The sequence below is a fragment of the Stenotrophomonas sp. genome, assembly GCF_035634915.1.
GTDB lineage: Bacteria > Pseudomonadota > Gammaproteobacteria > Xanthomonadales > Xanthomonadaceae > Stenotrophomonas.
In genome coordinates this window covers 338,729-391,888 of the sequence record NZ_DASQCB010000002.1, presented here as the reverse complement: position 1 = coordinate 391,888, position 53,160 = coordinate 338,729, and the positions used below count along the sequence as shown (strand labels likewise).

Below are 53,160 nucleotides of genomic sequence, written 5' to 3'. Positions count from 1 at the left end.
TTCAACATCCTGGCCAGAAAGCTGGCCAGAATCGCGTGGGGCGTCTTCAAGAGCGGCCGGGACTTTGACCCGAGCATGCTGAAGGTGGGGCAAGCCTGCTTCCAGCAGGCTTGACCACGAACATAGGATCTCGACTCTACCGGTCGCGGGCCTTCAGCCAGTCGTTGATCGTCGCCGGCACTTCGCGCTGCGCACGCCCGGAGACGTAGATGCCGATGTGGCCACCACGGAAACTGGACTCGGTGTAGTCATCCGTGCCCAGTCGCCCACGCATCGCACGCGAGGCATCGGGCGGCACCAGGTGGTCCTGCTCGGCATAGATGTTCAGCACCGGCAGGGTCAATTGCGACAGATCTACCGCCTCTCCGCCGATCCGCACGGTGCCGTTCACCAGCCCGTTGCCCTGGTAGAACTGCTTGATGAACTCACGGAACGCCTCCCCCGCCAGGTCCGGCGAATCGAAGATCCACTTCTCCATGCGCAGGAAATCCTCCAGCGCGGCCTTGTCATCGAGGATGTCGAGCAGGCCCACGTACTTCTGCACATTCAACCGGAATGGCTTGAGCATCAGGTAGCTGGCATTCATCAGGTCGGCCGGAATGTTGCCCAGCGTGTCCACCAGCAGGTCCACGTCCACCTGCCGCGCCCAGTGCGAGAGCATGTTGTCGGCGGTGTGGAAATCGACCGGGGTGACCATGGTGATCAGGTTGCCCAGCTTGTGCTGGCGCAGCGCCGCATAGCACAGGGCGAACACACCGCCCTGGCAGATGCCCAGCATGTTCACCGGCCCACCGCTGTGCACGCGCAGCGCATCCACGGCGCCATCGATGTAGCGCAGCAGGTAGTCCTCCAGGGTCTGGAAGCGCTCGGAGCGGTCCGGATAGCCCCAGTCCAGCACGTACACGTCCTGGCCCAGCGCCAGCAGCTTCTGCACCAGCGAGCGATCGGCCTGCAGGTCGACCATGTACGGCCGGTTGACCAGCGCGTAGACGATCAGCAGCGGCGGCCTGCGGGTGGGGGCCTGCCCGCCCACGAAGCGGTACAGCACCACCTTGCCGTCGCGCCAGACTTCCTCGCGGGCGGTCGCGCCATAGTCCACGTCCTCCACCTGCGGCAGCAGCTTCAGCCCTTCCATCAGCTTGCGCTGCATGGCCAGGGTTTCCTGCATCAGGTCATCGGCGTTGAAGCCCAGCGGTCCTTTCATCGTTCGTTATTTCCGCGCGGTGGTGCGGCGTGCGGTGGGCTTCGCCGGTGCTTTCTTTGCTGCGGCCTTTCTGGCGGCGGCCGGCTTGGACCCGGCGGATTTCTTCGCCGGCGCGGCCTTCTTCGCGGGCTTGCGTGCGGCCGGTTTCACCTTGGCCGGAGTGGGCTGCGCGACCGGGTCGACCTCGGCAGTCCCGGCCAGCACGGCCACCTGCGCCTGCAGGCGGCGCAGGCTGCGCTCCAGCTCGGCGATGCGGCGGTGGGCAGCGTCCATCTCGCTGCGGGTCGGCAGGCCGATCCGCTCGCTCACCTGCTCGACCTCGCGCTGCAGGCCCGCACGCAGGCGCATCTGTGCATTGCCCAGCGAGGCGTAGACCTGCTGGAACGCTTCGGACAGGGCGACTTTGGCGTAGGCCTCTTCGGCCACCTCGATCCACAGATCGAACATCGCCCGCGCACTGGTCAGCTGGCTGCCCGGCTGTTCGTGCTCGGCCAGGCGCTTTTCAAACAGATCGAAGGCGGCTTCCAAGGCCTGTTTGATCTGCTCCACGTAAGCGCGCGAATGCTGCTGGTATTCCTCCTGGGCGCGCAGCAGGGTCTGCCAGCGCGCCTGGTGCTCGCGACCGGGACCGAAGGCCGGGCTCTGCAGCCACGGGCCGGCCTGCACCTGCCACTGCTGCAGCCAGGCGGCAAACTCCGGCAGCGCGGCACCGGCCTGGGTGCTGCCGCGTGCACCCTGCAGCATCCACTGCAGCATGCCATCGCCCTGCCCTTGCACGGCTTCGCGCCAGGCCTGGGCAACCTCGGCACTGCTGGCGTCGCGGCCGGCAAAGCGCGCGGCCACTTCCTGCATCGTCCCGTACCAGCTGCCGGCCTGCTCACGGAAGCGGCGCAGCGCATCTTCCCGCGCGCCCTGCCCCTGCTCGGGCAACAGCTGCCCCCACCAGTCAAAGAGGCGCTGCCAGCTGCCCGGATCACCGCCGGCCGGCGCTCCCGGCGTGGCGGCATGGCGCAGCGCATCGCCCCAGGCACCAAAGTACTGGCGGGACAGATTCTCGAAATCGCTGCTGCCGGCGTCGTGGGCCGAGCTGGTCATCGCGGGCCTCCGCTGGGATGGGTCATGGCTTGGGGATGTGCAGGGTCTTGCTGATCATCAGCGACCCGGACAGGGCGAACAGCAGCACCATCGGGTGCAGCTGCCACGGGCCCAGCTGCCACTGCCCGAACCAGATGTCGTGGCCGATGGCATCGGTGCCGGCGGCAATGGCCAGCACGATCACCAGGGCCAGGCTGGTGGGAATGGGGGTGCCCTCGAAGTACTTGACCTTGCCTTCGTCACCGGCCAGCGCTTCGGCGGTGACGTTGTAGCGGGCCAGGCGGCTGACGCCGCAGCAGACGAAGTAGCTCAGCACCAGCCAGTCCCAGCCCCCCTGCATGCCGCAGGCATAGGCCAACGCGGCCGGGGCGACACCGAAGGAGATCACGTCCGACAGCGAATCCAGCTCACGCCCCAGGGTCGAGCTGGACTTGCGCCAGCGCGCGATGCGGCCGTCGAGCGCATCGAAGATGAAGGCCAGCGGGATCAACGCCATGCCGAACATCAGGTAGCCGCGCTCGCCGTCCTGCAGGAAGCGCATGGCGGCAAACACAGCCCCGGTGCCGCAGAAGGCGTTGGCCAGGGTGAACCAGTCCGCCAGCTGGAACTCACGCAGCATCGAAAAATGACGTTTCATGGGGTCTCACGGGGCATCAAGGCAGACAGGGTACCGCGAGCGCCGCCGCTGGCGACAGCGCGGCTCGATGCCGATCTTCACCCGACCGTCACCCCTCCTCACCTGCGGTGAATTTTTCGCCACCCATCTTGACAGCCAAGGGGGGTGGAGCCTGTCGCGGCTTATCCACAAAGTTGCCCACGCGTAATCCACACCCCCTGTGGACAACCCGGTCTCAGCGACTGCGACGCTGGACATTTCGTGATCACCGCAACGCGGGGTTTTCCTACTTCCCAAGTCATCCAACCGGCGCTATGGTCACCGGCGGACCCGCCGACGCCACGTCCGATTCCTTCTTCATGGACGTTGTCGATGCTGGACGCACGCACCCTGGCCGCGCAGTTGCGGCACCCCCATGGCGAGGCCGCGCTGGCCGTGGGCGAATCAATGAACCGCAGCAACGACGGGCTCAATCGAGCGTCGATCCGCCTGCTGGCGGTGGCGGCTGGCGAACAGGTGCTGGAGATCGGCCCCGGCAATGCCGGCTTCGCGCCGCTGCTGCTGCAGGCCGAAGGCAGCCGTTATCTGGGCATTGAACTCTCCACGGCCATGGTCGACGCCGGCAACCAGCACCTGGCAGCTGCCAGGCTGGCCGAGCGCGCTGCGCTGCGCCACGGCGATGCCCATGCCCTGCCGGTGGCCGACGCCTCGGTGGACGCGGCGCTGGCGGTCAACACCCTGTACTTCTGGCCTGATCTGGCACCGGTGCTGGACGAAGTGGCGCGGGTGCTGTGCCGAGGTGGCCGCCTGTGCCTGGCGTTCGGCGATGCCTCCTTCATGCGCAGCCTGCCGTTTGCCGCTGATTTCCAGCTGCATGAGCTGGATGCCGTCGAGCTGGCGCTGCGGGTGGCCGGCTTCAACGTCTCGGCCTGGCGCAGCCATCTGGAAACGGCCACCGGCAACGACGGGCAGTCGCGCGACAAGCATTTCCACCTGCTGCTGGCGCACCGGCGCTGACGATTGCACGACACCCTGCAGCCGGCCAGCGGCCGGCTCTACCCATGGACTTCAGAGCCGGCTGAACGCCCAGCTCTGCATGCGCCCGTCCTGGTACGGCATCACCCCGTGGAACGGGCGCGGATCGGCGTCGAACACCAGCGGCAGGAAATTGCGGTCACCCTCCCACATCGGCAGCGTGTCCAGCTTGTCCACATCCACCCACTCCAGCGTGCCCTCGTGGTTGCCGCCATGCGGGCTGCCCTCGAATTGGTCGATGACGAACACGAAGCCGAACCAGTCCTCGCCGTGCTTGCCGAACCCCGGCCAGCTGATCGTGCCGCGCAGGCGCATGGCCGTGCAGTCGATGCCCGCCTCCTCGGCGATCTCGCGGCGCATGCCGGCGGCGACATCCTCGGTCGGTTCAATCTTGCCGCCCAGGCCGTTGTACTTGCCCAGGTGGTGGTCACCCGGACGCGTATTGCGGTGGATCATCAGCACCTGGCGGCGATCAGGCGAGAGCACATAGCCCAGGGTGGCGACGATCGGGGTGTACGGCATGGGGCAGCATCCGGCGGCAGGTCAGCCCCGGATTATGGCCGATCAACGCACCAGCGACAGGCGGCGCTCGGCCGGCAGAGCCGTGCTGCCCTCCGGATCGCGGCGCAGCGTGGCCACGCCATGGCCACGCTCGGCCAGGTACTCCAGCCATTTGCCGAGGAAGGTGTTCATCCGCATGCGGTGGCTGATCAGCTCGGCCGGTGGCGGGTACAGACCCATGGTGTCCTGCCAGCGGCGGCCGACGTAGCAGTGGGTGGTCTCGGCCTGGCGGGCGTCACGGTACAGGCGCACATAGGCCGAGGGGTCCGGCTCGCCGGTCACCGGGTCGGCCAGGTCATAGGTCAGGCGCAGTTCCACCGTGTAGCGGTGGCATTCGATGACGTCCAGGCGGACGTCCAGGCCGTCGCCGACCGAGGACACGTAGCTGCCGGCGGTCAGTTCGGCCGGGGCGAACAGGCGCACCAGGTGCCGGTAATTCTCGGCATACAGGCCCATCAGCCAGCTCAGCCGGCTCAGGCGGGGGATGCGTTCGGTGCGGGGCGAGGCGTGGGCCATGGGTCGATCCTACACGTTGGCCATACAACGTGGGGGCTGGATCGGCCCGGCCAAAGGGGGCGCCACCCACGTCTGCAGAGCCGAGCCCACGCTCGGCTGCGCTGCGGACAGACCCCGGTGGCCCAGCCGAGCGCAGGCCCGGCTCTACAGGGCGTCGTTCCGGTCAGTACATCTCGCGCTGCAGCCCCAACGTGCCCAGCACCTTGCTGGAGATCTCCTCGATCGAGGTATGGGTGGTGCTCAGCGTCGGGATCCGTTCCATCTGGAACATCACCTCGGCCGCGGCCACCTCGCGCTTGCAGGTGTCGAGGTTGGCGTAGCGCGAATTCGGCCGGCGCTCCTGGCGGATCTGCTGCAGGCGGTCCGGATCGATGGTCAGGCCAAATAGTTTCCGACGATAGTTTCTCAACCGCGGCGGCAGGCGGTCGCTCTCCAGATCCTCGTCGGTCAGCGGGTAGTTGGCCGCGCGCACCCCGTAATGCAGGGCCAGGTAGATGCAGGTGGGCGTCTTGCCGGCGCGCGACACCGCCACCAGGATCACGTCCGCATCGTCGTAGTTCACCGCAATCCCGTCATCGTGGGTCAGGGCGAAGTTCATCGCGTTGATGCGGCGGTGGTAGGTCTCGAAGTCGACCATGCCATGGGCCTGGCCGACCCGGGCCAGCCGCGGGCTGGACAGCTCGCGCTCCAGCGGCTCGATGAACGGGGCGAACACATCCAGCATCAGGGCCCCGCTTTCGGCCAGGATCAGGCTCAGGCTCTGGTCCACACAGGAGTTCACCACGATGGGCCGGACCTGGTACCGCTCCCCCGCTGCCTGGATCCGGGCACAGGCTTCCCGGGCTTTTTCGGGGTCGTCGATGAACGACATCCGATCAGTGATGAAGCTGAACCCGGTGAACTGCGTGAGCAGGCTATGCCCAATGGTTTCAGCGGTGATACCGGTTCCATCGGAAACGTAGAACACCGGACGGATGGTCGACATAGGCGGTTTTCACCCCTCTGAAGCTGAAAATGGTTGCAGCACAAGCTTGTGCCGACGGTACTGCGACCGGCATCATATCGGCTTCTTCCTACGGACGCGGCCATTCAGCCCGCCTCGGGCGATGGCCAAACGGAGCATCGCGCTTGAACGAGAACATCCTGTGGTTGCACGAACTGCGTCTGGGCGATCTGGCCCGCGTAGGCGGCAAGAATTCGTCGCTGGGCGAAATGATCGGCAACCTGGCCGGTCTGGGGGTCTCCGTCCCCGGCGGTTACGCCACGACCGCTGAAGCCTTCAAGGACTTCATTGCCCACAACGACCTGTCCAAGCGCATCTTCGACAAGCTGGCCACGCTGGACGTCGAAGACGTCAATGCGCTGACCGCTGCCGGCAAGGAAATCCGCACCTGGGTGATCGATGCGCCTCTGCAGCCGCAGCTGGACCAGGACATCCGCAGCGCCTACGCCAAGCTCAGTGCTGAAAATGGCGGCGGCGATGTCGCTGTTGCGGTGCGCTCCTCGGCCACCGCCGAAGATCTGCCCGATGCGTCCTTCGCCGGCCAGCAGGAAACCTTCCTCAACGTCACCGGTGCCGACGATGTCGTGCACAAGGTCAAGGAAGTGTTCGCCTCGCTGTACAACGACCGCGCCATCGCCTACCGCGTGCACCACGGCTTCAAGCACGAAGACGTGTTCCTGTCCGCCGGCGTGCAGCTGATGGTGCGTTCCGGCGTCGGTTCCTCCGGCGTGCTGTTCACCCTGGATACCGAGTCCGGCTTCCGTGACGTGGTCTTCGTCACCTCGTCCTTCGGCCTGGGCGAAATGGTCGTGCAGGGCGCGGTCAACCCGGACGAGTACTACGTGTACAAGCCCACCCTGCAGGCCGGCAAGCCGGCGATCCTGCGCCGCTCGCTCGGCAGCAAGGCGATCCGCATGGTGTATTCGGATGTCCCCGGCGAGCGCGTCAGGATCGAGGACACCCCGGTCGAACTGCGCAGCACCTTCTCCATCAGCGACGAGGACGTGCAGGAACTGTCCAAGCAGGCGCTGGTCATCGAAAAGCACTACGGCCGCCCGATGGACATCGAGTGGGCCAAGGACGGTGTCAGCGGCAAGCTGTTCATCGTGCAGGCGCGCCCGGAAACGGTGAAGTCGCGCAGCCACGCCACCCAGATCGAGCGCTTCGCGCTGACTGAAAAGGGCGGCAACGTGCTGGCCGAAGGCCGTGCCGTCGGCGCCAAGATCGGCTCCGGCACTGCCCGCGTGGTCAAGACGCTGGACGACATGAACCGCGTGCAGCCGGGCGACGTGCTGATCGCCGACATGACCGACCCGGATTGGGAACCGGTGATGAAGCGTGCCTCGGCCATCGTCACCAACCGTGGTGGCCGCACCTGCCACGCCGCGATCATCGCGCGCGAGCTGGGCGTGCCGGCCGTGGTCGGTTCGGGCAACGCCACCAAGGTCATCGAAGATGGCCAGCAGGTCACCGTCAGCTGCGCTGAAGGCGATACCGGCTTCATCTACGAAGGCAAGCTCGATTTCGAGCGCACCACCACCGATCTGGGCAACATGCCGCCGGCACCGCTGAAGATCATGATGAACGTGGCCAACCCGGAACGTGCCTTCGACTTCGGCCAGCTGCCGAACGCCGGCATCGGCCTGGCCCGCCTGGAAATGATCATCGCCAGCCACATCGGCATCCATCCGAACGCACTGCTGGAATACGACCGCCAGGACGCGGCGACGAAGAAGAAGATCGACGAGAAGATCGCCGGTTATGGCGATCCGGTCAGCTTCTACGTGGACCGCCTGGCCGAAGGCATCGCCACCCTCACCGCCTCGGTCGCACCGAACCCGGTGATCGTGCGCCTGTCGGACTTCAAGTCCAACGAGTACGCCAACCTGATCGGCGGCAGCAACTACGAGCCGCACGAAGAGAACCCGATGATCGGCTTCCGCGGCGCCAGCCGTTACGTCGACCCGAGCTTCTCGGCCGCCTTCGCGCTGGAGTGCAAGGCCGTGCTGCGCGTGCGCAACGAAATGGGCTTGGACAACCTGTGGGTGATGATTCCGTTCGTGCGCACGCTGGAGGAAGGCCGCAAGGTCGTCGAGGTGCTGGAACAGAACGGCCTGAAGCAGGGCGAGAACGGCCTGAAGATCATCATGATGTGCGAAGTGCCGTCCAACGCACTGCTCGCCGATGAGTTCCTGGAGATCTTCGACGGTTTCTCGATCGGCTCCAACGACCTGACCCAGCTCAGCCTCGGCCTGGACCGCGATTCGTCCATCGTCGCGCACCTTTTCGACGAGCGTAACCCGGCGGTGAAGAAGCTGCTGTCGATGGCCATCAAGGCCGCGCGCGCCAAGGGCAAGTACGTCGGCATCTGCGGCCAGGGCCCGTCCGATCACCCGGATCTGGCCGAGTGGCTGATGCAGGAAGGCATCGAGTCGCTGTCGCTGAACCCGGACACCGTGGTCGACACCTGGCTGCGCCTGGCCAAGCACAAGGCCAATGGCTGATGCATTGATGGGCTGACGTCGCTTTCATTGGCGGCCACCCATACTGCAGCTGCATGCACGCCCCGCCTCTGCGGGGCGTGCCTGTTTCTGGCGTCCGCACACGCCATGACCGCTGCTGCAAAGGAGTCCGCATGATCGCCACTGCCCCACCCGCCCCCATCACCACGTCCTGGTTCCATTCGCTCGACTGGGAACGCCTGCTGGAAACCTACGGCGTACCGTTGCTGGCCGCCATCGTCGTGCTGCTGGTCGGCATGTGGGTGGCACGACGCCTGTCCAATGCGCTGCCGCGCGCGACCTCTCGCATGGGCATGGACCCGATGCTGGGCAGCTTCCTGCGCAACGTGGTCTATGCCGCCTCGCTGGTGATCGTGGTGGTGCTGGCGATCGGCACGCTGGGCGTGCAGATCACCCCGCTGCTGGCCGTGCTGGGCACCGCGGGCCTGGCCGTCGGCCTGGCGTTGAAGGATTCGCTCTCCAACATTGCCTCGGGCGTCATGCTGGTGACCCTGCGACCGTTCCGTGTCGGTGACGTGGTCACCGTGGCCGGGCAGACCGGCACCGTGCGCGAAGTGCGTATTTTCCAGACCGTCATCACCGGCGCGGACAATCAGCACACCACCATTCCCAATACGCTGATCACCGCCGCACCGATCATCAACCTCACCGCCGAACCGACGCGTCGCATCGAACTGGTGATCGGCATCGGCTATGAGGACAATATCCAGCTGGCCCGCGACACCGCGCTGGCCTTGATGAAGGCCGAGCCACGCGTGCTCGAGACCCCGGCACCCGACGTGGTCGTGTACGAACTGGGTGCACACGCGATCAACCTGGGCATCCGCTGCTACGTGAAATCGGCTGATCACTTCAGCACCAAGGTGACCCTGCTGGAGCAGATCAAGCTCGGCTACGACCAGGCCGGCATCAACCTGCCCTACCCGCAGCAGGACATGCATCTGTACCTGCATGGCAAGGACGGCGGCGTGGTCGAGGCCGAGGCGCTGGTGCGCGACAAACCCTGATTTCCAGGTTCCCGGCCGGCATGGCCCGGCGCTACCGATGCCGGCAGGTGCCGACCGTTGGTCGGCACCTCTCCTGGCATCAGGCCTCGACGGCCTCTTCCAGCACCGGGTAGTCGGTGTAGCCCGCCGCTCCGCCACCGAAGTAGGTCGCGCGGTCCGGTGCGTTCAAGGCCGCGCCGGTACGCAGCCGCTCCGGCAGATCCGGGTTGGCGATGAACGGCCGACCGAAGCCGATCAGGTCTGCCCAGCCCTCGGCCAACGCCTGCCCGGCACGCTCGGCGGTGTACTTGCCGGCGTAGATCAGCGTGCCCGGGTAGATCATGCGCAGCGCCTGCTTGAACGCGAGCGGCATCAGCGGCGCATCCTCCCAGTCGGCCTCGGCGATGTGCAGGTAGCCCACACCCAGTTCGCCCAACAGGTGCGCAGCGGCCAGGTAGGTCGCCTGCGGCGTGTCATCCACCGCACCCTGCAGGGTCGTCAGCGGTGCCAAGCGCACGCCCACGCGGTCGCCCCCGGCCACGGCCACCACCGCCTGCACCACCTCGCGCAGGAAGCGCAGGCGGTTCTGCAGCGCGCCACCGTAGCCGTCGGTGCGCTGGTTGGCCTGCGAATCGATGAACTGGTTGATCAGGTAGCCATTGGCGCCGTGCAGCTCCACGCCATCGAAACCGGCGGCCAGGGCATTGCGGGTGGCCTGGGCGTAATCGGCGATGATGCCCGGAATCTCGTCCTCTGCCAGCGCCCGCGGCATCGAGTGCTGGATCATCCCGCCCACGCCCGCCTCGGGGCCGGCGCCGGTCGGGTCAACGAATACCTTCACCCCCTCGGCCAGCAGCGCCGAGGACGATACCGGCGCCGCGCCATCGGGCTGCAGGGCGACATGGGAGACGCGGCCGACGTGCCACAGCTGCGCGTAGATGCGACCTCCGGCGGCGTGCACCGCATCGGTCACCTGCCGCCAGCCCTGCACCTGTTCCTCGCTGTGAATGCCCGGCGTCCAGGCGTAGCCCTGGCCCTGCGCACTGATCTGGGTGCCTTCGCTGACGATCAGGCCGGCACCTGCGCGCTGGGCGTAGTACTGCGCCATCTGCGCGGTAGCGACGTTGCCGGCGGCCGCCCGCGAACGGGTCATCGGCGGCATCACGATGCGATTGGGCAGGGCCAACGGGCCAAGCGTGTGGGGGCTGAACAACATGGCGCATTCTCTTGCGGGGGACTGACCGCAAGGATGGGGATCGGCCGTGGCCCGCAACAGGCGCGGTTGGGCAAAACAGTTGTGCCGTGGAGGCAAGGGTAGCGTCGACCGTTGCTCGACTATCGCGCACGGCGCGGGATTCCATGAGGGGCCAGCCAGATGCAGTCGACCAACGATCGACTCTACTCCGGTTACAGCGTCGGCTCGATCTTCAACGCACCATGCGCCACCCGGTCATAGCAGGTGCGCACCACGTCCTCACCGTACTTCAGCTCCAGCCGCCGCACGATGAAATGGCCGCGCGCCATGTCCTGGTAGTAATCGGTGAACATCGTATTGAGCGTGGCACCCGCTGCAGCGCCGACGATCGGCACCGCCTGGGCGGCGAATTTCTCGGTCACCACCACGCCGAAACGAGCCGCCACCTTCTCCACCAGCTTGGCCAGCAGCTTGCCGGCTTCCTTCGGCGCCACGCCCAGGGTCAGGTCGCGACCGGTCACCACCCGCCCGGCCAGCTCGGCCGACAGGTGGCGCATCACATCGGTGGTGAAGCCGCGCGCCAGGTAGTAGCCGGTCTCGCTGGCATCATCGCGTGGTGAGTTGCCGCCCAGCGCGAACACTTCCAGGCAGGCCTGGCGGGTGCTGAAATGCGCCAGGTCGAAGCCCTCGCTGCGCGCGACGTCGGCCACCGCGCGCATCATGATCGTGGTCGACACCGGCAGCTCGATGAACAGCGCGGCGAAGCCGAACGCACCGCCCACCGCGCCAGATGTCGCCGCCGCCAGCTTGTGCCAGCGGGTCGAGGCCGACTTTCCGGGCGTGTTGCCCATGCTCCACAGCGCCGCCTGCGCGGACTTCGACAGCGCCGCCTCCACCGCGCCATGGATGCGCCCGGAAATGGCCTTGGGCAGCGCCTTCACCGCGAATTCCAGCGGCGTACCCACCAGGTTGGCCATGCGCGCGGTGATCGTCGGTGCCTCCAGCAGGGCCACCGCCCGCTGCAGGTCGGCCCAGTCCTGGGCATCGTGGGCGATATCGCGCGGCAGCAGGATCGGCTCGTTCATGAGGCCGATAGTAGCGCCCTGGAGTTGAACGGAGGGTCGCGGGGCCACAGCCCTGTCCGCTGGAAAAGGATCCGACCCCACCAGACGGCATCTTCAGGGGGTCGGCAGGCCCGACAGCGCGCCCATGAACTGGCGGTAGTGGCGCAGCTCGGCAATCGAGTCGTGCACATCGCTCAGTGCGGTGTGGTTGCTGGTCTTGGCCAGGCCGGCGGCCACCGTCGGTGCCCAGCGCTTGGCCAGTTCCTTCACCGTGGAGACGTCCAGATTGCGGTAGTGGAAGTACTTTTCCAGGCGCGGCATCTGCCGGTGCAGGAAGCGGCGGTCCTGGCAGATCGAGTTGCCGCTCATCGGCGAAACGCCGGCCGGAATCCACTGCGCGAGGAAGTTCACGGTCTGCGCCTCGGCCTGGGCCAGAGTGGTGGTGCTGTCCAGCACGCGCTGCCACAGACCGGAACGACGATGCTGGTTGCGGTTCCACTCGTCCATCGCTTCCAGCGTTTCCAGCGGGTGGTGGATGGCGAACTCCGGGCCTTCGGCCAGCACGTTCAGCTGGGCATCGGTGACCACGGTGGCGATCTCGATGATCGAATCGTTGTCGGTATCCAACCCGGTCATTTCCAGGTCGATCCAGATCAGTCGTTCGTTGGCCGCGCCGTTCTCCACCATCGTGTCGCCTCGTTGCTGGGCAGGCATGGCGCCTGCCGGAAAAGGAAAGAGGCGGCCATCATACCCTTTCGCTGCTCAGGCCTCGCCGCTGTGGTCTTCCAGCCGCAGCGGCGGCTTGCCACGCTTGGCCCGGAAGTAATTGGTCAGGCGCAGGCTGGCCTCCTTGGCCAGCACCCCGCCGTGGATCTCCACCCGGTGGTTGTGGCGGGCGTCCCCCAGCAGATTGAACACGCTTCCGCAGGCGCCGGTCTTGGGATCGCTGGCCCCGTAGACCAGCCGCGACACGCGCGCGTGCACGATCGCCATCGCACACATCGCACACGGCTCCAGGGTCACGTACAGCGTGCTGCCGATCAGCCGGTGGTTGGCCAGTGCCCGACCGCCCTCACGCATCGCTACGATTTCAGCATGCGCGCTGGGGTCGTGCGCGGCGATGTTGAGGTTCCAGCCCTCGCCCAGCAGCTGGCCATCGGCGCCTACCAGCACCGCACCCACCGGAATCTCGTCGAACTCGTGCTGCGCGCGCTCGGCCAGCGCCAACGCGTGGCGCATCCAGTGTTCGTCGGCATCGTGCACAGGCACGCCCAAGGTGTCGGTCATGAGGGTTCTCGGCGTCAGGCAGATCACGCGGAGGCAGTGTAGCGCGCTTCGGCTGGAGCCTGGCGGGACGGACCATCGTCGCTAGAATGACGATTTCCGAAGCACCTTGAGCACATCCATGAACACGCTCCGCCCCTCGCTGCCCTCCGATGCCGAGGCCGTCGTCGATCTCTGGCGCCGCGCCGTCGACGCCACCCACCATTTCCTCAGCGTCGATGACCGACGCGCCATCGACGCCGAAGTGGCCGGCTTCCTGCCGCAGGCGCCGCTGCTGCTGGCCGTGGATGCCGACGATCGCCCGCAGGGCTTCATGCTGCTTGATGGCAGCCATATGGAAGCACTGTTCATCGACCCGGACGTGCACGGCAGGGGCATCGGCCGGCAACTGGTCGAGCACGCGTTGGCGCGGCACCACCCGCTGACCACCGACGTCAATGCGCAGAATCCGCAGGCACTGGGTTTTTACCTGCGCATGGGCTTTATCGAGACCGGGCGCTCGGACCTCGACTCACAGGGCCGCCCGTACCCGCTCATCCATCTGCGCCTGGGCGACTGATGTCGGCGTGGCCTCAGTGACGTGGTAGTGTCGTTACCCCTTCACTGCAGGAAGCACTACGACATGGGCGGAAGCACACTGGCCACGCTGTTCACACTGGTCGTCGCGATCATCTGGATCCTGGTGCCGTTTGCCATCTTCGGCGTGCGTCGCGTGCTCGGCGAGCTGCTGGCCGAACAGCGCCGCACCAATGCGCTGCTGGAACAGATCGGCGGCGACCGCATTCCCCCGCCGCAGCCGGAACCCCAGCCCTGGCGCGCGCCCTGACAGCACCAAGGCCTGCCCCGCCCTTGCATCAGCCCGGCGGGCCGGCCTCGAATGCGGGCGAGTAGGTCACCGTGCCGCGCGCCATCGCCCCCTGCAGCGGCAACGCCTGGAAGTACTCAGGCGGAACGCCCGGCAGGACCAGACCAGGCTCACAACGGAAGCCGAACCGACCGTAGTAGTCTGGCTCGCCCAACAATACGCAGCCACGCGCGCCCATGCCGCGCAGTGCATCCAGCGCCGCCCGCATCAGCGCGCTGCCAATGCCCTGCCCTTGCCGCTGCGGCGCCACCGAAATCGGACCCAGGCCGAACCAGCCCTCGCTGCCATCGCTGATGGCCACCGGCGACACCGCTACATGGCCAATCACCTGCCCGTCCTGCACGGCCAGCAGGGAAATCGACAGTTCCCCCCGCCCTCGCAGCGCATCGACGATGTAGTGCTCGGTATGGCTGCTGTGCGCCGCATTTCTGAAAGCAGCCGCAGTCATGGCGTGGATATCGGCGATGTCGGCGGGCGTTTCCGCACGGATGAGGTAATTCACAGGGCATCACATTCAGTGCGGCGGCTTTTGATTGTCCAGCACCCGGCACCCCGAGGTCAGACCAGCACCATCATCCCGCAGGCACAGCGGCCCAGCGACGGCAATCCCCTGCACCACCTGGATTGGGCAATACTTCATCCTCCCACATGCAGGAGGCGATGATGGACTGGGTTGAACGCGCACGTGCACTGGCAAGCGAAGCCCATGCCGGGCAGCAGGACAAAGCGGGACGCCCCTACATCGAACATGTCGCGCGCGTCGCGGCCGCCATCAAGGACGACGAGACCGCCCAGGCCGTGGCATGGCTGCACGACGTGGTGGAAGACTGCGCCGGGCACGCGGCCCGCGTGGCGGACTTCCCTGCTCCGATCCAGCATGCGGTGCAGCTGATGAGCCGCAACAGCGCACCCGACAGCGATACCTATTACGCGCGCATCGCGGCCGACCCTGTCGCGCTGAAGGTCAAACTGGCAGACATCGCAGACAACGCCGACGAGACCCGCCTGGCCGCACTGGATGCGGCCACTGCAGAGCGGTTGCGCGGCAAGTACCGGCACGCGCTGGCGGTCCTGGGGGCCCGCCGTACCCCGCTGCACCCGCCGCGCTACAGCCGCAGCACCGAGCGCGATGAAGCAGCCCCAAGCCACCTTGCGCTGCTGATGGAAGCCGGGGAGCGACTGGATACCCTGGTGACCGGCCTGGACCGCATCAATTCCGGCTTCAGGGACGAACCTGAACAAGCCGCTGCATTGTTGCTGTTTCTACACAGCCAGCAGGTGCTTCAATCGCTGGCACGGATCCGCAGCATCGTTTCCGGGGAACTGGAAGCGCAGATGGAAACTGAAGCCTACGACACCTGGGTAGACAAGGGCACGCCGGACTGGACTCCGCCTTACGGCGAGACCGCCGAGCGCATCCTGCAGCGCTTTGTGGACACCTGCGGCCCGCTGCCGCGCTGGCAGCCGGTATCGCCAGACGCGACCGTCGAGTGAAATCTGATCGCCTTCCATCCATCGAACACAGATTTACCCCGGCGTGGCTGCCACTGCTGCAGTGCAGCAGTACAATGAGCGGCTTACCCGCCCCAGCCCCGCCCCCTGCATGAGCCCCAATTCCTCCCTGGCCGCGCGGCTGACGCCGCGTCAGCGCACCTGGATCATCCTTGCCCTCTCGCTGGGTGGCTTTGCCATCGGCACCAGCGAATTCGCCAGCATGGGCCTGATGCTGGAGATCAGCCGCGGCCTGTCGATCAGCGAGACCCAGGTCGGCCACCTGATCAGCGCCTATGCCATCGGCGTGGTCGTTGGCGCGCCGATCCTGGCGTTCATCGGTGCCTCCTTCCCACGGCGCAAGCTGCTGCTGGCCCTGATGGGCTTCTATGCGGTGGGCAACCTGGCCAGCGCCCTGGCCCCCAACTACGGCACGATGCTGGTCGCGCGCTTCGTCGCCGGCCTGCCGCATGGCGCCTACTTCGGTGTGGCGATGCTGGTGGCCGCCGCCATCAGTCCGGCCGGCCAGCGTGGCCAGGCGATGTCGCGGGTGCTGCTGGGCCTGTCCATCGCCATCCTGATCGGCAACCCGCTGACCACCTGGCTGGGCCAGCAGCTGAGCTGGCGCACCGCCTTTGCCCTGGTCAGCGTGCTGGCCATCGCCACGGTGGTGATGATCGCCCGCTTCCTGCTGCCCGATCCGGAGGAGGTGCGCACCTCGCCGATGCGTGAGCTGCGCGCGTTCAACACCACCCAGGTGTGGCTGGCGCTGGCGATCGGCGCGGTCGGCTTTGCCGGCATGTTCTGCGTGTTCACCTACCTCGCCCCGACCCTGGTGCAGGTGACCGGCGTGGCCGAGTCGTGGATGCCGCTGGCCGTGGGCGTGTTCGGCATCGGTGCGATCATCGGCAACATCGCTGGCGGCTGGCTGGTGGACAGGTTCCACTTCAAGGCCGCCGCGGTGGTGCTGGTGTGGTCCATCGTGATGCTGCTGCTGTACCCGCTGGCGGCGCAGTCGGTGTGGACCATCGGCCCGATGATCATCACTGTGGGCACGATGGGCGCGCTGGCCGCCGTGCTGCAGACCCGCCTGATGGACGTGGCCGGCGAGGCGCAGACGCTGGCCGCTGCCTCCAACCATGCCGCCTTCAATACCGCCAACGCGCTGGGCCCGTGGCTGGGCGGCATGGCGATCAGCGCCGGCTTCAGCCCGGCCACCACCGGCTATGTCGGTGCGGCTACCGCCGTCGGCGGCCTGCTGCTGTGGGGGGGGTCAGTACTGGTGGACCGCCGGCGCAAGGCGGCCTGAGCCCTTGGGCGATTTGACTCCGCCGCCGCATCGGGCTGACGGTGTCATCACAGGTGAAAGTGTGACGATGAATGCACCTTCTCCCTGGTACCCCCTTCCCTCATGTCGGACACCGGTCATTTCGCCATTCGCGCCTTCGAGGCCGTCTTCAACATGGCCGGCGGGGTCGAACGCATCACCGCGCTGACGGTGACCTGCAACCACTGCCAGGCCACGACCTCGTCCACCGAAGGCAACCTGCTGCACCTGCCCGGCGGCACCCTGTTCCGCTGCGATGACTGCGGTTGCCACCAGGCGGTGAGCAATGCGCGGGTGGCCGACTGGCAGCTGCCGCGCGTGCTGGGCGCATGAACATGGACGCGCCGCTGACCGATGCACAGCGCCGCATTCTGCAGGCCATTGCCGATGCGGAACGCGTGGACAGTGACGCCGCAACCTGGGCGGTCGCGGCAGGCCTTGCCGTGCAGGCCGAAGACGGCGACATCGACCTGGCCCCGCGCGGACGCGACGTGCTGCAGGCACATCCGCCGCGCTGACGCGGCGACGGAGCGGGCATGCGGCGTTTCGTGCAGGCCTTCGTGGATGTGGACAGCTTTGCGGCTGCCCTGCCCGGCGACGTGTCGGCAGCACTGGCAACGGCGGATGCGCACTACAACATCGGCAAGGACGGCCGCGCCTGGGTCTGCGCGGCAGACGCCGCCGATGCGAAGACCACGACGGTCGTTGCGGAGATGCAGTGGGGCCTGGTGCCCCGCTGGTCGAAGCAACCTTCCACGCCCTACACCACGGTGACTGCCCGGCTGGAGCGCGCTCCGCGCAGCCGCATCTTTGCCGATGCCTGGAGCAAGCGGCGCTGCATCGTACCGATGACGGGCTACTTCAAATGGGACCGGCAGCGACGACCACCGTGGCCGATGTACGTCCAGCGCCAGGATGGCTTGGCCCTGCTGGCAGCAGGCGTGTGGGAGCACTGGCAGGACGAGGCCGGCGACATGCGCGACACGTTCTCGATCCTGACTGACGGCAACCCGGCGATCCCGGCCCCGCTGTCTGCCGATGGGCCGGTCTTTGTGGAGCCTGCGGCTGCGGCGGCCTGGCTGAGGGGCGAGCTGACCGCGCCGGCACAGCTGCGACGGCACGCGCATACCGCGGCGCTGGAGGCTGCCTATGTGGGCCTGGGCATCCGCGATGCGCGACGCGATGACTACACCCTGCTGGAGCCGGTGGACCCCGACGCTCTGGGTGCTGACGACGCTCTGCCCGACTGGGATGGCGATGCGCTGGATGACGATGCGTGAGCGAGGGCCCGGGGTCGGATCCCTTGCCAAAGGCAAGGGCTCCCCGTCGCTGCCCTCCCGCTGAGCCGCAAAAAACACATGGCGTGGATGTGGCTTGCTGCACAGTGCAGCTCATGCATCACCGCCCTGCCCCCATCCGCCACGATGCCGTTGCCTTGCAGGCAGGCATGCTCGGCAGCGTACTGGGCGTTGGCCTGTTCAAAGCACTGGCGATGTCCGGCGTGGTGTCCGGCTCGCTGATGGGCATGGGCCTGTGGCTGCTGGCCTGCGTCCTGCTGGGCGCCTGGGCATTGGCCGCCGGCCTTGCCTGCCTGGCCCTGAGCCGGCGCGTATTTGTGCTGATGCTCGCGCTGTCGGCGGTGTTCGTGCTCTGCATTGCCTGATCCGCAGGCGCCTCCAAAAAAATCCGAACTGCGGCGCTAAAGCTTCAGCCTGCGCCGCCGCTACCGTTGTACTGCTTGCCGGGACTCTCTCCTGTGCAGACACGCCCGGCAGTCGGGCCTACAACGACTACCGGATTTCACAAAATGAACACGCTGCGCCGCTTCAAGGTTGGCACCCGCCTCACTGCGGGTTTTTCCATCCTGCTCCTTCTGATCGCCACGATTCTTGCGATCGCCCTGCACAGCAACCATCAGCAGCGCCAACAGTTCGACAACGCGGTGAACGTGCGCGTGACCCGCATGGGCGAGCTGTACGACATGCTCATCATCAACAAGGAACTGCTGCTCCTGCGCCGGGACATGCTGATCAAGCGCGGCCAGGGCCTGGAGGCCGATCTGGCGAAGGCGCACGCGATGTCCGCGCGCTATGACCAGATCTGGGCCCACTTCACCGAGCGCCCGGCCACCAGCCCCTTGGCCGAATCGATGCGCGGCAAGGTCGCGCAGAAGCAGGAGGCTACCGTCGCACTCAACCGCGACCTGGATGCAGCGATGCAGGCCGGCGACTTCGACGCTGCCAGCACCGCGCTGTTGACCCGCGCCGGCCCCGCGGCTGCCGACTGGAACGCTGCCCTTGCCGAGTTCGCCGATCTGCAGCAGAAGTTGGTGGAAGAAGCCGCCACGGAAATGCAGGCCCTGGCCGCACGCACCACCGGCCTGCTCAGCCTGTTCGGCGTCCTCAGCCTGGGCCTGGGCATCATCGCGGCGTGGCTGATCTCGCGCAGCCTGACCCGTCCGCTGGCCCAGGTGCAGGCATCGATCAATGCGGTCACCCGTGGCGACCTGAGCGTCCGCCACCAGGACGACAGCCCCGACGAAGTGGGACAGATGCTGCGCGCCACCGACGGCATGATCGGCCTGCTGCAGCACTTCTCGCAGCAGACCCAGCTGATGATCGGCAAGCATGCCGCCGAGGACATCAGCCACCGCATGCCGGTGGATTTCCCCGGTGTCTACGGCGAACTGGCGCAGGGCATGAACACGATGGTGTTCGAGCATCTGGATGCAATCGTCGATGCCATCGACGTGCTGAACCAGTATGCGCAGGGTGACCTTAGCCGCGACGCACGACGCCTGCCGGGCAGCCGCGCGATCCTGCACGAATCGATGGATGCCGCCAAGGCCAGCCTGCATGCGATCAATCAGGACATCCAGCGCCTGGCGAAGGCTGCTGCGGCCGGCGATTTCAGCGTGCGTGGCGATGCCACGGCCTACCGTCACGATTTCCGCCGCATGATTGAAGACCTCAACCGCTTGATGGCCACCGCTGACGGCAGCCTCGGCGCGTTGTCCAAGGTGCTGGGTGCCATGGCCGAAGGGGACCTGACCCGCCGTATCGAGGGCGACTTCCAGGGCGTGTTCGCCACCATGCAGCGCGACACCAACCGGACTGCTGAGAATCTGGCGGCCATTATCCGCCGCATCCAGGAAGCCTCCGGTTTGATCGCCAGCGCGTCCGACGAAATTGCTGCGGGCAACGCCGACCTGTCACGACGCACCGAAAGCCAGGCCGCGAACCTGGAAGAGACCGCGGCCTCGATGGAGGAGCTGACCTCTACCGTGCGCCAGAATGCCGAGCACGCACAGCAGGCCGATGCGGCCTCGCGCAGCGCCGGCGAAGCCCTGCAGCAGACCGCGCAGGCGGTGCAGGACGTGGTGCGGGTGATGGGGCAGATCAATGCCTCGTCGCTGCGCATCGGCGAAATGGTCAGCCTGATCGACGGCATCGCGTTCCAGACCAACATCCTCGCCCTCAACGCCGCGGTCGAAGCGGCGCGCGCCGGCGAACAGGGCCGTGGTTTTGCGGTGGTGGCCAGCGAGGTGCGCACGCTGGCGCAGCGTGCGGCGGCCTCGGCCAAGGACATCAAGGCCCTGATTGATGAATCCACCGGCAGGGTCGAGGCCGGTATCGGCATCGCCCGCCAGACCGAGGCTGCCATCGGCCAGTTGACCGAGGCTGCGGGCCAGACCGGGCACCTGGTGCAGCAGATCGCCCAGGCCAGCATCGAACAAGCGGCCGGCATCGAGCAGGTCAACCAGACCATCGCGCAGATGGACGAGGCCACCCAACAGAATGCCGCACTGGTCGAGGAAGCCAGCGCCGCGGCGCGTGCGATGGCTGGGCAGGCGGCGGATCTGGACCAGGCCGCGGCCGTGTTCCGGGTAGCGGCACAGGCTGGCGCTGCGCTGAAGCGCGCCGCCTGACCTCATGGGCTTATTGCGGGCACTCACACTGCCCGCATCTGCCACGCCCTACCCTCAAAGTGCAGGCCTGAAGCATTCAGCAGGCGACGGCCTGCGCCCCTTCCCCACGGCACCTGCTGCGCGACATTGTGGTCGTGCTGCAGCGGCCAACCCGCTCGTGCAGCTTCCCGTACGGTTTGATGTGGTCCTGATGCCCTCCCCCGAACAAGAACGCATGTCCACCCTGGCCGGCCTCAACGCCCTGGGCGAGGTTTCCGGTGCAGCCCTGGACAGCCTCACCGAGCTGGCCACCCACGCCTTCAAGGTGCCCGTCGCCTTCGTTTCGCTGCTGGACGTCGACCGGCAGCGACTGGTCTCGCGCAAGGGCCTGCAGATCGCGCAGACGCATATCCGTGATTCGATCTGCGCCTCGGCCATCGGCGCGCCGGAAACCCTGGTCATCGATGACCTGCGCGAGCACCCACGGCATGCCAGCAACCCGCTGGTGACAGGCGAGACCAGGCTTCGCTTCTATGCAGGCACGCCGCTGGTGGCGCGCAACGGCGTGGCCATCGGTGCGTTCTGCATCATGGACGACGCCCCCCGACAGTTCTCCGAAGCGGAGCGCCGGCAGCTGCAGACCCTGGCCAGCGCAGCCATGAACGAACTGGAGCTGCGTGCCCTGACGGGCCGCCGCGATCCCGTCAGCGGCCTGCCCGACCGGCACCAGTTCGCCCTGGACCTGGCCGCCAACGCCGAGCGCGAGCCGGACACCTTCCTGCATGCAGTGCTGATCGATGTCTTCGACGCAACGACCTCCACCGAAGCCGGGCAGGTGCTGGGCATGGCGCCACTGGAGACGCTGATCCGCCGCATCGGCGTGCGCCTGCGCGTTGCCCTGGACGGCATGGCTGAGGTCTACCACGTGGGCGTGGCGCGGTTTGCCTTCGTGGTGGAGCTGTCATCGTCGAAGGCCGTCGAAGACCTGGTCGCAGAACTGCAGGAACGCGTGACGCGACCGATGATGGCCGCGCAGGTGCCGATGGCCCCTTCGTTCCACGCGGGCATCTGTGGCGTCACGCTGGGCCAGCACAATGCAGACGAAATCATCCGCCGCATGCTGGTCGGCCTGAATGCCGCCATCAACAGCCGCTCGCCATTCCGCTGGTATTCCGAGACCCGCGATGCGCGCACGCGGCGGGGCTACCGGCTGGCCACCGACGCACGGATGGCCCTGCAGGAACAGCAGTTCCATCTGGTCTACCAGCCCCGCTTCCGCGCGGCGGATCTTGTGCCGGTGGCCGCCGAAGTGCTGATCCGCTGGAACCATCCGCAACTGGGGGCAGTCAGCCCGGCCGAGTTCATCCCGGTGTTCGAACGTACGGCGGTGATGCAGGGCATCACCCGCTGGGTGACCGACAACGCACTGGACCAGCTGGTTGCCTGGCGAAAGGCAGGCATCGGCCTGCTGCTGTCGATCAACTACTCGGCGCGCGACATGGCCGAGGACGATGCCGCGCTGCGCCTGATCCGTGCGATCGAGCAGAAGGGCCTGTCGTGCGCGGATGTCGAAGTGGAGATCACCGAGAGCCAGTGGCTGCGCGTGGATTCCCCCGCCGGCCAACAGCTGCGGCAGATGGCCGCCGCCGGGCTGCGCATCGCCGTGGACGATTTTGGCAGCGGCTACAGCAATTTCGGCTACCTGTCCGAGCTGCCGATCAGCACGCTGAAACTGGACAAGACGGTGATCGACCGCCTCTGCCAGGACCCGCGGGCGGCATTGAAGGTCGAGGCCATCATCGGCCTGGCCCAGCGCCTGGGCTACAGCGCCGTGGCCGAAGGTGCCGAGACGGCCGAACAGGTGGCCCGGCTGCAGGCGTTGGGCTGCGATGAAATCCAAGGCTTCGCGTTGGCCCGGCCGATGACGGCTGAAGCATTCAGCGAACGATTCGGAGCGGTGCTTCCCGCCCCGTAGCGTCGAGCTTGCTCAACTGCCGCTGCTCGACTCTACGGCGGTAGCGCTCGCTATACTTGCATGGCCCACCGTGCTGCCCGGAACAGCTGCCATGCCCTCCCGAATCGACTTCCGGCCCTCGCTGGACCTGGCATGCAGGATCACCGGCATGCGCGTTGCCCTGGTCGGGGAAGTCACCGAAAGCGCCTGGCGTTCGATCCAGAGCATCGACAGCGCGGGCCTGGGCATTTCCAGCGGCATGATCCTCGATATCAACCGCACCTTCTGCAAGGACGTGAGGTCTTCGCGGGCGCCGGTCTGGTTCGGCGATGCGCTTGCCCATCCGTTGTTCATCGACAGCCCGATTCCGGGCATGTACGGCTTCCGCAGCTACATCTCGGTGCCGCTGCTGCTGGCCGATGGCTCCATCTTCGGCACCCTGTGCACACTGGACCCCGAGCCGAAGCCGGTGGACGAGCAACAGGTGCAGTCGATGAACGACGTGGCGGCGCTGGTCGCCGCGCAGATCGACGCATTGCGCAGCCACGATGCCGACAGCCGTACCATCGACGGCCTGAAGGAACAGGGCGACATGGTTGGCCGGCAGCTGGCCGAGTACGAACAATCCAATGCCGAGCTGCAGCGCGTGGCCAAGCAGCGTGAGGAGTTCATCGGCGTGCTGGCGCACGACCTGCGCAACCCGGTGCAAGCCATCCGCGCCGGCGTCGATCTGCTGGGCCTGGGGGCATTGACTGATTCGCAGCAGAAGGTACTGGGCCACATCAACGACAGTGCCGATCGCATCGCCGAGCTGATCGATGTCACCCTGGATTTTGCCCGCGGCCGACTGGGCACCGGCATCGCGCTGAAGCTGGAGCCGTGGTCGGACCTGTCCGGCGTGCTCGCGATGGCCTGCCGCGAGGCCATGCGTCCCTATCCTGGCCGCAATTACGAGGTTGACCTGCAACTGCCCGTCACCTTCGTCTGCGACGCCGCACGGCTGTGCCAGCTGCTGGCAAACCTGGTCATCAACGCCGCCATCCACGGCACCCCCGGACAACCGATACACGTCAAGGGCCGGAGCGTGGGCGCGGGCATCGAAATCAGCGTAGCCAACCAGGGCGTGATCCCGGCGGCGCAGATGGGCCACCTGTTCGAACCCTTTGCGCGGCCGCAGGAACGACGGTTGGATTCCGGCCTGGGGCTGGGCCTGTACATCGCCGCGCAGATTGCCAAGGCCCATGGCGGCACGCTCAGCGTGACCAGTTCAAGTGACGAAGGCACCGTGCTGACCGTGCGTCTCTGAGGCCGGCCTATCGCGTGCAGGGCGGCTACACGCCCGACCCGCTACCCTGTTGAACCTTCCTGCCCAGAGCGGCCATGTCTTCCTTCCCCCTCCCTGCGTCCGAGCCCGGGCAGCTCGCCTACCGGTTGCTGCAGGACAGTGACTGGGCGCGCTCGCCAGCTGCTGCCGCCGCACCGGTCGAACTGCGCACCGTGCTGTCCATGATCCTCGACTCGCCGGAGCCGCTCTGGATCGCGTGGGGCGTGGAGGAGATGACGTTCTTCTTCAACGATGCGTACCTGCCGATGCTGGGCGGCAAGCTGCACGGCGCCATGGGCAGCGGCCTGCGGCAGGTCTGGGCTGATGTGTGGGAAGACGTGCGTCATGCCATTGCCGATGCCTTTGCCGGCACCAGCCGCAGTTTCCAGAACCTGCCACTGATGATGGATCGCGACGGGGCCATGAAGGAGACGTTCTGGACGTTCTCCTATTCGCCGTTGCGGATGGCCAATGGGGAGGTTGCCGGGCTGCTGTGCGTGGTGAGCGAACAGACCGAACGGGTGATCGAGCGCACCCTGCACAGCCGCCAGGTGGCGGCCATTACCCAGGAAGCGCGCGAAGCCCATCTTGAGCTGGTGCGCGCGCGTGAGCAATTGCGCCAGGCGCAGAAGCTGGAGGCCATCGGCCAGCTCACCGGCGGGGTGGCACATGACTTCAACAACCTGCTGCAGGTCATCACCGGCTCGGCGGACATGCTGCTGCACACCGCGCAGCCCGAGGACCCGCGCGGCAGGTATGTGCACTCCATCGTCGCCGCTGCGGAGCGTGCAACGCGGTTGACTGCCCAGCTGCTGGCCTTCTCGCGCCGGCAGAGCCTGTCACCGGAAGTGTTCGACCTGCGCGAGAGTGTGCACGCACTGGCGGACATCATCACGACCGTGGCTGGCGCCCGCGTCTCGGTCGCCATCACCCTGCCCGATACCCCGCTGCAGGTGCTGCTGGACCGTAGCCAGCTGGATACGGCACTCATCAACATCGTGGTCAATGCCCGCGATGCCATCACCGGCCATGGCAACGTCACCATCGACGTGCAGCGGGTGACCGCCGTGCCCTCCGTTCGTTTTGCCGCGCCGATGAAGGGCGACTTCGCCGCCATCAGCGTCAGTGACACTGGCACCGGCATCGAACCTGCGGTGCTGGACCACATCTTCGAACCGTTCTTCACCACCAAGGATGTCGGTGCGGGAACGGGGCTGGGCCTCAGCCAGGTGTTCGGCTTCGTCAAGCAATCAGAAGGCGAAGTGGACGTGCACAGCCAGCCCGGCACCGGAACGCGGTTTACTCTGTACCTGCCACTGAGCCAGAGCAGCGAGAGCGCGCCGCGCCCTGCGCAGCACGACGGGCTGGTGCATGGCCACGGATTGTGCGTACTGGTGGTCGAGGACAACATCGATGTGGCCGAGTTCGCCGTGGCCGCCCTGCGCGAACTCGACTACCAGGTGGTGCTGGCACGCAATGCCGCTGACGCACTGGCCGAGCTGGAACGCGATGCCCATCGTTTCCAGGTGGTGTTCACCGACGTGGTGATGCCGGGGGTGAACGGCCTGGACCTAGCGCGCACGATCCGGGAGCGGTTCCCCTGGCTGCCCGTCATCCTCACCAGCGGTTACAGCGAGCTGCTGGCACGCGACCCTGGGCATGGCTTTACCCTGCTGCGCAAACCCTACACGCTGAAACAGCTGGCCCAGGTCATCAGCGAAGCGGGCCAGCATCAGCGGTAGAGGGCCACTTGGCGGGCGACGCCATGTTCACGCAATGTTGCTGTAGTACGGTGCGGCACCGCCATTTCCCTCCCGCCGCGACGCCCCCCATGCATATCCTGCTGATCGAAGACGAAGCCGAACTGGCCGCTACGCTGAAGGGGGCGCTACAGCGTGAGCAACACGTGGTGGACCTGGCCCGTACCGTGGCCGTGGCCCGCGAGGCCGCACTGTGCGGGCTGCACGACCTGGTGCTGCTGGACCGCACCCTGCCCGACGGCGATGGCCTGGCCCTGATCGACCTGCTGCGCCAGCACAACCCCGGCGTACCGGTGATCGTGCTGAGCGCGCTGGGCCAGCTGCCTGACCGCGTGGCCGGGCTGGACGAGGGCGCCGACGATTACCTGGGCAAACCCTTCGCGCTGGAAGAACTGTTCGCCCGCATCCGCGCCGTGGGCCGCCGCCCGGGTGGCCTCAATGCCGAGACCGTGACCATCGGTCGGCTGAGCTTCGATCCGGTCTCCGGCGAGACCCGTATCGGTGGTGAGCGCCTGGACCTGCCACGCCGCGAGATCCGCGTGCTCGCTGCGCTGGCACGACGCATCGGCCGCACGGTGCTGCGCGAATCGATCGAGATGGCCGTGTACGGCTTCGATGACGGCGTGCATTCCAATACGCTCGATTCCCACGTTTCGCGCCTGCGCCGCAAGCTGGCCGAGGCCGACGCCGGCGTGGAGATCCATGCCATCCGTGGCGTCGGCTACCTGATGCGGGAAATCAAGTAATGGCGCGGCGTCCTTCGCTGAAGTGGCCGCTGATCATCAAGCCGCTGATCTTCCACCTGCTGGCCCTGCTGCTGGCGTTCTTCGTGCTGCTGATGGTGCTGGTGCGGGTGGACAGCGGCGGCTACTACACCATCCAGACCTTCGCACCGATCGCCGCCAATGCCGTGCACCGCGATGCCAACGGCAACCTTTACGTGCAGCACACGGCAGAACTGGCCGAGGCCCTGAAGACAGCCCCTGGGGCGTGGTTCATCGCCGAGGATGAGCGAGGCCATCACGTGACCTTCGGAAACGTTCCGCCTGCCTATGCCTCGCTGGTCGGGCTGCTGGATGGAATCCCCTTCGGTGATCTGCGCGGGCGCGAGCGCGGCGACGGGCTGGCGGTGGTGGTGCGCCAGCACACCGGCCCGGCAGGCAAGCTGACCATCATGGCGCATGGTGAAGTGGATTCGCTGACCTGGCAGATGGCGCTGGCCGCGCACATAATCACCGTGCCGATCTTCCTCGTACTGGCGCTGGTGACCATCGTGCTGACGCCGATGATCGTGCGCCGTGCGCTGGCCGGCGTAGAGCGCATCGCTGCCGAGGCAGGAAAGATCTCCGCCAATCGCCGCGGCGTCCGCCTCACCGCCACCGCAGTGCCTGTGGAGATAGCGCCCTTGGTCGATGCGGTGAACGACGCGCTGGAGCGACTGGATGAAGGGCACGAACGCCAGCGCCGCTTCATCGCGGCCGCCGCCCACGAACTGCGCACGCCCATCGCGATCCTGCAGGTGAAGCTGGACGCCGCAGACGACGCGACCTCGCACAGCCTGGCCCTCGAAGTAACCCGCCTGGCCACGCTGGCCGAGCAGCTGCTGGACCTGCATCGCATGGACGATGCTGGCCCGAAGGAAACACTGAACCTGGCACGCGTGGCCAAACGCGTGGTGGCCGACCTGGCACCGCTGCTGATCCAGTCCGAGCGCACGGTGGCGGTGTCGGTGGAACAGCACTACCCGGTGCTGGGCGAGGCAGGCGCGATCGAGCGGGTGATCTCCAACCTGGTGTTGAACGCCGCCGAACACGGCGGCCGCAACGTGATCGTGCGCGTCCAGGGCAGCTGCCTGGAAGTGGAAGACGATGGCCCCGGCATTCCGGTCTCCGAGCGCGAACGCGTGTTCGAGCCCTTCCAGCGGTTGCGCCCGCGGCAGAGCGGCGCAGGCCTGGGCCTGAACCTGGTGCAGCAGGTGGTGGAACGCCACGGCGGCCGCATCACCATTCTCGATGCGCCCGGTGGCGGCGCGTTGATCCGGATCGAGTTCCCGCCACACCCGGGTGCCAATCCCAGCGCGGAATGACTGCCCGCTGTCTGCCAGGCAGTTGCCGCGCGCACTGGCAAGCTTGCGGCAATGTTGGCTGATCAGTATCGGGCAGACGGTGCATTTGCGTGCCGCTGTTCCGTACTGAAAGGATGCCCATGCCGCAGGTTGCACCCCCGCCACCCCGCAGCACGCACCAGGTCGGCGCGCGTTCCAGCGCTCCCAGCCTGACCGCCGCCGCCTGGAACCGGCGCGCCGCGTCGAACGGGCTTGCACACTGGCCACGCTGGCTGCGTGGCCTCCCGGAAGCCGCGCGACCGATCGTGCTGGTACGCCTGTTCGGCACGCTGTTCATGACCCTGCCCGGCCTGGCACTGGCGATCTTCGCCGCGCTGCACGCAGGCTCCGCGCTGGCAGCGGCTACGCTGCTGCTGGTGGCGACGCACGCCACGCTGCACGCTGTGGCGGCGCGGGCAGAGGCGCATGGTGAACTGCCCGGCGTGCGGGCGCAGCTGCTGGATGCGCATGCGCCGGCATTGCTCTTATGGACCAGCCTGCTGCCCTTCGTATCGCACGTTTCCACTGGCCCCGCCCTGATGCTCGGCGCCAGCCTTGCACTGGCGCTGGCCAATGCGTGGATGACCGCGGGCAACCGCCATCGCCACTGGCGGCGTCCGCTGCATGCAGCGACGGCCCTGCTGCTCACCGCCACCGTAGCCGCGCAGGCACCCGCCGTGCCCCTGCCCGCCCGCGCGATGCTGTTGGCCGCCGTGGCCTGCCTTGGTCTGTCGGTGGTCGCACAGCTGGGTAGCGGCACGCGCCGCCTCACCGGTCATCTGCTGCTGGTGCTGGGCAGTGTGGGCGCAGCCATCGCCGTGGCCCTGCAGATCGGCACCGCCAACAGCTGAACAGGCCCGGCGCCGCAAGCTTGGCGCAATCCAGTGCATCGAGACTCGGCCCTGCCTGCACGCACAGGCATGCCCGTCTCTCCTGCAAGGATTACCGATGTTCCCCACTGCACGGGCGCCGCGCCCATGAGTGCCGCACCCCGCAACCGTCGCCGCCTGTGGATCGCCGCCATTACCGGACTGTGCCTGCTGACGTGGGCCGTGCTGTGGCTGATGCCGGCCGCACCGCCCGAACTGGACGTGGCGCCCGTACAGCGCGGCAGCATCGAACAGGTGATCGAAGCCACCGGCACCCTGAAGCCCTCACGGCTGGTCAGCGTGGGCGCGCAGGTATCCGGACGCATCGAGAGCCTGCACGTGAACCTGGGCGACAAGGTGAAGGCCGGCGACCTGATTGCCGAGATCGACTCGCGCACCCAGCGCAACGCGCTGCAGAGCGCGCAGGCTGCACAGCGCAGTGCGCGAGCCAACCGCGATGCGCTGGCCGCCGACCTGCGCCAGTACGAACTGACCCTGCAGCGCCAGCAGGCGCTGGTCGCCCGCCAGCTGGTGGCACGTGCCGACTACGATGCGGCGAAGACCAAGGTCGACGCCACTCGCGAACAGATCGCCGCCCTCGATGGCGAGGTGGTGCAGCGGCAGACCGATGTCGACGTGGCCCAGACCAACCTCGGCTACACCCGCATCACCGCGCCCACCGACGGTACCGTGCTGGCCGTGGTCGCCCGCCAGGGGCAGACGGTCAACGCCGTGCAGAGCGCACCGACCATCGTGATGCTGGGCAACCAGGACGTGATGACGGTCTACGCGGAAATCTCCGAGGCCGACGTGGTGCACACCGCACTGGGCCAGGAAGCGTTCTTCACCATCCTTGGCGACAGCGGCCGGCGCTACAGCAGCACGCTGCGTGACATCGCACCGGCACCGGAATCGATCACCAACGAAGACACCTCCGGCTTTGCCACGCCCGGTGCATCGGCCGGCGCCAGTCGCGCGGCCATGTACTACAACGGCCAGTTCGACGTGGACAACGCCGATGGTCGGCTGCGCAGCTACATGACCGCACAGGTCCGCATCGTGCTCGGCCGTGCTGCCGGCGTGCTGACCATCCCCTCGGCCGCGCTGGGCGTGCGTGCCGCCGATGGCAGCTATACCGTGCAGGTACGCGGCGCCGATGGCCGGCCGGCCGCGCGGCGTATCGCCACGGGGCTGGATGACCAGATCAACGTCGAGGTGCGCAGCGGCCTGCAGGAAGGCGAACACGTGGTGCTGGCCCAGGCCGACGATGCGGCAAGCGCCGCCGCGCAGCCATGACCGACGCCGCCATGGACCAGCCGTTGCTGCGCGTGCGCGGCATCCGCCGTGAGTTCGCCGCGGGCGAACAGACCCTGGTGGTGCTCGATGGCATCGACCTGGATATCCGCGCCGGCGAGCTGGTGGCCATCGTCGGCCAGTCCGGGTCGGGCAAATCCACGCTGATGAACATCCTCGGTTGCCTCGACCGGCCCTCGGCCGGCACCTACCAGATCGCAGGCCGCGAGACCGCGCAGATGGCCCCGGATGAGCTGGCCGAGCTGCGCCGCGAGCACTTCGGCTTCATCTTCCAGCGCTACCACCTGCTGACCGACCTCACCGCGCTGGGCAACGTGGAAGTCCCCGCCATCTACGCCGGGCAGCCGAGCTCCGAGCGCCACGCCCGCGCGCAGGCACTGCTGCAGCGGCTGGGTCTGGGCGAGCGCATGCAGCACCTGCCCGGCGAGCTGTCCGGCGGCCAGCAGCAGCGCGTGTCCATCGCACGCGCGTTGATGAACGGTGGCGCGGTGATCTTCGCCGACGAACCGACCGGCGCGCTGGACACGCAGTCGGGCAAGGACGTGATGGCGATCCTCGGCGAGCTGCATGCCGAAGGCCACACCGTGGTGCTGGTGACCCATGACATGGCCGTGGCCCAGCATGCCCAACGCATCATCGAGATCCGCGATGGGCGCATCGTCGACGACCGCCCGACCGCGGCCGGGCGCGACACCACTGCGAGTGCGACCGCTGCGCTGCAGCCACGTCACGAAGGCAGCGGCTGGACGGCACTGCGCGACCGCTTCGGCGAAGCCTTCCGCATGGCCCTGCGCGCAATGAACGCCCATCGCATGCGCACCTTCCTGACCATGCTCGGCATCATCATCGGCATCGCCTCGGTGGTCTCGGTGGTGGCGCTGGGCACGGGGGCCCGCCAGGCCATCCTGTCCAACATCGCCTCGCTGGGCACCAGCACCATCGAGATCTACCCCGGTTCGGGCTTCGGCGATGTGCATGCCGCGCAGGTGGAAACGCTGACACCTGGCGACAGCGTGGCCCTGGCCGCACAACCTTATGTCGATGGTGCCACACCCAGCGTGGCCAGCAGCGGCACCGCACAGCGCGGCAACCACTCGGCCAACGTGCAGATCCAGGGCGTCAGCGAGCAGTACTTCCGTGTGCACGGCCTGAAGCTGGGGCAAGGCCGCTTCTTTGGCCACGCGGCCGTGGACGGTTACCAGCAGGCGGTGGTGATCGATGCCAATACGCGTGCGCGGTTCTTCGCCGCGCAGGAAGATCCCATCGGCCAGAGCCTGCTGCTGGGCAACGTGCCGGTGCGGGTGGTGGGCGTGGTGAAGAAGGACGCCGGTGCGGTGGGTGATGCCTCGCTGCTGCAGGTCTGGGTGCCCTACACCACCGCCATGGCGCGCATGCTCGGGCAAAGCCATGTGTCCAGTATCACCGTGCGCGTCTCCGATACCGTGGGCATGCAGACGGCAGAAGCCTCGATCAACCGGTTGCTGCAGCGCCGCCATGGGCGCACGGATTTCTACATGAGCAACAACGCGCAGATCCGCCAGTCCATCGAACAGACCACGCGCATCCTGACCTTGATGATCAGCGCGATTGCGGCCATAGCGCTGGTAGTGGGCGGCATCGGCGTGATGAACATCATGCTGGTGTCGGTGACCGAGCGCACCCGCGAGATCGGTGTACGCATGGCGGTGGGCGCGCGACGCAGCGACATCCTGCAGCAGTTCCTGATCGAATCGGTGCTGGTGTGCCTGCTGGGCGGCGTGCTGGGCATCGGCGTGGCGTTGGCGCTGGGCGCGGTGCTGGCGTTGGCCGATATCGGCTTCACCCTGGTGTTTTCCGCTGCGTCGATCGTGGCCGCGTTCGCCTGCAGCAGCCTGATCGGCATCGGCTTCGGCTTCCTGCCGGCGCGCCGTGCCGCGCAGCTGGACCCGGTAGAGGCGCTGGTTCGCTGAACGGCACGCACGGTGTCGGGGCGACGGCAGGTTGGCGCAATGTCCGCACGCTGTACTGAACCTACCGACAGAGCCGCACAGGAGCGGAACGATGTTTCAGAAGACAGGACGCAGCGCATTGCTGCTGGCGGCAGCGGTGCAGATGCTGGTGCTGCTGCCGTACGCCGGCACGGCACAGGCACAGCACCGCGACGGCTACCGTTCCGGCTGGGATCGCGGCTACGAAGACCGGCAGCGTGACGAACGGGAGCGCCGCGAACGCGAACGTGAGCGCGACCGCCGCGATGACGCCAAGGCCAAAGGTGTGGTGGTGGGCGTGGTCGGCGCGGCCGTGGTGGCTGGCGTGATCGCAGCCGCCGCCAAGCGTGAACGCGAGAACCGCGAGCGCGCCGACTACTGCATGCAGCGCTACGGCAACTACGACCGCCGTAACGACACCTACCGCGGATCGGACGGCTACAGCTATCCCTGCCGCTGAGACCTGGCACTTCATTCAAGGAAACCACCGCATGAACAAGACCGCCCTACTGATTGCCCTGTGTGCTGCACCGCTGCTCGGCCACGCCGCCAGCAGCGACCCGAAGCAGGCTTACATCGATTCGAGCTTCGCTGCCATGGACAGCAACGGCGATGGCCGCATCGACAAGGCCGAATACGCGAAGTACCAGCAGGCACGCTTCAGCAAGCAGGCGGATTCGATCGACGCCGCGTTCAAGGAAATGGACACCAACAAGGACGGAAAGATCAGCAAGGAGGAAGCCGCCGTGGTGCCGGAGATCGCGAAGTACTTTGCGGGCCTGGACACGGATGGGGACGGCTATCTGTCGCTGAAGGAGATGCAGCAGGCGATGCTGGCGGCGCAGACGGCGGACGCCCCGGCGAAGTAATGCCGTGGTGGGTGCCCACCAAGGTGGGCATCTACCGGCTCAACAACGCTGATGAATCAACGCACCTTGTACAACACCACCGCACCCGGCCTCGGTTCGAACGCCGGCACGGTCTGCTGGGTCAACGCCGTGCCCTTCGCATCCCACACCAGCGTTTCCACCGGGTACTCATCCTTGCGGGTCATCTGGTCGATCTTCGCCACAACGACCGTCGCAGCCGCCGGCACTTCCGGGTTCCACCCGAACACACCCACACGCCCATAGAACACCGCCGGCGCCGAAGCATCCAGGCGGCGGTCCGGGCACATCACCAGGCCGCGGTTGAGCATCACCCGCAGCGCGCCCACGGGCACCTTCTTCACGGTAGGCGCAGTGCGCTCGGTGCTGTGCCCGGGGCATACGTTGGCGGCACGGGTGACCATGTCTTCGGCCACCTGGCGATCGGATTGGGCGAAGGCCAGCGCCGGGGAAAGGCAGAGGCCGAGCAGGACAAGCGAGGACTTCCGGGTCATTGCTGGGTTCCTTGAATGGGTTGCAAGCGAACTTAGCAATGGCGCGGCGCGAAGTTGCAAAGACTGCGTGAGCCCCCGGTTACGCGCTCGATGCACAGTGCGGCAGCACCGCAGCGTGGGGGCCGGCCTGGCGATTCAGGATTTGCTCAAGTGCCGGCTGCTAACACAGCAGCCAGGAACTGCCGGTGGCGCCCTCGCCCACCGCATCAACGGAATGCCCCGCCGATGCCATGGCGCGGACACCTGATCGCCCCATTGGATTGAGCTGACCACCGATGCTTCCCCCGTTCGAGCCGCTCAGGCGTTACGTCGATTTCTCCGGCCGCTGTGACCGCACGGAGTTCTGGTCGTACCTGTTGTTCGTACTCGCGGTGTTCGGCGCATGCCATGCCCTGATCGTGCTGCCACAAGGGGAGCATTCCTACAGACTGGCTGGCGCCGGCTGGTTGCTGGGCATGGCGGCAGCCGTGCTGCTGTTCATCCCGACCCTGGCCGCGATCGTGCGCCGGCTGCACGACATCGACGAGTCAGGCTGGTACGCGGTGATCGTTTTCGTGCCGTTGGGCGTGTTTGTCCTGTTCCCGGTGATGTTGCTGCCGGGAACGGGCGAGGACAATCGATTCGGCCCGGAGGGCACCGCGCAGAAGCGTTGGATGCCCGGGCTGGGCCTCAAGGGACCAGACAGCGCTCCACCTGCAACGACAACACCTGGCAGGCGTTGAACAGCCCTTCCACTACGGCGGCTGAAGGGTAGCCTTCCGGAGTCTCGCTCTCCCGCGCCACGTGCGCGGCGTGCAGCACGGCGGTCAACGCGGTGATGCCCGAAGCGCTGCGGGTGGCCAGCGCCAGGTCGAAGGCCCGGCCGGGGCTGAGGCGGGTTTCGGTCCACGCCTCGCCATCGGCGCGCAGGTTCTTTCCGTGGCCTTTGAGATGCGCAAAGAATGCGGATGATGGCGCGCCTTCGGCGGATTCGCAGAGGGCATCCTCAAGCGTTTCGGCCACGGCATTGGGAAGATCGCGCAGGGCTGCGCCGAGCAGCGCATGCAGGCGGGGATAGTCGGGAAGACGGTCAGACATGGCGGCAACCTCACGGTGTGGCCACCTGCAGATGCAAGGTGGCGGACGGTGCGGGTTGGCGTGCCGGATACGTAGTACGAAAGCCGGCGGGCCCTAGGACCCCCACGCACCGTCCGCCATGAACTGGCAGAGGGTGCATTGTCGTGACTGCAGTTTCAGCTGCAAGCCCGACGCCGTGTACTACGTAAGTTCGGGACGCCAATCCCGGCCAGGGCGAGTGCCTTGGCGAGGCGATGATTGGCGCACTGTTCGGCGGTTACAAAGCCGGAAAACTCCCTACTTCGCTGTAGTTGGGGCACTTGCGTCATGCAGTGGCGAATTGACCATCGAATGGCGCCCCCGACCTGCTGCATTCATCCGCCGTCCGCCGCCATCCAGCGCACCAGCAGTGGCAGATGCGACACACCTGCGCCCTCAGCTGTCCTCAAGCGTGCTCTGGTAACCGCGATAGGTTTCGCCCCACTCGCGCATGGCCAGAAGCACTGGCACCAGCGTGCGGCCGAATTCAGAAAGCTCGTACTCCACCTTTGGCGGCACTTCCGGATAGACATGGCGGATCACCACGCCATCGGCTTCCAGCTCACGCAGTTGGCTGGTCAGCATGGATTGGGTGGCATTGGGCACCCGCCGGGTAAGTTCCATGAACCGGCGTTTGCTTTTGATCAGATGGAACAGGATGACCGGCTTCCACACCCCACCCATCACCGAGAGCGTTACCTCCACGGCGCAGCCGCTCTTGCCGTCCCAACGCTTGCTACGCATACATACTCCGGAAAACCATAGTACCTACGAAAAACCATCGTTCTTGTCGCAATAACGGTGCGAGCCTAGCATGGCCCCATCCACTGAACGTGAGGCCCCAGCATGAAGTTCAAGGCACTGCTTTCCAGCAAGACGAATGACCGTGTTTCCACCGAGCTGGTGGATTTTGACGAGGCCGACCTGATGGACGGCGATGTCCTTGTGCAGGTTGAATATTCGACCCTCAATTACAAGGATGCGCTGGCGCTGACCAACGAGCGCCCGGTCATCCAGAAGTTTCCGCTCATTCCCGGCATCGACCTTTCCGGCGTGGTGCTTGAATCCAGCAATGCCGGTTTCAAGGCCGGTGATCGCGTGGTGCTTAATGGCTGGGACCTGAGCATGGGCCACCACGGCGGCCTGGCCCAGCGCGCCCGCGTTCGCGGCGAGTGGCTGAACAAGATTCCCGGCAACCTGACCACCCGCGATGCCATGGCCATCGGCACCGCCGGCTATACCGCCATGCTGTGCGTGCTGGCACTGGAAGACGCGGGCGTGACCCCGGAAAAGGGCGATGTGCTTGTGACCGGCGCCAACGGCGGTGTGGGCTCGATTGCCGTGGCCATTCTTTCCAAGCTGGGCTACCGCGTGGTGGCCGCCACCGGCCGCCCCGAACACGCCGAATACCTGCACAGCTTGGGCGCGGCGGAGATCATCGACCGCGCAGAGATTTCCGAGCCGCGCAAGAAGCCGATCAGCGCCGAGCGCTGGGCCGGCGTGGTGGACGTGGCCGGCGGCCCGACCCTGGTCAACGCGCTTGCCGAAACCAAGTACCGCGGCGCCGTGGCCGCCTGCGGCCTGGCGCAGAGCGATGCGCTGCACGGCTCGGTGCTGCCCTTCATCCTGCGCAACGTGACCCTGGCCGGCGTCGATTCGGTGAATGCCCCGCAGGACGTGCGCCAGCGTGCGTGGAATCGCCTCGCCACCGACCTGGACCCGCAGAAGCTGGATAGCACGGTGCAGCTGATCGGCTTGGCCGAGGTGCTGGATGTGTACGAGCAGATCATCCCGGGCAAGGTACGCGGGCGGATCGTGGTGGATGTGAACGCCTGACGGCGATCGGGCCAGCGGTGGTGCAACGCCATCGCTGGCTGCCTGACCCAGAAGGCCTGCGCACGGCACCAAGCCCCCTTATCATGGGGCTGTAAGGGCGCTTTACGCCCAGTGACGTACGCAAGGCAGTATCTGGATGTCTATGGAATGGCGCCCCTCGGGCTGGGGCCAGCGTGTGACCCGTTCGCCGGACTGGCGGCTGCGGCTGGATGGCGAGCATGTCGAGCTTCTGATCGAGGGCCGGCAGTACCGGCAGCACGTCGATGATGACCAGCGCGTGCGTGTTCTTCCGGGCCTGTTCTGGGCCCGGGTTGCGCTGCAGAGCGAGGACGGCGACACGCTGTCCGTGGATGGACTGCCCAACCGCGAGGCGTCCCGCCTCGCGACTGCTGTCGAGCAGGTGCTCTTTGCGCGCACCACACGCGGGCGCAAAGTGCTCTTCGAGGACATCCTGGAGCAGATCCAATCGTGGCTCGCCGAAGCGGACGCCCTCACTGACCGCGGCAGCGCCGGCCGCCGATGGATCACCCACGAGCAGCAGCAGACGCTGCTGGCCGAGCGCCCCGCCCTGCCCTTGTCGCCGGCCGAGCTGGAACGGCTGTTCCTCGATGAGGACCTGCACGACGACCTGCATTCGCACAGCCACCGGGCCGCGCTGGATGCCCTGCACGACTGGCAGCTGGATTGGCCCGCCGTGTGGGCCGAGGCCAATGCCACCATGGCAACACGCGAACTGGTGCTGGCGAAGGACTTCCTGGACCGCGTCGAGAGCAAACCGCTGACCGAGGAACAGGCCCGCGCCGTCATCTGCTTTGACAACTGCGTGCAGGTCGTCGCCTCGGCCGGCTCCGGCAAGACCTCCACCATGGTCGCCAAGGCCGCTTATGCCATCGATCGCGGGTTCGTTGAGCCCGAGCGAATCGTCATGCTCGCGTTCAACAAGGATGCGGCCAAGGAGCTGGAGGAGCGTGCGCAGCGCTCCTTCGACCGGCTCGGCATGGGCGACACCGTGGTCGAGGCCCGGACCTTCCATGCACTCGGTTTGGCCATCATCGGCAAGGCCACCGGCCGCAAGCCCGACATTCCCGAATGGGCCATCGACGCCACGTTGGGCTTCAACAAGCTGGCCGAGCTGGCGGATGACCTGAAGGACCGCTCGATCCACTTCCGTACCCAGTGGGACATGTTCCGGCTGGTGTTCGGGCGCGACCTTCCGCCGTTCGGCGCGGAGATGATGGCTGATGGCTACGACCGCGACGGCACGCCCTACATCCGCACCCTGCAGGGCGAGCGGGTGAAGAGCCTGGAAGAGTGTGTCATCGCCGATTGGCTGTTCTACAACGGCGTGGCGTACGACTACGAGCGCCGTTATGAATTTGATACCGCCACCGATACCCATCGCCAATACCGGCCGGACTTCTATTACCCGGACGCAGCGCTGTATCACGAGCACTTTGCGCTGGATGCCAACGGCCAGCCGCCAAAGCATTTCGCCAATTACGCTGAAGGCATGCAGTGGAAGCGCCAGCAGCACGTGGCGCGCGGCACCGCACTGGTCGAGACGACCTCGTTCGGCCTGCGCAGCGGGCATGCGTTGGAACATCTAGCGGAGAAACTCGGCGACTCCGATGTCGAGCTCGACCCGAACCCCGACCGTGAGCTGCCGACCGAAGGCGCAAAGCCCATGCCGGACGCCGACCTGATCGGCCTGATGCGGACCTTCATTGCCCACGCCAAGAGCAACTGCCTGACGCTGGACGATCTGGCCGCGCGCCTGCAGCAGATGCCCGAGGACCAGTTCAAGGAGCGGCATCGGCGGTTCCTGGAAATCGCAGCCCCGGTCTTCCAGGCCTGGGACGAGGCGCTGGCAGACGAGCGCGGCATCGACTTCGAGGACATGCTCAATATGGCCGCTGGCATCCTGGAGCAAGGGCACTATCAATCGCCCTACGAGCTGGTGATGGCCGACGAGTTCCAGGACGCCTCGCGCGCCCGCGCCCGCCTCTGTCGTGCGCTGGTCAGCCAGCCGGGCCGCCACCTGTTTGCAGTGGGCGATGACTGGCAGTCGATCAACCGCTTTGCCGGTGCGGATGTTTCGGTGATGACCGGATTCCGCGAATGGATGGGCCACGCCCAGGTGCTGAAACTGGAGCAGACCTTCCGCTGCCCGCAGGAACTGTGCGACATCTCCAGCCGCTTCATCAGCCGCAATCCTGCGCAGATTGCCAAGACGGTCCGCTCGGCTACGCCAGCGATTGGACCGGTGCTGCAGGCGTTTCAGATGACACGGCGCGAGGAAGTACAGGACGGTGTGCGCCAGTACCTGGCCAAGCTGCATCAGCAGTTGCTCTCCGGCGCGGTTCCGCTGGGGCACGATGGGCGCGTTCGCGTGTTCGTGCTGGGCCGCTATCGGGCGGATCGCAATGCAGTGCCTGCGGACTGGAAGACGCTGTTTGGCAGCACGATGGACGTTGAGTTCCTGACCGCCCATCGCTCGAAGGGCCGCGAGGCGGACTACGTGATTCTGCCGGGCATGGTGAATCGTGGATTCCCCAGCCTGCGCGCGGATGACCCGGTGCTGTCGCTGGCGATGCCGGATGGCGATACCTACCCGCTGAGCGAAGAGCGGCGGTTGTTCTATGTGGCGCTGACGCGTGCGCGACGCAGCGTGGCGATGTTTACGCTGCAGGGCAAGCACTCGCCCTTCCTGGATGAGCTGGTGGAGGAAGGGGTTGTGGAGGTGACCGGGATTTCAGGTGCGGCCATTAACGAGGAGGGCTGCCCGGTGTGCAAGGTGGGCGTGTTTGTGGAGCGGAATGGGCCGCATGGGGCGTTCCGGTCGTGCTCCAGTTACCCGTTGTGCCATAACAAGCCCAAAGGCCCGCGTGCAACCAGCCTCTATGCGCCGCGCTCACCGCGATGAAGCGGAGAAAGCGCGGCGAGCCGCTGCACGCTATCCGCAGCGGACGCACTCCAGTCAGTTGTCGCGGCATGCTGCAGAGCAGATGCCGACGTTGGAATGATGCGCATCGACCACTGCGGGAAGTAACGCCGAGGGACACTGCCGTTGGCGAGCACTTCCACGTCGCTGTGATCCTCTGCGGCCAGGATGCGTTCCAGTACCGCTTCAACGCCATCATGCGGCCCTTCGAAGTATTGAAGAAAGCGCGCGACATCCAGCAGCAGAACGCCGGTGACATTCACGCCCCGATTGAAGTCAGTGGAACCCCGGCCGATCTGTCTGACCCGCGCTCGGGCCAGCCCGGCAACGGCCTGGCTGATGTAACACACGGCGCGTACCGTCATGGCGTGCAACCTCCCTGGAACACGGACAACATAGTCCATTATCACCGGACTGTGTGAGGAGGGTGATGTGGGGAGATTGCAGCCGTTGCTGGAGGGCGGACGGAGGATCAGTCCGCTGGACACAGAAAACGCCCCTGACGGGGCGTTCTATCGACTGGCGGAGAGAGTGGGATTCGAACCCACGGAAGGTTTAACCCTTCGCCGGTTTTCAAGACCGGTGCCTTAAACCGCTCGGCCATCTCTCCGTATCGGCCCAGCCTGCTGGCCGGGCACGCATTCTCGCACGGCCGGGCGATTTGCCCAAGACCGGCGTAACGCAGGGCGTGGCCCGGCGCTACGAACAGGCTTCAGCCCGCATCCACCGCCAGCGCACCCAGCGCACTGGCCTTGATCTTCTCCTTGGCCTTCTCGCACGCGCCACCGCAATCCAGGCGCGAGGCCTCCAGCTGCGGCGGCAGGTGTTCGGCCAGGAAATCGATGAACACGCGCACCGCCGGCAACAAGCCGCGGCGCGAGGCAAATACGGCGTGGCACACGCCCTGCGGCAGCGACCAGTCCGGCAGCACCACTTCCAGTTCGCCATTGCGCACAGCTTCGGCGCAGACGGTTTCCGGCAGCATGGTGATGCCGAAACCGTCCTTCACCATGCTCTGCAGCAGCGGGAAGTCGAAGCCGGCCACGCGCGGCTGCAGGTCCACCCGGCGCACTTCGCCTTCCGGGCCATGCAGTTCCCAGCGCTGGCGCGCTTCGTCTTCGCTGATGCTGAGGGTGACGTGCTGGGTCAGCTCTTCCGGGTCCTTCGGGCGACCGGCGCGGTCCAGGTACTTCGGGCTGGCCACCAGCAGTTCCTGCACCTGGCCGAAGCTGCGCATCACCAGGCTGCCGTCGTCATCCAGGCGCGAACGCACGCGCAGGGCCACGTCGTAGCCTTCATTGATGATGTCCACGCGGCGGTTGCTGATGTTCAGCTGCAGGCGGACCTTGGGGTACTGCTCGAGGAACTTGGGCAGCAGCTTGGGCAGCTGCATCTGCGCCAGCGAGACGGGCACGCTGGCGCGCACGACGCCGCGCGGCTCGGCGCTGAGGCGATCGACCACTTCGCGCGCGGCCTGGGCCTCGGCCAGCATGGTCTGCGCATGGCGGTGCACGCTGGTGCCAACGTCGGTAACGGCAAAGCGGCGCGTGGAGCGCTGCAGCAGGCGCACGCCCAGGTCGGTCTCAAGCTGGCTGATACGGCGGCTCAGGCGCGATTTGGGGATGCCCAGGGCGCGTTCGGCGGCAGCGAAACCGCCGTGGTCGACAACCATGGCGAAGTAGTACAGGTCATTCAGGTCATGCATACCCGAGTTCCATATCTAGAACAATTCGTGGCATTGAACCATCTTTATCCTGCCCATGCAACAACCTATCGTTCTCTCCGTCGGCGGCAAACACCGCCCTTCCCTTCCCGAACATAGGTGACTGCCATGAAGCTTCTGCATCTCGACGCCAGCGTGCTTGGCGACAATTCCGTGTCCCGCCAGCTGACCGCTGCCGTGGTCGCCCAGTTCAAGAACCAGATCGACGGCCTGCAGGTCGATTATCGCGATCTTGACGCCAATCCGGTACCTCATCTGCGCAGCAGCTCGCTGGCCGGTGTCGATGCCGCCGAGGCGACCGACGCTGAACAGGTGATGCAGCAGTTCCTGGCCGCCGACATCCTGGTCATCGGCGCGCCGATGTACAACTTCAGCATCCCGTCCACCCTGAAGGCCTGGATCGACCGCGTTGCCGTGGCCGGCCGCACCTTCAAGTACACCGAGAACGGCCCGGTGGGCCTGGCCGGTGGCAAGCGCGTGATCGTGGTGAGCGCCCGTGGCGGCATCTACACCGATTCGCCGGCCGACTTCCAGGAGCCCTTCCTGCGCCAGGTGTTCGCCTTCATGGGCATCGACAACGTCGAGTTCGTGCGTGCCGAGGGCATCGCCTACTCGCCGAAGCACCGCGAAGACGCCATTGCCGGCGCGCTGTCGGCCCTGCCGTCGCACGCTGCCGAAGAAGTGGCTGCATAAGTACTGCGTTCCAGCGATCGGCGCCCTCCCCCCCTCCTCGTCGGGGGCGCTGATTGCGGGCCGGGAGCCCCTCCCCCATCCCGGCCCACCCCGACGGCTCCGCATTGCGGGGCCGTTTTTTGTTGTGCGCGGCCGGTAGGCTGGGGGCATGGATTACATCGTGATGGCTGCGCATCGCAGCGAGTTTCCGCACCCGATCACCCTGCGCCGTGGGCAGGCGCTGGTGGTGGGCGAGCGTTATGAGGGGCCGGAGGGCTGGGAAGACTGGTTTCTGTGCCAGGCCGAGGGGCAGGAACCCGGGTTCGTGCCGGCGCCGGTGATCGGGCGCGATGCGCAGGGTGGCGCGTTTGCCACGGAGGATTACTGCGCGCGGGAGCTGGATGTGGATCCCGGGCAGGTCTTGCGCGGGGTACGCACGCTCAACGGATGGGCGTGGTGCGTGCCGGAGACGGGCGAGCCCGGGTGGGTGCCGCTGGAAAAGGTGCGGGCGTTGGGGTGATCGCGAGGTTCATCCAGGCATGGCGTGGATCTACTACAAACGCGCGCCACACCCCCGTAGATCCACGCCATGCGTGGATGCCCCACCCCAAAAACGCCGGGCATGGCCCGGCGCTACCGGGTTCAACCGATGGTTTCGACGCCACCCATGTACGGGCGCAGCACGTCCGGCACGGTGATGGTGCCGTCGGCGTTCTGGTAGTTCTCCATCACCGCGATCATGGCGCGGCCCACCGCCACGCCCGAGCCGTTCAGGGTGTGCACCAGTTCCGGCTTGCCGGTGGCCGGGTTGCGCCAGCGGGCCTGCATACGGCGGGCCTGGAAATCACCGGTGTTGGAGCACGAGCTGATCTCGCGGTAGGTGTTCTGCGAGGGCAGCCAGACTTCCAGGTCGTAGGTCTTGATGGCCGAGAAGCCCATGTCGCCAGTGCAAAGCAGCACTTTGCGGTACGGCAGGCCCAGCTTTTCCAGCACCACTTCAGCGCAGCGGGTCATGCGCTGGTGCTCGGCGTCGCTGTCTTCCGGACGGCAGACCGACACCAGTTCCACCTTCTCGAACTGGTGCTGGCGGATCATGCCGCGAACGTCGCGGCCGCCGCTGCCGGCTTCGGAGCGGAAGCACAGCGAATGGGCGGTCATGCGCAGCGGCAGGCGCTCGGCGTCCACGATCTCGTCGCGCACGATGTTGGTCAGCGAGATTTCCGAGGTGGAGATCAGATAGCGCTTCTGCTCACCCAGATGGGTGATGAACATGTCTTCTTCGAACTTGGGCAACTGACCGGTGCCGTACAGGCTGTCGGCGTTGACGATGACCGGAACGTTGGTTTCCTGATACTCGTGCTCGCCGCTGTGCAGGTCCAGCATGAACTGGGCCAGCGCGCGGTGCAGGCGGGCGATCTGCCCGCGCAGCACGGTGAAGCGCGAACCCGACAGCTTGGCCGCAGCTTCAGCATCCAGGCCGGCGTTGCGCGCGCCCAGTTCAACGTGGTCCAACACCGGGAAATCGAAGCTGCGCGGGGTGCCCCAGCGCGCCTGCTCGACGTTGTCCGTTTCGTCAGCGCCGGCCGGCACGTCATCGGCAGGCAGGTTCGGCAGACCCATGGCGATGGCGTCGATCTTCTCGCGCAGCGCGTCCAGGGCCACTTCCGAGGCCTTCAGTTCGTCGGCGAACGCGGCCACTTCGGCCATGATGGCCGACACGTCCTCGCCCTTGGCCTTGGCCTGGCCGATGGCCTTGGAACGGCTGTTGCGCAGGCTCTGCAGTTCCTGGGTCCGCACCTGGATGCGCTTGCGATCGGCCTCCAGGGACTCCAGGGCAGACACGTCGAGCTGGAAGCCGCGGCTGGTGCGCAGGCGTTCGGCGAGGTCGGCGGGCTGGTGTCGGAGCAGGGCTGGATCAAGCATGGCAGGTGTCGTGGTGGGTATCAGGAACGGGATTATCGCCTGTTATACGGATTTCTGCCGCCCGGTTCATTCCCGCCGTGGCAGAATCGGGGCATTCCCTGCTGGTCCGGTCCATGTCTGCACCCCGCTCATCGCCTGCCAAGTCGTTTACCGTGCATATCCCGCGCAACGCCCTGAAGATCGCCGGCATCGCCTTCGGCGTAGGCGTGCTGCTGTTCGTGGTGGTCTGGTTGACCGGCCGCGACAAGGAATTCTTCCGCGCCGATGACCCGGCCACGCAGACCCCGCAGGAAACCGCGCAGGTCGAGCCGCTGCCCGAGCCCCTGCCCGCCGCGGCCGGCTCCAGCGACATGCCCGATGCCAAGCCGGCGCCGGTGCAGGAAGAAGCACCGAAGCTGGTGGAGACCGCCCCGCCGCCGCCGGCCAGCACCGAAGCGGCCCAGGCTGCACCGGGCAACGCCACCCCGGCCACCGGCAACAGCCAGCCGATGCCCATCGCCGGCCAGTCGCCGCCGCCGTCCTACCCGGCCGCTGCCCTGCGCCGCGGTGAGTCCGGCAGCGTGGTGGTGCGGGTGGATGTGGATGCCACCGGCTACGCCAACAACATCACCGTGATCCAGCGCAGCGGTTCACGCGAACTGGACCGCGCGGCCACCGACGCGGTGCGCCGCTGGCGCTTTACCCCCGCGCTGAGCAACGGCCAGCCGGTGCCGGGCACCTTGGAAGTGCCCTTTGACTTCAAGCCGCAATAACTGAACGCATCCCGGCAGGCAACCTGAACCCTGCCGGTTGCGTTGACGCAGCGCTGACACACCGCTACAGCGGCTCGGGCAAGACTCTGGGCGTCGTTACTGACACGAGGAGTCTGCGATGAGTGCTACCACCCATGACCACCTTCATTCCCCGCACCTGCAGCAGGACGTGAGCGAGCGCCCCCAGCGCACCTCCCCCTGGCTGTGGCTTGCGCTGATCGTGGCGATGTTTGCCGCCGCACTGATGTGGCTGCGGTTCTCCAACCAGGACGATGTGGCCCCGGCCCCGATGGGCGAGCGCATGCTGCCGGCCAGCGAGACCCCGGTGGCGGCCACGCCCGCCCCGGCCGCGCGTGATGCGGCGCCGGGCAGCAGCCAGCGCAAGGCGACCCCGGCCGTACGCAATCGCGAGGCCAGCCCGCTGGCCAGCAATGAAAAGCCGACCTACCCGGCCACCGCACTGCGCAATGGCGTGCAGGGCAGCGTGATTGCCAGCCTGAACGTGGATACCCGCGGCAATGTGACCGACGCGAGCATTGTGTCGCGTAGTGGCGAGCGCAGCCGTGACCTGGATCGCTCGGTGCTGAGCACCGTGCAGGAATGGAAGTTCCAGCCGGCGATGCAGAACGGCCGTGCCGTGGCGAGTGTGGTGCGCGTGCCGGTGGATTTCCGTACCGAGCAGCGTTGATCGCGAGCGAGGGGTTCGTGATCGATCGGGAGACGGAGGCTTCGGCCTCCGTCTTTTTTTGTGCCGGGGTTGTCACTGTAGAGTCGAGCCATGCTCGACTGACGGTGTGCAGCAGTCGAGCGTAGCTCGACTTTACGCCAGGTTGAAACCGGCGCTGCGGGCCAGGCCGTCGAAATCCGGGAAGGACGTGGCGACGTTGGCGATGTCGTTGATGCGCACTTCACCGCCGCTGATCTGGCCGGCAATGGCGAACGCCATGGCAATGCGGTGATCACCGTGGCTTTCGATGGTGCCGCTGCCCAGGAGAATACCGCCGTGCAACGTGGCGCCGTCTTCGGTTTCATCCACCTGCATGCCCAGCGTGCGCAGGCCGGTGGCCATGGCAGCCAGGCGGTCGGATTCCTTTACCCGCAGTTCGGCAGCGCCGGTCACCACAGTCTGGCCTTCCGCCGCAGCAGCAGCCACGAACAGCGCCGGGAACTCGTCGATCATGTCCGGCACCAGCGCTTCGGGGATGCGTGCACCCTTCAGCGGGGCATGGCGCACCACCAGGTCGGCCACCGGTTCACCGCCCTGCTCTGCCGGATTCTCTTCGGTGATGTCCGCACCCATCAGGCGCAGCGCGTGCAGCAGGCCGGTGCGGCGCGGGTTGAGGCCAACCTGCTTGAGCCGAAGCTCGGAGCCGGGAATGATGCTGGCGGCGACCAGGAAGAACGCCGCCGAGGAAAAATCGGCCGGCACGACAATGTCAGTAGCGCGCAGGCGCTGGCCGCCACGCAGGCGGGCCTTGCCCGGCGAGAACTCGATGTCCACGCCGAAGGCCGAGAGCATGCGTTCGGTGTAATCGCGGGTCGGGTGCGGTTCGACCACGCTGGTTTCGCCCTGTGCGTACAGACCGGCCAGCAGGACGGCCGACTTCACCTGTGCGCTGGCGACCGGCGAGGCGAACTCGATACCGTGCAGCGGCTGGCCGCCATGCACGTGCAACGGCGGGGTGCCATCGCTTTCGGTGTCGATCTTCGCGCCCATCTGCGATAGCGGGCCGGTGACGCGGCGCATCGGCCGGCCGGACAGCGATTCATCGCCCACCAGGGTGCAGTCGAAGGCCTGCCCGGCCAGCAGGCCGGCCAGCAGGCGCATACCGGTGCCGGCGTTGCCGCAGTCCAGCGGCGCGCTGGGCGCCTTGAGGCCGTCGATGCCGACGCCGTGCACCACACGCTGCGAGGCACTGGGGGTTTCAATACGCACGCCGAGCTGGCTGAAGATGCGCGCGGTGGCGCGGGTGTCTTCGCCTTCCAGGAAACCGTCGATATGCGAGGTGCCATCGGCCAGCGCGGCAAACATCACCGAGCGGTGCGAGACCGACTTGTCGCCGGGAATGGTCAGGCTGCCCTGCAGCGGCTGGCCCTTGCGGGCAATCCAGTGTTGCGCGTTGCTCATCGTTCGATCGTTCCGTAAACGCCGGCGCGCCGGCGGTGCATCAAAGGGCGCGGCACGCGGCCGCAACGGCAATCAGGGCACGGCCACCGGGTAGGACCCGAGCACCTTGATCTGCGCCGAATGGGCTTCCAGCTCGGCCAGCGCGGCCTGCATCGGCGCGTCGTCGATGTGGCCGGCCAGATCGATGAAGAAGCCGTATTCCCACTTGCCGTGGTGCGAGGGGCGCGACTCGATGCGGTTCATGCTGATGCCATGGCGCGCGAACGGGCTGAGCACATCGAACAGCGCGCCGGGCTTGTCATGGATGAACACCAGCACCGAGGTACGGTCGTGGCCGGAGGTGGGGAAGATGTTGCGGCCCACCACCAGGAAACGGGTGGTGTTGTCGGCATCGTTCTGGATGGGTTTGGTGACGACCTTCTTCAGGCCGTACACGTGGCCGGCACTCTCACCACCGATGGCAGCGGCGTCGTCGGCATTGCGCGCGCGGCGCGCGCCTTCGGCGTTGCTGGCCACCGGGATCTTCTCGGCCTTGGGCAGGTTGGCGCGCATCCACGCCGAGGTCTGCATGAAGGACTGCGGGTGGCCGTAGACGCGCTCGATGTCCTCCAGGCGGCCACTGCGCGACATCAGGTACTGCTGCACGCGCAGTTCCACTTCACCGCAGATCTTCAGGTTGGAGGTGAGGAACATGTCCAGGGTGATCTGGATGGTGCCCTGCCCCGAGTTTTCCACCGGCACCACGCCGAAATCGGCGCTGCCCGCTTCCACTTCCTGGAACACTTCTTCGATGCTGGCCATCGGCAGGCCCATCGCCGAGCGGCCGAAGTGCTTGAGCACGGCCTGCTGGCTGAAGGTGCCTTCGGGGCCGAGGTAACCGATCTTCAGCGGTTCCTGCTGGGCCAGGCAGGCCGACATGATTTCGCGGTAGACGTGCACCAGCACTTCATCGCTGAGCGGGCCTTCATTACGGTCCACCACCATGCGCAGCACCTGCGCCTCGCGCTCGGGGCGGTAGTAGTCGACGGCGGCGGCGAGCTTGCCCTTGGCCTTGCCGACCTGGTGGGCGAACTGCGCACGCTCGGCGATCAGGCTCTGGATGTCACGGTCGATCTGGTCGATCTTGGAGCGCACATCGGCCAGTGCCAGCGGCGCCTGGGTCGGCACCGGGGTGGTCTTGGACGCGGCCTTGCCCTTGGACGCGGCAACGGCCTTGGCGGGCTCGCCCTTCTTCGGCGACTTCTTGCTGGGTTTGCTTGCCATCGGAATTCCTTGTTGCGGGGCACGCACCCGACGGTGCGCGCCGTTCATTGCTCAGCCGTTGCGCTGCTGGAAATCGGCCATGAAGGCGACCAGCGCTTCGGCGCCAGCCAGCGGCATGGCGTTGTAGAGCGAGGCGCGGATGCCACCGACCACCTTGTGGCCCTTCAGCGCCAGCAGGCCGGCGGCCTTGGCTTCGGCCACGAAGCGGGCGTCGAGATCGGCGTTGGGCAGGAAGAACGGGATGTTCATCCGCGAGCGCGCCGCGTGCGCGACTTCGTTGCGGTAGAAGCCGCCGGAGGCATCGATGGCGCCGTACACCAGCGCGGCCTTGGCGGCATTGCGCTTGGCGAATTCGACCACGCCACCTTCGGCCAGCATCCACTTGAACACCAGGCCGGCGAGGTACCAGTTCCAGGTCGGCGGGGTGTTGAGCATCGAATCGCGGGCGACGTGCGAGCGGTAATCGAAGATGTCCGCGCGGGCCTGGCCGCTGCGCTCGAGCAGGTCGCGGCGGATGATCATCACCGCGATGCCGACCGGGCCCAGATTCTTCTGCGCGCCGGCATAGATGACGCCATAGCGGCGCACATCCAGCGGCTCGCTGGCGATGGACGAGCTGAAATCGGCCACCAGCGGGACGTCACCGGTGTCGGGCACATCACGGAACTCGACGCCGTGGATGGTCTCGTTGGCGGTGATGTGCACGTAGGCGGCATCGTTGGAAAGCTGCCAGCTGCTGCGCTCGGGCAGTTCGCGGTAGCCATTGGCTTCGCTGCTGGCGGCGATGTTGACGCTGACATAGGGATTGGCCTGCTTGACCGCGGTCTTTCCCCAGTGGCCACTGACCACGTAGTCGGCACGCTGGCCGGCCTGTGCGAAGTTGAGCGGGATGAGCGCCTGCTGGGTGGTGGCACCGCCGGGCAGGAACAGCACGGCATAGTCGTCGGGGATATCGAGCAGGCGGCGCAGGTCGGCCTCGGCCTCGGCTGCCACGGACATGAATTCCGGGCCGCGATGGCTCATTTCCACGATCGAGGCGCCGGCACCGTGCCAGTCCAGCATTTCCGCCTGCGCCTGGCGCAGGACCGATTCCGGCAAGGTTGCAGGGCCGGCACTGAAGTTGAACGCGCGCGTCATGTCACACCTGTGGGGCAAGACCCCTAGTATGCCGCAGTGCACCAGCCTTGCGGCCTTGTGCGGCAAGGGAAATTTGGTTTCATTGGAATCCATTTACCCGCGCACAGCACCGCTAGCCGCCAACCTTGGTTGGCGCACGCCGCAAGGCGTCGCGCACGCGGATGGAGCCTGCCAACCAAGGTTGGCAGCTACCAGAGCGGGTTCCGCGCGGCGTGGGGGCCGTGCACGGCGGCAATCTGCCCACCAAGGTTGGCATCCACCAGAGCGAAGGCCGGTAGCGCCGGGCCATGCCCGGCGGACGCAGATCAGCGCGCGCCGAACCAGAGCAGCAGGCTGAGGATGCCGGCCAGCAGCAGCGCGCTTGCCAGCAGCCACGGCCAGCGCCGCACCCGGCGCGGGGTCATCGGCGCATCTGCGACCTGCTCAGCGTCCTGGCCGGCCTCGTCCTCGGCCGGCAGCGGGCGCCGACGCGGGTCGTGAGGCACTTCCAGCACGAAGCGGTGCTGGCCATCGAAGACCACCTGGTCGCCCGGCTGCAGCCAGCAGTGGCGCACGACCACGCCGTTGACCCGGGTACCCTCGGCACTGCCCAGGTCGCGCAGCAGGACGCGGTCTCCGTGCACTTCCACCCGCGCGTGCTGCTCGGCAAAGGCCGGATCATCGATCTCGATATCGGCGTCGCCACCGTGCCCGATCAGGCGCGGGCGCGACAGGGTATAGCTGCGGCCGTGGTGCAGGCCGCCGACACCACGCAGCAGGCGCTGCTCGTCCACCGTGCCATCACCGGCCGACAACGGCGCCGGTGCCTGCAGCAGGCTCTCGACCTCACCCTGCAGGACCATCTCCACGCCATCGACATACACCGCATCGCCTGCGCGCAGCAGGGCCATGCGCCGCACCGGGCGACCGTTCACGTGGATGCTGCGGATGCCGTTGCCGACCTGCAGCCACAGGCCGCGGTCATCCATGCAGAACTGGGCCAGCAGCAGCGCGCCGTTGCCGGGATCGCCCAGCCGCACGCTGCCGTTTGCCTGGCGCACGATGCGCTGCACCCCGGGCCGCAGGGGCTGGTCGGGCTGTTGTTGTTGACTGAAGTGAACAAGCAGGTTCTGCACGCGGCGCAGACTAGCAGGTTGCTCGCCAACGCAGAAGAACCGGCGACAGGCGCTTGGCGTGGCGCCCGCCGATGCGCACAATGACCGCCCTCTTCAACAGCCCCGCCCAGCGCCAGGAGCCTGCATGTCCACCATCGATGTCCGCCACGCCCACGCCCTGCCCGATGCACAGGCCCGCGAGGCGATCGAGCAGGTTGCCGCCAAGCTGGGCGAACGCTTCGGCCTGAAATCCAGCTGGGCCGCAGACGTGCTGAACTTCAGCGGCAGCGGCGTGGACGGTGCCATCGAACTGCAGCCGGGTGCGGTGCGGGTGACCGCCAAGCTGGGCTTCCTGCTGTCGGCCATGAAAGGCATGGTGGAAAGCGAGATCCAGCGCGTGCTGAAGGAAAAGCTGGGCTGAACCCGGGTTGCGGCCATCACGGCCCAGCAACGTTCATGCGCGCTACCCTCGGGGCAGGCCCAACTCCCCCGGGAAGCGCGATGAACCAGTACGAAAATGACGACCGCCGCGACGACGACGCTTCGTTCGGCGAACAGGCAGAGCGCTTTTCGCGCAAGTTCAGTGATTCGGCGCAGCAGGTGTGGCTGGCCGGCCTGGGTGCCTTGGGCCGCGCACAGGCCGAAGGCAGCCGCTTCTTCGACGGCCTGGTGAAGGAAGGCGAGGCCTGGGAGGCGCGCCGTCGCGAGCGCAGCGGCGACCAGGGCCCGGGCTGGCGCGACAACGTCGAGACCTCGCTGGACGAGGCCCGCGAAAAGGCCTCCGGCACCTGGAACAAGGTGGAAAAGGCCTTCGATGACCAGGTGCAGGGCGTGCTCAAGCGCCTGCACGTACCCACCGCCGACGAGCTGGCCGCGCTGGAGGCACGCCTGGACGCGCTGCACGCGCGGCTGGCCAAGCTGGAGAACCGCGCCGCCTCGGGCACCGATGCACCGCCACCCGGCAGCCATCAGGCCCCCTGAGCCCGATTGTTGCAATGCAATAAAATTTGCCCGACAATCGCGAGAAACCCGCCAATCGCTTCGGCTGCCGTTTGTTCCCTCCCCTCACGGCTTCAGGATTGGCGGGTTTTTTCGTGCCCGCGCCATACCGATCTGCGCGCTGCATCACGATTGATGTGGGGAAGGTCCTGACGCAATCAGACTGCGTGGCCTTTACACTGTTGGCCTCCGTTTTCGCCCCTTCCGTTCTCTTCCTGCATGCTCCCTTGGATTCTGGCCCTGCTGTCGGCCCTGCTTACCTGCACCCTGGCAATCGTCTATCTGTGGTGGATCAAGCGGCGGCGAACGGAAATGCAACTGGGGCTACAGGCCCTGGCGGGCATGCATTGGCGTGAATTTTCGACGCTGATCAAACGGATGCTGCGCGAGCAGCGCGGCCTGCGCGAAGTGGCCGACCCCACCGAAGAGGTCCGCGAACCGAGCAGCGATTTCCTGCTCAGTGATGGCCCCAATACCTGGCTGGTCTCCTGCAAGCATGGGCTGGCTTACCGCATCGGTACCGCCGCTGTGAACGAACTCGGCGCCACCGCGCGGCTGGGCGGGGCCAAGGGCGGCCTGCTGATCACCGAGGGCCGGGTCGAGCGCGATGGCCTTGCCGCAGCCGAAAAGCAGGCGGTGGAAGTGCTGGATGGCCCGCGCCTGTGGCCGTTGCTGCAGCCCTACCTGCCCGCCGAGATTGAAACGCGCGTGCGGGCGACCGCGCGCCATGAAGCGCTGCGCCGCATCGCCATTTCCGCGCTGGGTGCAATCACCCTGGGTTTGCTGGTTGGGCTGGGACTGCAGGGCCTGCACATCGAATCGGGCGAAGTGGCCACCGACAGTACCCCGCCGGTGGCGACCGCTGCCCCCGCTCCCGCAGAAACGGCTCCGGCCGCCGAGCCGGCGCAGCAACCGCCGGCCGAGACCGCGCCCGTGGCGCCCCCGGTGGCTGCAGACGTGCCGGCGACGCCGGCGGACACCGACCGCAACGACCTCAACCCGGATATGGCCACGCTGGACCGCTACCAGGCCGAACTGGCGCGCGCACTGGCCCGCCAGCCCGGCATCGCCAGCGGCGTGTGGCAGACCCGGCAGACGCTGGCCATCAACCGCACCGGCGAACTGGATGAGGTGTGGCCGCGGGTCTGCCAGGAAGTGCTGCGCTACCCGGCCCTGCGCAATGTCCGCGTGCAGCTCAACGCCCGCCCGGGCGTGGACGAGCCGGTGCGTTGGCGGCAGTGCGCTACGTATTGATGGAGAAGCATCCACGCATGGCGTGGATCTACTGGGCATCATTGCGAGGTTGAGGGATCCACGCCATGCGTGGATGCGTGACCCACCGGTGCGCCTTACCGCGCCCCCGGCGCGAAGCGCGCCACCAGATCCCAGGCATCACCCAGGAACATCTGCCGCACGCGGGTGATGGGCTGCTCGCCGCGCCAGGTCAGGCGCTCGATCACCAGGCAGGCCGTCCCCTGCTTCACCTCCAGCAGCCCGGCCGTGGCAGCATCCGCGCCCCAGGCGCTGATGCGGTGCTGGGCGCGGGTCCAGGAAACATTCTGCAGCAGCCAGCTGCCCGGCGCGGTCGTGCTGAAGTCGACCGCCAGCACCTCGGGCACGCCCACCGGGCTGATCAACCGGTGTTCCAGCGCCAGCGGCCGGCCATCGGCCAGGTGCAGGCAGCGCATCGCCAGCAGGGGCTCGCTGCCGGCCAGTTCGATCTCCCCGGCATTGCCGGGGTCGGCCAGGCGCAGGTCGCGCTGCAGCAGCCGGTAGGCGTACTGGTGGCCGCGCGAGCCCACTTCCATGGCGATATCGGGAATTTCCAGCGCCACCTGTTCCAGGTGCGGGGGTTGCCGGGCCACGAAGGAACCGGCGCGGCGGCGACGCTCGATCATGCCGCTCTCGACCAGCGCGGTCAGCACCTTGTTCACCGTCATCCGCGAGCAGCCGTACTGCTCCATCAGCTCATGTTCGTACGGGATGCGGAAACCCGGCGCCCATTCTCCGCTGAGAATGCGGCTTTCCAGATCGCTGCGGATACGCTGGTTGAGCGTGGCGGACTTGCTGGCCTTCACGGGTGTGGGGATCTCGATGGGGTCTCGAAAAGCAGGGAGACGGTCAGCCCAGCACGCCACGCAGGGCAGCGGCGAAGGCGGTGGTGATGGCCTCGCGCTGCAGGTGGCGACCCTCGGCCACGACCTGGCGGCCATGGCGCCAGACCGAACGCAGCGCGCCATTACGTGCAGCGAA

General features: G+C 66.9%; 55 protein-coding genes, 1 tRNA gene and 1 pseudogene (1 of these 57 running past the window's edge). 33 read left to right on the top strand and 24 right to left on the bottom strand.

Annotated elements, in window-relative coordinates; all coding sequences use genetic code 11:
- Window positions 1–114: pseudogene (locus VER16_RS19455) on the top strand (IS110 family transposase); the annotation flags it as partial.
- A gap of 22 nt (window positions 115–136) precedes the next feature.
- Here VER16_RS19455 and VER16_RS03045 read toward each other — a convergent pair.
- The 3 genes from VER16_RS03045 to VER16_RS03035 are packed head-to-tail and all read right to left on the bottom strand — an operon-like array spanning window position 137 to window position 2,936.
- Entirely contained in the window at window positions 137–1,204 is a 1,068-nt protein-coding gene (locus VER16_RS03045) for a class III poly(R)-hydroxyalkanoic acid synthase subunit PhaC (RefSeq protein WP_324805394.1), read from the bottom strand.
- Window positions 1,205–1,210: 6 nt separating this feature from the next.
- On the bottom strand, window positions 1,211–2,299 hold the full coding sequence (gene phaE / locus VER16_RS03040; protein ID WP_324805393.1) for a class III poly(R)-hydroxyalkanoic acid synthase subunit PhaE: 1,089 nt from the start codon (window positions 2,297–2,299) through the stop codon (window positions 1,211–1,213).
- A 22-nt stretch (window positions 2,300–2,321) separates the two neighbouring features.
- Window positions 2,322–2,936 (bottom strand): CDP-alcohol phosphatidyltransferase family protein, encoded by a 615-nt coding sequence (locus VER16_RS03035; RefSeq protein ID WP_324805392.1) that lies wholly within the window; start codon window positions 2,934–2,936, stop codon window positions 2,322–2,324.
- A 345-nt stretch (window positions 2,937–3,281) separates the two neighbouring features.
- Between VER16_RS03035 and VER16_RS03030 the strand changes: the two genes are divergently transcribed.
- A complete protein-coding gene (locus VER16_RS03030; protein WP_324805391.1) occupies window positions 3,282–3,932 on the top strand; it encodes a class I SAM-dependent methyltransferase in 651 nt (216 codons plus the stop codon).
- Between the two features lie 51 nt (window positions 3,933–3,983).
- Here VER16_RS03030 and VER16_RS03025 read toward each other — a convergent pair whose 3' ends face one another.
- The 3 genes from VER16_RS03025 to ppsR form a co-directional block, all read right to left on the bottom strand.
- Window positions 3,984–4,472 (bottom strand): 8-oxo-dGTP diphosphatase, encoded by a 489-nt coding sequence (locus tag VER16_RS03025; protein ID WP_324805390.1) that lies wholly within the window; start codon window positions 4,470–4,472, stop codon window positions 3,984–3,986.
- 42 nt (window positions 4,473–4,514) lie between these two features.
- Window positions 4,515–5,027: a DUF1249 domain-containing protein gene (locus tag VER16_RS03020; RefSeq protein ID WP_324805389.1), complete on the bottom strand. Its 513-nt coding sequence runs from the start codon at window positions 5,025–5,027 to the stop codon at window positions 4,515–4,517.
- Window positions 5,028–5,190: 163 nt separating this feature from the next.
- Complete coding sequence (ppsR, locus tag VER16_RS03015) at window positions 5,191–6,012, bottom strand: posphoenolpyruvate synthetase regulatory kinase/phosphorylase PpsR (RefSeq protein ID WP_324805388.1); 822 nt, start codon at window positions 6,010–6,012, stop codon at window positions 5,191–5,193.
- A gap of 143 nt (window positions 6,013–6,155) precedes the next feature.
- Here ppsR and ppsA point away from each other — a divergent pair, with 143 nt between their 5' ends.
- Window positions 6,156–8,534: a phosphoenolpyruvate synthase gene (gene ppsA / locus VER16_RS03010; protein ID WP_324805387.1), complete on the top strand. Its 2,379-nt coding sequence runs from the start codon at window positions 6,156–6,158 to the stop codon at window positions 8,532–8,534.
- 131 nt (window positions 8,535–8,665) lie between these two features.
- On the top strand, window positions 8,666–9,559 hold the full coding sequence (locus VER16_RS03005; RefSeq protein ID WP_324805386.1) for a mechanosensitive ion channel family protein: 894 nt from the start codon (window positions 8,666–8,668) through the stop codon (window positions 9,557–9,559).
- A 79-nt stretch (window positions 9,560–9,638) separates the two neighbouring features.
- On the opposite strand, the gene VER16_RS03000 is transcribed toward VER16_RS03005, so the two are convergent.
- From VER16_RS03000 to tadA, 4 genes are all read right to left on the bottom strand, one after another.
- Complete coding sequence (locus VER16_RS03000) at window positions 9,639–10,754, bottom strand: alkene reductase (protein ID WP_324805385.1); 1,116 nt, start codon at window positions 10,752–10,754, stop codon at window positions 9,639–9,641.
- A 191-nt stretch (window positions 10,755–10,945) separates the two neighbouring features.
- Window positions 10,946–11,818, bottom strand: coding sequence for an EcsC family protein (locus tag VER16_RS02995; protein WP_150454062.1), 873 nt, complete (start codon window positions 11,816–11,818; stop codon window positions 10,946–10,948).
- A 93-nt stretch (window positions 11,819–11,911) separates the two neighbouring features.
- Window positions 11,912–12,484: an oligoribonuclease gene (gene orn / locus VER16_RS02990; protein WP_324805407.1), complete on the bottom strand. Its 573-nt coding sequence runs from the start codon at window positions 12,482–12,484 to the stop codon at window positions 11,912–11,914.
- Window positions 12,485–12,559: 75 nt separating this feature from the next.
- Window positions 12,560–13,084, bottom strand: a complete 525-nt coding sequence (tadA, locus tag VER16_RS02985; RefSeq protein WP_324805384.1) for a tRNA adenosine(34) deaminase TadA — start codon at window positions 13,082–13,084, stop codon at window positions 12,560–12,562.
- Window positions 13,085–13,202: 118 nt separating this feature from the next.
- On the opposite strand from tadA, the gene VER16_RS02980 reads away from it, so the two are divergent.
- Both VER16_RS02980 and VER16_RS02975 read left to right on the top strand, forming a co-directional pair.
- Entirely contained in the window at window positions 13,203–13,640 is a 438-nt protein-coding gene (locus tag VER16_RS02980; RefSeq protein WP_324805383.1) for an acetyltransferase, read from the top strand.
- A 63-nt stretch (window positions 13,641–13,703) separates the two neighbouring features.
- Window positions 13,704–13,907 carry a hypothetical protein gene (locus tag VER16_RS02975; RefSeq protein WP_324805382.1) on the top strand — a complete coding sequence of 68 codons (204 nt, stop codon included), beginning with the start codon at window positions 13,704–13,706 and terminating at the stop codon, window positions 13,905–13,907.
- Between the two features lie 28 nt (window positions 13,908–13,935).
- Here the strand turns inward: VER16_RS02975 and VER16_RS02970 are convergent, their stop codons facing one another.
- A complete protein-coding gene (locus VER16_RS02970) occupies window positions 13,936–14,448 on the bottom strand; it encodes an N-acetyltransferase (RefSeq protein ID WP_324805381.1) in 513 nt (170 codons plus the stop codon).
- Window positions 14,449–14,609: 161 nt separating this feature from the next.
- Between VER16_RS02970 and VER16_RS02965 the strand changes: the two genes are divergently transcribed.
- From VER16_RS02965 to VER16_RS02885, 17 genes are all read left to right on the top strand, one after another.
- The gene (locus tag VER16_RS02965; RefSeq protein WP_324805380.1) at window positions 14,610–15,440 is read left to right on the top strand and encodes a hypothetical protein; all 831 of its coding nucleotides are present in this window, start codon (window positions 14,610–14,612) and stop codon (window positions 15,438–15,440) included.
- Between the two features lie 109 nt (window positions 15,441–15,549).
- On the top strand, window positions 15,550–16,746 hold the full coding sequence (locus VER16_RS02960; protein ID WP_324805379.1) for an MFS transporter: 1,197 nt from the start codon (window positions 15,550–15,552) through the stop codon (window positions 16,744–16,746).
- A gap of 102 nt (window positions 16,747–16,848) precedes the next feature.
- Window positions 16,849–17,097, top strand: coding sequence for a hypothetical protein (locus tag VER16_RS02955; protein WP_324805378.1), 249 nt, complete (start codon window positions 16,849–16,851; stop codon window positions 17,095–17,097).
- The gene (locus tag VER16_RS02950; RefSeq protein WP_324805377.1) at window positions 17,094–17,282 is read left to right on the top strand and encodes a hypothetical protein; all 189 of its coding nucleotides are present in this window, start codon (window positions 17,094–17,096) and stop codon (window positions 17,280–17,282) included. Before VER16_RS02955 ends, VER16_RS02950 begins: the two co-directional genes overlap by 4 nt.
- Window positions 17,283–17,300: 18 nt before the next feature.
- Window positions 17,301–18,044 carry an SOS response-associated peptidase gene (locus VER16_RS02945; RefSeq protein WP_324805376.1) on the top strand — a complete coding sequence of 248 codons (744 nt, stop codon included), beginning with the start codon at window positions 17,301–17,303 and terminating at the stop codon, window positions 18,042–18,044.
- Window positions 18,045–18,157: 113 nt separating this feature from the next.
- Complete coding sequence (locus VER16_RS02940; RefSeq protein WP_324805375.1) at window positions 18,158–18,427, top strand: hypothetical protein; 270 nt, start codon at window positions 18,158–18,160, stop codon at window positions 18,425–18,427.
- Between the two features lie 144 nt (window positions 18,428–18,571).
- Entirely contained in the window at window positions 18,572–20,692 is a 2,121-nt protein-coding gene (locus VER16_RS02935) for a methyl-accepting chemotaxis protein (RefSeq protein ID WP_324805374.1), read from the top strand.
- 214 nt (window positions 20,693–20,906) lie between these two features.
- On the top strand, window positions 20,907–22,646 hold the full coding sequence (locus VER16_RS02930) for a sensor domain-containing phosphodiesterase (protein WP_324805373.1): 1,740 nt from the start codon (window positions 20,907–20,909) through the stop codon (window positions 22,644–22,646).
- 91 nt (window positions 22,647–22,737) lie between these two features.
- A complete protein-coding gene (locus tag VER16_RS02925) occupies window positions 22,738–23,931 on the top strand; it encodes a GAF domain-containing sensor histidine kinase (RefSeq protein ID WP_324805372.1) in 1,194 nt (397 codons plus the stop codon).
- A 74-nt stretch (window positions 23,932–24,005) separates the two neighbouring features.
- A complete protein-coding gene (locus tag VER16_RS02920) occupies window positions 24,006–25,691 on the top strand; it encodes an ATP-binding protein (RefSeq protein WP_324805371.1) in 1,686 nt (561 codons plus the stop codon).
- A gap of 89 nt (window positions 25,692–25,780) precedes the next feature.
- The gene (locus VER16_RS02915; protein WP_324805370.1) at window positions 25,781–26,455 is read left to right on the top strand and encodes a response regulator transcription factor; all 675 of its coding nucleotides are present in this window, start codon (window positions 25,781–25,783) and stop codon (window positions 26,453–26,455) included.
- Window positions 26,455–27,795 (top strand): HAMP domain-containing sensor histidine kinase, encoded by a 1,341-nt coding sequence (locus VER16_RS02910; RefSeq protein ID WP_324805369.1) that lies wholly within the window; start codon window positions 26,455–26,457, stop codon window positions 27,793–27,795. The genes VER16_RS02915 and VER16_RS02910 overlap by 1 nt, the downstream gene beginning before the upstream one ends.
- A 119-nt stretch (window positions 27,796–27,914) precedes the next feature.
- Entirely contained in the window at window positions 27,915–28,664 is a 750-nt protein-coding gene (locus VER16_RS02905; RefSeq protein ID WP_324805368.1) for a hypothetical protein, read from the top strand.
- 126 nt (window positions 28,665–28,790) lie between these two features.
- The gene (locus tag VER16_RS02900) at window positions 28,791–29,978 is read left to right on the top strand and encodes an efflux RND transporter periplasmic adaptor subunit (protein ID WP_324805367.1); all 1,188 of its coding nucleotides are present in this window, start codon (window positions 28,791–28,793) and stop codon (window positions 29,976–29,978) included.
- Complete coding sequence (locus VER16_RS02895; RefSeq protein ID WP_324805366.1) at window positions 29,975–31,945, top strand: MacB family efflux pump subunit; 1,971 nt, start codon at window positions 29,975–29,977, stop codon at window positions 31,943–31,945. Before VER16_RS02900 ends, VER16_RS02895 begins: the two co-directional genes overlap by 4 nt.
- Before the next feature lie 91 nt (window positions 31,946–32,036).
- On the top strand, window positions 32,037–32,423 hold the full coding sequence (locus VER16_RS02890; protein ID WP_324805365.1) for a hypothetical protein: 387 nt from the start codon (window positions 32,037–32,039) through the stop codon (window positions 32,421–32,423).
- A 31-nt stretch (window positions 32,424–32,454) separates the two neighbouring features.
- Window positions 32,455–32,832, top strand: coding sequence for an EF-hand domain-containing protein (locus VER16_RS02885; protein ID WP_324805364.1), 378 nt, complete (start codon window positions 32,455–32,457; stop codon window positions 32,830–32,832).
- A gap of 56 nt (window positions 32,833–32,888) precedes the next feature.
- Here VER16_RS02885 and VER16_RS02880 read toward each other — a convergent pair whose 3' ends face one another.
- Window positions 32,889–33,344, bottom strand: a complete 456-nt coding sequence (locus VER16_RS02880; RefSeq protein WP_324805363.1) for a hypothetical protein — start codon at window positions 33,342–33,344, stop codon at window positions 32,889–32,891.
- 275 nt (window positions 33,345–33,619) lie between these two features.
- On the opposite strand from VER16_RS02880, the gene VER16_RS02875 reads away from it, so the two are divergent.
- Window positions 33,620–34,066, top strand: coding sequence for a DUF805 domain-containing protein (locus VER16_RS02875; RefSeq protein WP_324805362.1), 447 nt, complete (start codon window positions 33,620–33,622; stop codon window positions 34,064–34,066).
- On the opposite strand, the gene VER16_RS02870 is transcribed toward VER16_RS02875, so the two are convergent.
- Together VER16_RS02870 and VER16_RS02865 are read right to left on the bottom strand one after the other, a co-directional pair.
- Window positions 34,014–34,421, bottom strand: a complete 408-nt coding sequence (locus tag VER16_RS02870; RefSeq protein WP_324805361.1) for a hypothetical protein — start codon at window positions 34,419–34,421, stop codon at window positions 34,014–34,016. The genes VER16_RS02875 and VER16_RS02870 overlap by 53 nt on opposite strands.
- A gap of 414 nt (window positions 34,422–34,835) precedes the next feature.
- Entirely contained in the window at window positions 34,836–35,183 is a 348-nt protein-coding gene (locus tag VER16_RS02865) for a winged helix-turn-helix transcriptional regulator (RefSeq protein WP_116862647.1), read from the bottom strand.
- Window positions 35,184–35,285: 102 nt separating this feature from the next.
- On the opposite strand from VER16_RS02865, the gene VER16_RS02860 reads away from it, so the two are divergent.
- Both VER16_RS02860 and VER16_RS02855 read left to right on the top strand, forming a co-directional pair.
- Entirely contained in the window at window positions 35,286–36,275 is a 990-nt protein-coding gene (locus tag VER16_RS02860; protein ID WP_324805360.1) for an MDR family oxidoreductase, read from the top strand.
- Window positions 36,276–36,417: 142 nt separating this feature from the next.
- On the top strand, window positions 36,418–39,198 hold the full coding sequence (locus VER16_RS02855) for a UvrD-helicase domain-containing protein (RefSeq protein WP_324805359.1): 2,781 nt from the start codon (window positions 36,418–36,420) through the stop codon (window positions 39,196–39,198).
- On the opposite strand, the gene VER16_RS02850 is transcribed toward VER16_RS02855, so the two are convergent.
- The 3 genes from VER16_RS02850 to VER16_RS02840 all read right to left on the bottom strand — a co-directional run bounded on the left by VER16_RS02850 (window position 39,174) and on the right by VER16_RS02840 (window position 40,921).
- Window positions 39,174–39,581 (bottom strand): BLUF domain-containing protein, encoded by a 408-nt coding sequence (locus VER16_RS02850; RefSeq protein ID WP_324805358.1) that lies wholly within the window; start codon window positions 39,579–39,581, stop codon window positions 39,174–39,176. The two genes, VER16_RS02855 and VER16_RS02850, sit on opposite strands and share 25 nt — an antisense overlap.
- A gap of 155 nt (window positions 39,582–39,736) precedes the next feature.
- Window positions 39,737–39,826 (bottom strand) — tRNA-Ser (locus VER16_RS02845).
- 102 nt (window positions 39,827–39,928) lie between these two features.
- Window positions 39,929–40,921, bottom strand: a complete 993-nt coding sequence (locus VER16_RS02840) for a LysR family transcriptional regulator (RefSeq protein WP_079222336.1) — start codon at window positions 40,919–40,921, stop codon at window positions 39,929–39,931.
- A gap of 126 nt (window positions 40,922–41,047) precedes the next feature.
- Here VER16_RS02840 and VER16_RS02835 point away from each other — a divergent pair, with 126 nt between their 5' ends.
- Both VER16_RS02835 and VER16_RS02830 read left to right on the top strand, forming a co-directional pair.
- Window positions 41,048–41,632: an FMN-dependent NADH-azoreductase gene (locus VER16_RS02835; protein WP_079222337.1), complete on the top strand. Its 585-nt coding sequence runs from the start codon at window positions 41,048–41,050 to the stop codon at window positions 41,630–41,632.
- Between the two features lie 148 nt (window positions 41,633–41,780).
- Complete coding sequence (locus VER16_RS02830; protein ID WP_324805357.1) at window positions 41,781–42,131, top strand: ligand-binding protein SH3; 351 nt, start codon at window positions 41,781–41,783, stop codon at window positions 42,129–42,131.
- A gap of 122 nt (window positions 42,132–42,253) precedes the next feature.
- On the opposite strand, the gene serS is transcribed toward VER16_RS02830, so the two are convergent.
- Entirely contained in the window at window positions 42,254–43,534 is a 1,281-nt protein-coding gene (serS, locus tag VER16_RS02825) for a serine--tRNA ligase (protein WP_324805356.1), read from the bottom strand.
- Window positions 43,535–43,647: 113 nt separating this feature from the next.
- Between serS and VER16_RS02820 the strand changes: the two genes are divergently transcribed.
- Both VER16_RS02820 and VER16_RS02815 read left to right on the top strand, forming a co-directional pair.
- Window positions 43,648–44,286, top strand: a complete 639-nt coding sequence (locus tag VER16_RS02820) for an energy transducer TonB (RefSeq protein WP_324805355.1) — start codon at window positions 43,648–43,650, stop codon at window positions 44,284–44,286.
- 118 nt (window positions 44,287–44,404) lie between these two features.
- Window positions 44,405–44,974, top strand: a complete 570-nt coding sequence (locus VER16_RS02815; protein WP_324805354.1) for an energy transducer TonB — start codon at window positions 44,405–44,407, stop codon at window positions 44,972–44,974.
- A 132-nt stretch (window positions 44,975–45,106) separates the two neighbouring features.
- Here the strand turns inward: VER16_RS02815 and aroA are convergent, their stop codons facing one another.
- From aroA to VER16_RS02795, 4 genes are all read right to left on the bottom strand, one after another.
- Window positions 45,107–46,414, bottom strand: a complete 1,308-nt coding sequence (gene aroA / locus VER16_RS02810) for a 3-phosphoshikimate 1-carboxyvinyltransferase (RefSeq protein ID WP_324805353.1) — start codon at window positions 46,412–46,414, stop codon at window positions 45,107–45,109.
- Between the two features lie 72 nt (window positions 46,415–46,486).
- Complete coding sequence (gene pheA / locus VER16_RS02805) at window positions 46,487–47,677, bottom strand: prephenate dehydratase (protein ID WP_414716007.1); 1,191 nt, start codon at window positions 47,675–47,677, stop codon at window positions 46,487–46,489.
- A gap of 51 nt (window positions 47,678–47,728) precedes the next feature.
- The gene (gene serC, locus VER16_RS02800; RefSeq protein ID WP_324805351.1) at window positions 47,729–48,814 is read right to left on the bottom strand and encodes a 3-phosphoserine/phosphohydroxythreonine transaminase; all 1,086 of its coding nucleotides are present in this window, start codon (window positions 48,812–48,814) and stop codon (window positions 47,729–47,731) included.
- Window positions 48,815–49,119: 305 nt separating this feature from the next.
- On the bottom strand, window positions 49,120–49,929 hold the full coding sequence (locus VER16_RS02795; protein WP_324805350.1) for an FHA domain-containing protein: 810 nt from the start codon (window positions 49,927–49,929) through the stop codon (window positions 49,120–49,122).
- Window positions 49,930–50,053: 124 nt separating this feature from the next.
- Here VER16_RS02795 and VER16_RS02790 point away from each other — a divergent pair, with 124 nt between their 5' ends.
- The 3 genes from VER16_RS02790 to VER16_RS02780 all read left to right on the top strand — a co-directional run bounded on the left by VER16_RS02790 (window position 50,054) and on the right by VER16_RS02780 (window position 52,161).
- Window positions 50,054–50,329, top strand: coding sequence for a polyhydroxyalkanoic acid system family protein (locus VER16_RS02790; RefSeq protein WP_079222346.1), 276 nt, complete (start codon window positions 50,054–50,056; stop codon window positions 50,327–50,329).
- 80 nt (window positions 50,330–50,409) lie between these two features.
- Complete coding sequence (locus VER16_RS02785; RefSeq protein WP_324805349.1) at window positions 50,410–50,889, top strand: phasin family protein; 480 nt, start codon at window positions 50,410–50,412, stop codon at window positions 50,887–50,889.
- 237 nt (window positions 50,890–51,126) lie between these two features.
- On the top strand, window positions 51,127–52,161 hold the full coding sequence (locus VER16_RS02780; protein WP_324805348.1) for a restriction endonuclease: 1,035 nt from the start codon (window positions 51,127–51,129) through the stop codon (window positions 52,159–52,161).
- 95 nt (window positions 52,162–52,256) lie between these two features.
- Here the strand turns inward: VER16_RS02780 and hutC are convergent, their stop codons facing one another.
- Both hutC and VER16_RS02770 read right to left on the bottom strand, forming a co-directional pair.
- The gene (gene hutC, locus VER16_RS02775) at window positions 52,257–52,985 is read right to left on the bottom strand and encodes a histidine utilization repressor (protein ID WP_324805347.1); all 729 of its coding nucleotides are present in this window, start codon (window positions 52,983–52,985) and stop codon (window positions 52,257–52,259) included.
- Between the two features lie 43 nt (window positions 52,986–53,028).
- Window positions 53,029–53,160 carry the 3' end of a formimidoylglutamate deiminase gene (locus VER16_RS02770; protein WP_324805346.1) on the bottom strand. Its footprint extends 1,239 nt past the window's final position, so only the last 132 of its 1,371 coding nucleotides appear in the window; the start codon falls outside the window, past its right edge; the stop codon is at window positions 53,029–53,031.

Excerpts from the sequence above, each read along its gene's own strand:
- VER16_RS02935 (WP_324805374.1), top strand. The coding sequence starts at position 18,572 with ATGAACACGCTGCGCCGCTTCAAGGTTGGCACCCGCCTCACTGCGGGT.
- VER16_RS02850 (WP_324805358.1), bottom strand. The coding sequence starts at position 39,581 with ATGACGGTACGCGCCGTGTGTTACATCAGCCAGGCCGTTGCCGGGCTG.
- pheA (WP_414716007.1), bottom strand. The coding sequence starts at position 47,677 with ATGGCAAGCAAACCCAGCAAGAAGTCGCCGAAGAAGGGCGAGCCCGCC.
- VER16_RS02930 (WP_324805373.1), top strand. The coding sequence starts at position 20,907 with ATGTCCACCCTGGCCGGCCTCAACGCCCTGGGCGAGGTTTCCGGTGCA.
- VER16_RS02890 (WP_324805365.1), top strand. The coding sequence starts at position 32,037 with ATGTTTCAGAAGACAGGACGCAGCGCATTGCTGCTGGCGGCAGCGGTG.
- VER16_RS02830 (WP_324805357.1), top strand. The coding sequence starts at position 41,781 with ATGGATTACATCGTGATGGCTGCGCATCGCAGCGAGTTTCCGCACCCG.
- phaE (WP_324805393.1), bottom strand. The coding sequence starts at position 2,299 with ATGACCAGCTCGGCCCACGACGCCGGCAGCAGCGATTTCGAGAATCTG.
- VER16_RS02885 (WP_324805364.1), top strand. The coding sequence starts at position 32,455 with ATGAACAAGACCGCCCTACTGATTGCCCTGTGTGCTGCACCGCTGCTC.
- VER16_RS02980 (WP_324805383.1), top strand. The coding sequence starts at position 13,203 with ATGAACACGCTCCGCCCCTCGCTGCCCTCCGATGCCGAGGCCGTCGTC.
- VER16_RS02995 (WP_150454062.1), bottom strand. The coding sequence starts at position 11,818 with ATGAACGAGCCGATCCTGCTGCCGCGCGATATCGCCCACGATGCCCAG.
- VER16_RS02785 (WP_324805349.1), top strand. The coding sequence starts at position 50,410 with ATGAACCAGTACGAAAATGACGACCGCCGCGACGACGACGCTTCGTTC.
- VER16_RS02875 (WP_324805362.1), top strand. The coding sequence starts at position 33,620 with ATGCTTCCCCCGTTCGAGCCGCTCAGGCGTTACGTCGATTTCTCCGGC.
- VER16_RS02945 (WP_324805376.1), top strand. The coding sequence starts at position 17,301 with ATGCGGCGTTTCGTGCAGGCCTTCGTGGATGTGGACAGCTTTGCGGCT.
- VER16_RS02975 (WP_324805382.1), top strand. The coding sequence starts at position 13,704 with ATGGGCGGAAGCACACTGGCCACGCTGTTCACACTGGTCGTCGCGATC.
- serS (WP_324805356.1), bottom strand. The coding sequence starts at position 43,534 with ATGCTTGATCCAGCCCTGCTCCGACACCAGCCCGCCGACCTCGCCGAA.
- orn (WP_324805407.1), bottom strand. The coding sequence starts at position 12,484 with ATGGTGGAGAACGGCGCGGCCAACGAACGACTGATCTGGATCGACCTG.
- VER16_RS02835 (WP_079222337.1), top strand. The coding sequence starts at position 41,048 with ATGAAGCTTCTGCATCTCGACGCCAGCGTGCTTGGCGACAATTCCGTG.
- ppsR (WP_324805388.1), bottom strand. The coding sequence starts at position 6,012 with ATGTCGACCATCCGTCCGGTGTTCTACGTTTCCGATGGAACCGGTATC.
- VER16_RS02925 (WP_324805372.1), top strand. The coding sequence starts at position 22,738 with ATGCCCTCCCGAATCGACTTCCGGCCCTCGCTGGACCTGGCATGCAGG.
- VER16_RS03035 (WP_324805392.1), bottom strand. The coding sequence starts at position 2,936 with ATGAAACGTCATTTTTCGATGCTGCGTGAGTTCCAGCTGGCGGACTGG.
- VER16_RS03020 (WP_324805389.1), bottom strand. The coding sequence starts at position 5,027 with ATGGCCCACGCCTCGCCCCGCACCGAACGCATCCCCCGCCTGAGCCGG.
- VER16_RS02840 (WP_079222336.1), bottom strand. The coding sequence starts at position 40,921 with ATGCATGACCTGAATGACCTGTACTACTTCGCCATGGTTGTCGACCAC.
- aroA (WP_324805353.1), bottom strand. The coding sequence starts at position 46,414 with ATGAGCAACGCGCAACACTGGATTGCCCGCAAGGGCCAGCCGCTGCAG.
- VER16_RS02860 (WP_324805360.1), top strand. The coding sequence starts at position 35,286 with ATGAAGTTCAAGGCACTGCTTTCCAGCAAGACGAATGACCGTGTTTCC.
- VER16_RS02780 (WP_324805348.1), top strand. The coding sequence starts at position 51,127 with ATGCTCCCTTGGATTCTGGCCCTGCTGTCGGCCCTGCTTACCTGCACC.
- VER16_RS02965 (WP_324805380.1), top strand. The coding sequence starts at position 14,610 with ATGGACTGGGTTGAACGCGCACGTGCACTGGCAAGCGAAGCCCATGCC.
- VER16_RS02920 (WP_324805371.1), top strand. The coding sequence starts at position 24,006 with ATGTCTTCCTTCCCCCTCCCTGCGTCCGAGCCCGGGCAGCTCGCCTAC.
- VER16_RS02880 (WP_324805363.1), bottom strand. The coding sequence starts at position 33,344 with ATGACCCGGAAGTCCTCGCTTGTCCTGCTCGGCCTCTGCCTTTCCCCG.
- VER16_RS03045 (WP_324805394.1), bottom strand. The coding sequence starts at position 1,204 with ATGAAAGGACCGCTGGGCTTCAACGCCGATGACCTGATGCAGGAAACC.
- VER16_RS03025 (WP_324805390.1), bottom strand. The coding sequence starts at position 4,472 with ATGCCGTACACCCCGATCGTCGCCACCCTGGGCTATGTGCTCTCGCCT.
- VER16_RS02960 (WP_324805379.1), top strand. The coding sequence starts at position 15,550 with ATGAGCCCCAATTCCTCCCTGGCCGCGCGGCTGACGCCGCGTCAGCGC.
- VER16_RS02865 (WP_116862647.1), bottom strand. The coding sequence starts at position 35,183 with ATGCGTAGCAAGCGTTGGGACGGCAAGAGCGGCTGCGCCGTGGAGGTA.
- VER16_RS02910 (WP_324805369.1), top strand. The coding sequence starts at position 26,455 with ATGGCGCGGCGTCCTTCGCTGAAGTGGCCGCTGATCATCAAGCCGCTG.
- VER16_RS03005 (WP_324805386.1), top strand. The coding sequence starts at position 8,666 with ATGATCGCCACTGCCCCACCCGCCCCCATCACCACGTCCTGGTTCCAT.
- VER16_RS02895 (WP_324805366.1), top strand. The coding sequence starts at position 29,975 with ATGACCGACGCCGCCATGGACCAGCCGTTGCTGCGCGTGCGCGGCATC.
- VER16_RS02905 (WP_324805368.1), top strand. The coding sequence starts at position 27,915 with ATGCCGCAGGTTGCACCCCCGCCACCCCGCAGCACGCACCAGGTCGGC.
- VER16_RS02815 (WP_324805354.1), top strand. The coding sequence starts at position 44,405 with ATGAGTGCTACCACCCATGACCACCTTCATTCCCCGCACCTGCAGCAG.
- VER16_RS02940 (WP_324805375.1), top strand. The coding sequence starts at position 18,158 with ATGCATCACCGCCCTGCCCCCATCCGCCACGATGCCGTTGCCTTGCAG.
- VER16_RS02915 (WP_324805370.1), top strand. The coding sequence starts at position 25,781 with ATGCATATCCTGCTGATCGAAGACGAAGCCGAACTGGCCGCTACGCTG.
- VER16_RS02870 (WP_324805361.1), bottom strand. The coding sequence starts at position 34,421 with ATGTCTGACCGTCTTCCCGACTATCCCCGCCTGCATGCGCTGCTCGGC.
- VER16_RS02900 (WP_324805367.1), top strand. The coding sequence starts at position 28,791 with ATGAGTGCCGCACCCCGCAACCGTCGCCGCCTGTGGATCGCCGCCATT.
- VER16_RS02950 (WP_324805377.1), top strand. The coding sequence starts at position 17,094 with ATGAACATGGACGCGCCGCTGACCGATGCACAGCGCCGCATTCTGCAG.
- VER16_RS02955 (WP_324805378.1), top strand. The coding sequence starts at position 16,849 with ATGTCGGACACCGGTCATTTCGCCATTCGCGCCTTCGAGGCCGTCTTC.
- serC (WP_324805351.1), bottom strand. The coding sequence starts at position 48,814 with ATGACGCGCGCGTTCAACTTCAGTGCCGGCCCTGCAACCTTGCCGGAA.
- tadA (WP_324805384.1), bottom strand. The coding sequence starts at position 13,084 with ATGACCGACACCTTGGGCGTGCCTGTGCACGATGCCGACGAACACTGG.
- VER16_RS02790 (WP_079222346.1), top strand. The coding sequence starts at position 50,054 with ATGTCCACCATCGATGTCCGCCACGCCCACGCCCTGCCCGATGCACAG.
- VER16_RS03000 (WP_324805385.1), bottom strand. The coding sequence starts at position 10,754 with ATGTTGTTCAGCCCCCACACGCTTGGCCCGTTGGCCCTGCCCAATCGC.
- VER16_RS02820 (WP_324805355.1), top strand. The coding sequence starts at position 43,648 with ATGTCTGCACCCCGCTCATCGCCTGCCAAGTCGTTTACCGTGCATATC.
- VER16_RS02855 (WP_324805359.1), top strand. The coding sequence starts at position 36,418 with ATGGAATGGCGCCCCTCGGGCTGGGGCCAGCGTGTGACCCGTTCGCCG.